This is a genomic window from Aminobacter sp. MET-1 (genome assembly GCF_026521175.1).
GTDB lineage: Bacteria > Pseudomonadota > Alphaproteobacteria > Rhizobiales > Rhizobiaceae > Aminobacter.
In genome coordinates, this window is record NZ_JAMSHL010000025.1 from 1 (window position 1) to 57671 (window position 57671).

At 63.4% G+C, this 57671-nt stretch carries 44 protein-coding genes and 1 pseudogene (1 of these 45 running past the window's edge); 17 read left to right on the forward strand and 28 right to left on the reverse strand.

All coding sequences use genetic code 11. The annotated features are described in order from the left end of the window. The 4 genes from trpA to NDO48_RS24920 all read left to right on the forward strand — a co-directional run. On the forward strand, positions 1-456 hold a 456-nt coding region (trpA, locus tag NDO48_RS24905), incomplete at its 5' end, for a tryptophan synthase subunit alpha (protein WP_267322593.1). A gap of 829 nt (positions 457-1285) precedes the next feature. Further along, entirely contained in the window at positions 1286-1924 is a 639-nt protein-coding gene (locus NDO48_RS24910) for a hypothetical protein (RefSeq protein ID WP_267322594.1), read from the forward strand. A 179-nt stretch (positions 1925-2103) separates the two neighbouring features. Beyond that, entirely contained in the window at positions 2104-3738 is a 1635-nt protein-coding gene (locus NDO48_RS24915; RefSeq protein WP_018426013.1) for a helix-turn-helix domain-containing protein, read from the forward strand. 474 nt (positions 3739-4212) lie between these two features. Further along, positions 4213-6624, forward strand: a complete 2412-nt coding sequence (locus tag NDO48_RS24920) for a right-handed parallel beta-helix repeat-containing protein (RefSeq protein WP_081623420.1) — start codon at positions 4213-4215, stop codon at positions 6622-6624. Between the two features lie 100 nt (positions 6625-6724). On the opposite strand, the gene NDO48_RS24925 is transcribed toward NDO48_RS24920, so the two are convergent. Continuing rightward, positions 6725-7759, reverse strand: coding sequence for a helix-turn-helix domain-containing protein (locus tag NDO48_RS24925; RefSeq protein ID WP_018426011.1), 1035 nt, complete (start codon positions 7757-7759; stop codon positions 6725-6727). 683 nt (positions 7760-8442) lie between these two features. Between NDO48_RS24925 and NDO48_RS24930 the strand changes: the two are divergent. After that, positions 8443-9912: pseudogene (locus tag NDO48_RS24930) on the forward strand (nucleobase:cation symporter-2 family protein). Positions 9913-9927: 15 nt separating this feature from the next. On the opposite strand, the gene NDO48_RS24935 reads toward NDO48_RS24930, so the two are convergent. Then, positions 9928-12402, reverse strand: a complete 2475-nt coding sequence (locus NDO48_RS24935; RefSeq protein WP_157632673.1) for an AMP-binding protein — start codon at positions 12400-12402, stop codon at positions 9928-9930. Between the two features lie 517 nt (positions 12403-12919). Here NDO48_RS24935 and recQ point away from each other — a divergent pair. Continuing rightward, on the forward strand, positions 12920-14719 hold the full coding sequence (gene recQ, locus NDO48_RS24940) for a DNA helicase RecQ (RefSeq protein WP_018426007.1): 1800 nt from the start codon (positions 12920-12922) through the stop codon (positions 14717-14719). A gap of 94 nt (positions 14720-14813) precedes the next feature. Here recQ and NDO48_RS24945 read toward each other — a convergent pair whose 3' ends face one another. Continuing rightward, positions 14814-15665 (reverse strand): hypothetical protein, encoded by an 852-nt coding sequence (locus NDO48_RS24945; RefSeq protein ID WP_018426006.1) that lies wholly within the window; start codon positions 15663-15665, stop codon positions 14814-14816. Positions 15666-16165: 500 nt separating this feature from the next. Between NDO48_RS24945 and NDO48_RS24950 the strand changes: the two genes are divergently transcribed. Further along, positions 16166-17125 carry an AraC family transcriptional regulator gene (locus NDO48_RS24950; protein ID WP_267322595.1) on the forward strand — a complete coding sequence of 320 codons (960 nt, stop codon included), beginning with the start codon at positions 16166-16168 and terminating at the stop codon, positions 17123-17125. A 116-nt stretch (positions 17126-17241) separates the two neighbouring features. Here the strand turns inward: NDO48_RS24950 and NDO48_RS24955 are convergent, their stop codons facing one another. The 13 genes from NDO48_RS24955 to NDO48_RS25015 all read right to left on the reverse strand — a co-directional run bounded on the left by NDO48_RS24955 (position 17242) and on the right by NDO48_RS25015 (position 32773). Continuing rightward, complete coding sequence (locus NDO48_RS24955; RefSeq protein WP_018426004.1) at positions 17242-18030, reverse strand: DUF1684 domain-containing protein; 789 nt, start codon at positions 18028-18030, stop codon at positions 17242-17244. A 38-nt stretch (positions 18031-18068) separates the two neighbouring features. Beyond that, entirely contained in the window at positions 18069-18815 is a 747-nt protein-coding gene (locus tag NDO48_RS24960) for an ATP-binding cassette domain-containing protein (protein ID WP_018426003.1), read from the reverse strand. Continuing rightward, positions 18812-19621 (reverse strand): ATP-binding cassette domain-containing protein, encoded by an 810-nt coding sequence (locus NDO48_RS24965; protein WP_018426002.1) that lies wholly within the window; start codon positions 19619-19621, stop codon positions 18812-18814. Before NDO48_RS24965 ends, NDO48_RS24960 begins: the two co-directional genes overlap by 4 nt. Further along, positions 19618-20481: an ABC transporter permease gene (locus tag NDO48_RS24970; RefSeq protein WP_018426001.1), complete on the reverse strand. Its 864-nt coding sequence runs from the start codon at positions 20479-20481 to the stop codon at positions 19618-19620. Before NDO48_RS24970 ends, NDO48_RS24965 begins: the two co-directional genes overlap by 4 nt. Continuing rightward, positions 20478-21428: an ABC transporter permease gene (locus tag NDO48_RS24975; protein ID WP_051091885.1), complete on the reverse strand. Its 951-nt coding sequence runs from the start codon at positions 21426-21428 to the stop codon at positions 20478-20480. The genes NDO48_RS24970 and NDO48_RS24975 overlap by 4 nt, the downstream gene beginning before the upstream one ends. A gap of 125 nt (positions 21429-21553) precedes the next feature. After that, positions 21554-23095 (reverse strand): ABC transporter substrate-binding protein, encoded by a 1542-nt coding sequence (locus tag NDO48_RS24980; protein WP_018425999.1) that lies wholly within the window; start codon positions 23093-23095, stop codon positions 21554-21556. A 509-nt stretch (positions 23096-23604) separates the two neighbouring features. Continuing rightward, positions 23605-24180: an S-(hydroxymethyl)glutathione synthase gene (gene gfa / locus NDO48_RS24985; RefSeq protein WP_018425998.1), complete on the reverse strand. Its 576-nt coding sequence runs from the start codon at positions 24178-24180 to the stop codon at positions 23605-23607. Between the two features lie 226 nt (positions 24181-24406). Next, on the reverse strand, positions 24407-25978 hold the full coding sequence (locus NDO48_RS24990; RefSeq protein ID WP_245262108.1) for an ABC transporter substrate-binding protein: 1572 nt from the start codon (positions 25976-25978) through the stop codon (positions 24407-24409). Positions 25979-26007: 29 nt separating this feature from the next. Next, positions 26008-27633, reverse strand: a complete 1626-nt coding sequence (locus NDO48_RS24995; protein WP_018425996.1) for an ABC transporter ATP-binding protein — start codon at positions 27631-27633, stop codon at positions 26008-26010. Further along, on the reverse strand, positions 27626-28453 hold the full coding sequence (locus NDO48_RS25000; protein WP_026226795.1) for an ABC transporter permease: 828 nt from the start codon (positions 28451-28453) through the stop codon (positions 27626-27628). The genes NDO48_RS24995 and NDO48_RS25000 overlap by 8 nt, the downstream gene beginning before the upstream one ends. Continuing rightward, on the reverse strand, positions 28450-29454 hold the full coding sequence (locus tag NDO48_RS25005; RefSeq protein ID WP_018425994.1) for an ABC transporter permease: 1005 nt from the start codon (positions 29452-29454) through the stop codon (positions 28450-28452). The genes NDO48_RS25000 and NDO48_RS25005 overlap by 4 nt, the downstream gene beginning before the upstream one ends. A 69-nt stretch (positions 29455-29523) precedes the next feature. After that, positions 29524-30780, reverse strand: coding sequence for an NAD(P)/FAD-dependent oxidoreductase (locus tag NDO48_RS25010; protein WP_018425993.1), 1257 nt, complete (start codon positions 30778-30780; stop codon positions 29524-29526). 25 nt (positions 30781-30805) lie between these two features. Then, the gene (locus NDO48_RS25015; protein ID WP_026226794.1) at positions 30806-32773 is read right to left on the reverse strand and encodes an alpha/beta hydrolase family protein; all 1968 of its coding nucleotides are present in this window, start codon (positions 32771-32773) and stop codon (positions 30806-30808) included. Positions 32774-33035: 262 nt separating this feature from the next. On the opposite strand from NDO48_RS25015, the gene NDO48_RS25020 reads away from it, so the two are divergent. After that, positions 33036-33725, forward strand: coding sequence for a TetR/AcrR family transcriptional regulator (locus tag NDO48_RS25020; RefSeq protein ID WP_018425991.1), 690 nt, complete (start codon positions 33036-33038; stop codon positions 33723-33725). Positions 33726-33906: 181 nt separating this feature from the next. Further along, a complete protein-coding gene (locus NDO48_RS25025) occupies positions 33907-35259 on the forward strand; it encodes a hemolysin family protein (RefSeq protein WP_051091883.1) in 1353 nt (450 codons plus the stop codon). Between the two features lie 77 nt (positions 35260-35336). Here NDO48_RS25025 and NDO48_RS25030 read toward each other — a convergent pair whose 3' ends face one another. The 4 genes from NDO48_RS25030 to NDO48_RS25045 all read right to left on the reverse strand — a co-directional run bounded on the left by NDO48_RS25030 (position 35337) and on the right by NDO48_RS25045 (position 39174). Next, complete coding sequence (locus NDO48_RS25030; RefSeq protein WP_018425989.1) at positions 35337-36560, reverse strand: cyanate transporter; 1224 nt, start codon at positions 36558-36560, stop codon at positions 35337-35339. A 6-nt stretch (positions 36561-36566) separates the two neighbouring features. Then, the gene (locus NDO48_RS25035; protein ID WP_018425988.1) at positions 36567-37043 is read right to left on the reverse strand and encodes a nucleoside deaminase; all 477 of its coding nucleotides are present in this window, start codon (positions 37041-37043) and stop codon (positions 36567-36569) included. Further along, positions 37040-37630 (reverse strand): ankyrin repeat domain-containing protein, encoded by a 591-nt coding sequence (locus tag NDO48_RS25040; RefSeq protein ID WP_018425987.1) that lies wholly within the window; start codon positions 37628-37630, stop codon positions 37040-37042. The genes NDO48_RS25035 and NDO48_RS25040 overlap by 4 nt, the downstream gene beginning before the upstream one ends. A gap of 65 nt (positions 37631-37695) precedes the next feature. Continuing rightward, entirely contained in the window at positions 37696-39174 is a 1479-nt protein-coding gene (locus tag NDO48_RS25045) for an MFS transporter (RefSeq protein ID WP_018425986.1), read from the reverse strand. A gap of 142 nt (positions 39175-39316) precedes the next feature. Between NDO48_RS25045 and NDO48_RS25050 the strand changes: the two genes are divergently transcribed. The 6 genes from NDO48_RS25050 (at position 39317) to NDO48_RS25075 (ending at position 44393) form a co-directional block, all read left to right on the forward strand. Next, positions 39317-40159, forward strand: coding sequence for a LysR family transcriptional regulator (locus NDO48_RS25050; RefSeq protein ID WP_267322596.1), 843 nt, complete (start codon positions 39317-39319; stop codon positions 40157-40159). Between the two features lie 201 nt (positions 40160-40360). After that, the gene (locus tag NDO48_RS25055; protein WP_018425984.1) at positions 40361-40906 is read left to right on the forward strand and encodes an RNA polymerase sigma factor; all 546 of its coding nucleotides are present in this window, start codon (positions 40361-40363) and stop codon (positions 40904-40906) included. Next, the gene (locus tag NDO48_RS25060) at positions 40903-41310 is read left to right on the forward strand and encodes a hypothetical protein (protein ID WP_157632672.1); all 408 of its coding nucleotides are present in this window, start codon (positions 40903-40905) and stop codon (positions 41308-41310) included. The genes NDO48_RS25055 and NDO48_RS25060 overlap by 4 nt, the downstream gene beginning before the upstream one ends. 11 nt (positions 41311-41321) lie before the next feature. After that, entirely contained in the window at positions 41322-41780 is a 459-nt protein-coding gene (locus NDO48_RS25065; protein WP_018425982.1) for a periplasmic heavy metal sensor, read from the forward strand. Positions 41781-41849: 69 nt separating this feature from the next. Beyond that, positions 41850-43241 carry a DUF1800 domain-containing protein gene (locus tag NDO48_RS25070; protein ID WP_267322597.1) on the forward strand — a complete coding sequence of 464 codons (1392 nt, stop codon included), beginning with the start codon at positions 41850-41852 and terminating at the stop codon, positions 43239-43241. A gap of 3 nt (positions 43242-43244) precedes the next feature. Beyond that, entirely contained in the window at positions 43245-44393 is a 1149-nt protein-coding gene (locus NDO48_RS25075; protein ID WP_018425980.1) for a DUF1501 domain-containing protein, read from the forward strand. 34 nt (positions 44394-44427) lie between these two features. Here NDO48_RS25075 and NDO48_RS25080 read toward each other — a convergent pair whose 3' ends face one another. From NDO48_RS25080 to NDO48_RS25115, 8 genes are all read right to left on the reverse strand, one after another. After that, a complete protein-coding gene (locus tag NDO48_RS25080; protein ID WP_267322608.1) occupies positions 44428-45999 on the reverse strand; it encodes an FGGY-family carbohydrate kinase in 1572 nt (523 codons plus the stop codon). Between the two features lie 142 nt (positions 46000-46141). Continuing rightward, the gene (locus tag NDO48_RS25085) at positions 46142-47620 is read right to left on the reverse strand and encodes a mannitol dehydrogenase family protein (protein ID WP_267322598.1); all 1479 of its coding nucleotides are present in this window, start codon (positions 47618-47620) and stop codon (positions 46142-46144) included. 193 nt (positions 47621-47813) lie between these two features. Beyond that, entirely contained in the window at positions 47814-48590 is a 777-nt protein-coding gene (locus tag NDO48_RS25090) for an L-iditol 2-dehydrogenase (protein WP_026226790.1), read from the reverse strand. Continuing rightward, positions 48587-49585, reverse strand: coding sequence for an ABC transporter ATP-binding protein (locus tag NDO48_RS25095; protein WP_018425976.1), 999 nt, complete (start codon positions 49583-49585; stop codon positions 48587-48589). Before NDO48_RS25095 ends, NDO48_RS25090 begins: the two co-directional genes overlap by 4 nt. 18 nt (positions 49586-49603) lie before the next feature. After that, positions 49604-50428, reverse strand: coding sequence for a carbohydrate ABC transporter permease (locus NDO48_RS25100; RefSeq protein WP_018425975.1), 825 nt, complete (start codon positions 50426-50428; stop codon positions 49604-49606). Between the two features lie 10 nt (positions 50429-50438). After that, a complete protein-coding gene (locus NDO48_RS25105) occupies positions 50439-51311 on the reverse strand; it encodes a carbohydrate ABC transporter permease (RefSeq protein WP_018425974.1) in 873 nt (290 codons plus the stop codon). 85 nt (positions 51312-51396) lie between these two features. Continuing rightward, entirely contained in the window at positions 51397-52707 is a 1311-nt protein-coding gene (locus NDO48_RS25110; RefSeq protein ID WP_018425973.1) for an ABC transporter substrate-binding protein, read from the reverse strand. A 243-nt stretch (positions 52708-52950) separates the two neighbouring features. Continuing rightward, the gene (locus NDO48_RS25115) at positions 52951-53907 is read right to left on the reverse strand and encodes a sugar-binding transcriptional regulator (RefSeq protein WP_018425972.1); all 957 of its coding nucleotides are present in this window, start codon (positions 53905-53907) and stop codon (positions 52951-52953) included. 502 nt (positions 53908-54409) lie between these two features. On the opposite strand from NDO48_RS25115, the gene NDO48_RS25120 reads away from it, so the two are divergent. Together NDO48_RS25120 and NDO48_RS25125 are read left to right on the forward strand one after the other, a co-directional pair. Further along, entirely contained in the window at positions 54410-56359 is a 1950-nt protein-coding gene (locus tag NDO48_RS25120) for a PrkA family serine protein kinase (protein WP_018425971.1), read from the forward strand. A gap of 22 nt (positions 56360-56381) precedes the next feature. Continuing rightward, positions 56382-57671, forward strand: the 5' portion of a protein-coding gene (locus tag NDO48_RS25125; protein WP_018425970.1) for a YeaH/YhbH family protein. 27 nt of this gene lie beyond the right edge of the window; 1290 of the gene's 1317 nt are visible here — the first part of the coding sequence; its start codon is at positions 56382-56384; its stop codon lies off the right edge, out of view.

Sequence of the window (57671 nt, forward strand, 5' to 3'; positions counted from 1 at the left end):
GGCATCGATGGCCTGATCGTCGTCGACCTGCCGCCCGAGATGGACGCCGAACTCTGCATCCCCGCACTCAAGGCAGGCATCAATTTCATTCGCCTCGTATCGTCGAATGCGAGCGATGACCGACTTGAAGAACAACTGAAACAGGCCAGCGGCTTCGTCTATTGCGTCTCGACACACGGCACCACAGGTCTCGCCATCCCAAACCCGGACAAGGTGCGTCACCTCGTTGGCCGCATCCGCGCCTTGACCGAATTGCCCGTCTGCGTCGGTTTCGGTATCAAGACGCCTGAAGACGTGCAGACATTTGGGGCCATTGCAGACGGTGTTGTCGTCGGGAGCGAAATCGTCCACGCAATCACACGTGGCATCGCGGCGGGCTCGGCCACGTCAAGCATCACCGCATTCGTGACGGATCTCGGCAAAGCCGCGCGGCTGGCATCTACCCAACCCCGCTAGGCGCGCGACCGCCGGTCGAGTGCCTTTTGCCACCAACTCTTCAGCGCTTTCGTGTCACCGCCCACTGCGCTGAATTGCAGGCAGGAAAGGACAGTCGCGGCAGGAATTTCAAGCAAGGGCAAGTTCTCGGCCGTGCGGCAGATCCATCGAGACCTCATCATTCGAGCCACGCCTTGACCCTGCGGACTGGCTCTCCCCTTCCCCCTGTCGAGGGGGAGCAACCGCGACGCACCCGAAATGGCCTCGCAAACCAAGACACGGCGCCAAGACGAAGCGTTTCGTCCGTATTCCTGGTCACCGCGTCGAAAGAAGACGGGCGAACAAGTTCCGCATCGACAGGCCCACTCCCCATCGAACCGCTTGATTTCGTCAAGCTCAAATATTTCCACAACAATCGCTCGATAACCATAGCAGGTACCGGAAGAGCATATCTGCAACGCCTTCGGCAGAGCGCGGCTTAGGCCTCCTGCCGGAAATACAGTCGTGTCGACATTGGCAAGGCAGCATGGCGGGGGAGCGCAAATGATACGCTTTTGGCTGCGAGATACCTCCGAAACACTTCGCGATGCCATCAGGCTGTTGAGGTTGATGCAGACGCCTTCCAGCTGGAACCAGCGCCAAAAGGACCGGCCGCCGCTCGGTTTCGACGAGCGATGACCGGAGGCGCCCCACCCCTGAAGCCAAAGCCAATTTCCCGAGCCGGAGACCTGCGCATGCCTATGGCAAACTCGTCCCTCGCCATCGGAATACACCCACATGACCAAGCGGTGCTGCAGTGACTCACGGCAGCGCTCGCCAGCGGATCGAAAGCCGCATGCGGGATCCCGGCATGCTCTACAATCTGGGCAATTCGCTGGGCTTCATCATCGGGCTTGGCGTCGCGCTGGCAGCCGATATCTCCCGCGATGACGGGGCCAGTGTGTGGGGACGCGGTGTTGCCCATGTCGTAGGCAGTCCGGCGGCGACTGCGTTAACCGGCGCGACGTTGGTGTTTTTCTGGGGCGGCCTCGTCTACACTAGGGCCTGGTCAAACGGTGCGCCGCCCGACCCCGGGCTCAATCGGCAAGGCGATGTGCTTTCCGGCATCGGCGCGATCCTTCTCGGGATCGGATTGGTCATCATGGGCAATCCGTGGCTTGCCGCTTCGGCAGGCTTGCTGCACGCCGCGGGCAAATTCGGCAGTGCCTTGGGTGGCACAGCAGCGAGGCTGGGCTCCTTTGCCCGATTGCGTGTTGCCGATTTCTGCAAGGATCTGGTCCTGGTAAGCCGCGTGCCGGCGGTCCTTGTGGGCGCGGCCGCGCTTTGGCGGGAGCTTGTGCTGCTGGAAAACATCCCGGAACTGCTGTTGGCCCTGAGCTTCATGACATGTTGCCTGATATGGGCCGCGGCCGACTGGATGCTGCTGTCGCCAGACGGATGGGTCAAACCGGCTGCTGTACGTCTTGCAAGAAGAGCACCGGACGCCTGATCAAGAAGGAAGAGGAGCTCGACAGCGAGCAAAGACCGCAATGGTCGGCAGGCAAGACAATGGAGTACCTCGTCTAAAAGACGTCATTTCTGGTATATAAGGCGCATTCCATTTCGCCTCGATTCCAGATTTGCTTTGCTGTAGACCTGCACCAGGCAACTCCGGCTTGGTTCCAGCAAATGGCGGGCGTTCATTACCAAAACCTGACCTTCGCACCAGACTATTCGTACGCACATGGCGACGATGGAAAAATGATAAAATTCACGCGGGCGGAACGACTGTTGCTCGCGGATCTGATCGCCCATGCAGGAATTCTGCGAAGTCGTGAACAACTGCTGGACGCGGTCTTAGAAGTTGGATCCGACTCTTCGGACCGCAACGTGGATTTTTTCATAAATCGACTTAGAAGCAAGATCGGGGACTCGGCCAAGAACCCGAAATTCATCGGCACGCGGTATGGCGAGGGATATGTTTGGGTTGGGGCCCATTCCGTGCAGACTGGTCAGCTGGCGGAATGCTTCGTCGCCGTAGGGCCCATTGTCACCATCGGGCAGGAGCACGCTGACAGCCACGCCATCGAGTTTGCCGAAGGGGTAGCGCAGGCCCTTAGGAAGCAACTGCCCGCCGGGCGCGTCGTGTCGGTCAGACCCGATGAAGCCGAAGCTGGTTTCACGTTTCGGATAAATCTGACTTTCATCGTATCTGGCGGCAGGAGGGAATGCGTTTCCTGTCTGCAAAGCAAGGAGAACACAAAGGTCATCCTTGTGCGGCGCGATAGCTGCCACGACATCGACTTCAACGTCCTGGCCGATCGTCACCTTTCTGCACTCTGGCAATTCCAGGTCGACCGACCGGGCGCCTCGGATGTGGCGCCCCTGGCCGTCAGAATGGTCGAGGCCGGCGAGTTGTTTGCCGACGACGGGCCAGCCGGATTGTCCGGCGAAATAGCCAAGCTGAAGGGAGAAGCGTTCCCGTCTGCTTCCATCTGGCGCAAGAACGATGCGCGGTTGCGCCAGTTAATTCGCAACGGGAATGCAACCCCCGTGACGCGCCTGATGCTGGCGGCCAACATTTACACTGGTTACATCATCGACGGTTGGCGCTTTCTGGCCAACGAGGATCCCCGCGAACGCGATCAGGCCGCTATGGAGAGCCTCGTTCTCGAGGTTCTTCCCGACCTGCTGGACGATCCAGAGAATGCGCTGTCTGCGGCACATGTTCTCAGTTTCATGGGGCCGGCTCACCAGGTGCTTGCGTTGGAAATCGCCGAGGAGGCGTTTGCCCGGTCCACGGCGCTGGCCGACGGTCTGTCGATACTTGGGCGTTTGCGCGGCTTCGCGGGCGACTTCGACGGCGCGCTTGACTTGCTTCACCGCGCGCGGCCCTTGTGCAAACCCGGCTCTGTGTTCGAGCGCTACGTTACGTCATGCATCTGCCAGAACCTGCTGGCTTCGGGCAATTTCGAGGCGAAGGACCGCGAACTTGAAAAGCTGACCAAAAGCCCGATAAGCAAAGGTCCCTACAGGCTCGTATATGCCAGTCCAAACGAGACTGTGCCGTCTTTGCCCGTTCGCATCCACCTGGCACTCAGCCCGCGAAAATATGCCCGCGCAGCGGTGCTCTGGAGCTACTACACATCCGCGCGCCTTTATCGCCCCCGCGAGGCGAAGGAAAACGTGATTGTAGGCTTGGCCCGCCATATGCGCCGCCGCTTTGGCGACGAGATCATTCCAGATGAAGTCAGCGCAGCGATACCCGCGACAATGGGTGGTGTCGTCCGGCCCGCGGCCGAAGACGTATCTTCCTACGTCTGACTGCTGGTAAGTGCTTCGTTCGTGTCCCCATTGCTCATCTGACCCGCTGGCCGCCTTAGCGAACATCTCGCGGCCGAGCACATTCGTGCAGGAGACCCAGCATCGCCGCTCAAGACCGGATTGAGCCCTCAAGCTATCAAAAGCGTCCGCCAAGCCCGAGTTTTGTACCTGCCGACATTCGTCCATCATCCTCGATGCTGAGCAGGACGTCTGCATCGATCAGCCGGCGGACGGTGAGATGAGTCTTCGCGGCTCAGGCGAGAAACTCCCTGTTTCCCACGAAAACAACGGCACCAACCTAACGATCGGTTCGCACCAGACGAACAAAATCTGAAGCCCGTGGCCGGTGCTTTCCAGGCCGACGTGCCCTGGGATGAAAAGCCGGCATTTCGGGACAGAATGACGGCGAAGCGTTCTGGCTGGGTTCGTCTGTTCCTCCTATGACTCCGCCCAAACGGATCAAGGAAGCTTCCCGTGCCATCTTCAGCGTGTTCGCCTCGCGGAATCCGCCGCGAAACCCAGACCATCGGACGGGAGCTCGCCGGCTTGCCGCGTGCCGCATTTTCCCTGCACACGCTGACGCGCACGGCATGGCTCGCATCTGCCTCGATAGCGGCAATCTGTTCGGTGTCTCCCGCCCACGCAGACGACGTCTTCGCCACGCGCTGGGCGCCATGGGTCGAAACCGGAGCGCAGGTGAGCAAGGGACGGTCGCTCGGCGAGGCGAACCTGTTCGTGCCGATACTCCAGAACGACGACACGCTTGTCTTCACCGACCTGCGCGGCAAGTTCGACAATAACGACTCCGTCGAGGGCAATTTCGGCCTCGGCATCAGGCACATGCTGCCGTCGGGCTGGAACGTGGGCGCCTATGGCTATTATGACGTCCGCCGCTCGTCCCTCGGCAACACGTTTCATCAGCTGACACTGGGTGCCGAGGCGCTGAGCGAGGACTTCGACCTGCGCGCCAATGCTTATCTGCCCATTGGCGACAGCGAGAAGCGGATGGATCTTGGCACCACAACCACGGTCGGCCCCTGGAGCAGCGAAGCCGTCCTGACCGGCACGTCGCTGGCGATCCAGAGCCGGGCGATCCAGACGGACACCACCAGTTACCTGGTTGAGAAAGCACTGGCAGGTGTGGATGCCGAGGTCGGGGTCAGGCTGCCGGTGTTCGAGCCGGGCTCCGGCTTCGATATGCGTGCTTTCGTCGGCGGCTATTATTTCGACGGCTCCGGCGTAGACGCCGTGGCCGGACCACGGGCACGCTTCGAGTTGACGGCCGACGACGTCGCCGGCCTGCCCGGCGTCAAGGTGACCGGGGGCTTGACCTTCCAGCACGACAACGTCCGCGGCGAACAGGTGATCGCCCAGGCGCGGCTGCGCATTCCGCTGCAGGCTCCGTCCTCAGCTCCGCGCGAACCGCTCTCCTACATGGAGCGGCGCATGGCCGACACGGTGGTGCGCGACGTCGACATCGTCTCGAACACCGGCAACACGGCGAGCATCAGCAAGAAGACGCTCACCTCCACCGAAGACGCAATCAACCTGTGGAACGGCAACACCGTCGCCTCGGTTATTCGCATCGACGGGACGACGCAGGACCAGGCAGCCCTTCAGGCCGCCCTCGACAGCGTCGGCGCCAATGGCATCGTGCTGTTGAGCGGCAACCTTGCCGCCTCGGGCGGAATTTCGCTCAACGCCAACCAGATGCTTGCCGGCGGTGGCGCGGTGCTGAAGCTCAAGGGCGCCACCAGCGGCGTCGAGGTGGATTTTGCAGCGCCTGGAAGCGCCGGGCGCATCTCGGGCGCGGCTAGCAACACCCTGGTCGCCATGGCGACGGGCAGCAGCCTGCGTGGCATCTCGGTAGAGAACACCTCGTCTGGCGGTGCGTCCTCGGCGGTCACCGGCGCGAGCGGCGCCAGCCTGCACGATGTCACCGTCGTTTCGGCGGCCAATGGCATGGAGGTCAACAACACCACCGGTTTCAGCCTGTGGGGCGGAAACATCACCGCGGCCCAGGGCATTGCCCTGTCGATCAACGGCAGCACGGGCTTCACCATCGACGGCGTCACCATCGTGCAGAACGGCGCCAGCGGCATCGGGATCGTCGCCGACAATGCCGCCGGCATCATCAGGAACAGTACCATCACCACCAATGGCAACGGCAACGGCTTTGGCGACACCGAGCCCGACGCGCGCCCGTCCCATGCAATGGCCATCCACAACAGCGGCGGCCTGACCATCGCCAACAACACGATCACCACCAACGGCACCCAGGCCAACGGCATCCATGTCACCGACAGTGCCGGCATTGCGATTACAGGAAACCGGGTGACCACGAACAACTACATGAGCCGCGGCATCCACCTGCTCAACAGCAACGGCGCCACCATCGCCGGCAATACGGTCGCCACCAAAACGACGAACGACACGAATTGGTGGTACCAGACGATCGCCTTCGGCATCCTCACCGACCGAAGCAGCAACCTGGCCATCCGCGACAACGTCGTCTCGACCCAGATGCGGGGCGCTACTGGCATCTATCTGCGTTATGGCGACAACAATGCGGTATCTGGCAATACGGTCACCACGAACGGCGAAAGCGCAGCTGCCATCCAGGCGGTGCGATCGACATCCAATACGATCAGCGGCAATGTGCTGACGACGACAAATCTGAGCCTTTCATACGGGATCAATCTTGGGCCCTACAGCCACAATTCGGTTGCAGAAAACAACGTCATCAATGCAATCGGCGGAGCCGGCATCATGATCAACACGTCCACCGGCGTGACCGTGCGCAACAACCGCGTGGTCGGCCGGGGCAACGCCGGCGTCCACGCCTATGACAGCGACGATGCCGTTATCGAGGGGAACACGCCGTAAGACCAGGTTGAGGCGATTGCGACGATTGCGGTCACCCTCTTCTCAGCAGCCTGGCAGCTCGTCCATGCGGCACCGCATGTGGGCGAGATGCTCGCGAATGTCAGGCCATGGAGCGCAGCTTGTCCAGCCAGTCCTGCATCCAGTTGTCTTCTCCGGCGATAAGCCCGGCCTTCAGGCGGACGCCCGCCTCCGCATTGCGGATCGCTTCGCTCGGGCGGACGCCGAAATGCTGCTGGAACGCGCGTGAAAACCCACTCTCGCTGGCAAAGCCCGTCGAATAGGCGAGCTTGGCGACCGAGCCCCTTGAGGAACCGACCGAAGTGAGTTTCAGGTAGGCCAGCTTGAGCCGGCGCTCGCGAATGTAGTCGGCAATGCCGCCGATCGGCTCGAACAGGCGATAGAGAGCAGATCGTGACAGCGCGAAATGGCGCATGATCATGTCGGCGGACAGGGCCGGACTGGTCAGGTTGCGTTCGATGAAAATCTGGATCGTCTGGAGTGTGGCGTCCGTCAGGGCTTCGCGCTCGGCCGCGACCGCCGCCGAAAATCCGCTCGACACGATGGCGGAAGCAACCTCTGCGGCCAACCGTCCGTCCGGACCGGCGAGCTTGGGCGCCAGCCTGGCCATTGTCTTCATGTGCTCGCCAAGCAGGATGCCCAGTGTCGACGCCCCATCGACCCTTGCCCCGTGAAGATCGTCGATGACCCGGGGGGCCAGCCGGATAAGCGAGCGCGGCAGGATCAGGCTGACGATGTCCATGTCGGTGGTCTGGCTGCGCATCGGCCGGCTGAGATCAAAGCAGACGATATCCCCGGCCACGCCATGGCCGATCCCGCCATCCGCGTCGTAGCCGCATTCGCCCTTGACGTAGAGCTGGATGAGCAGGTGATCGACGCCGGTCGCAGCCACCCGGTCCGGGGACCGGACGAAACGCTGCGCGCTCGCCGAAGAGGCGCCGACCAGGAAATGGCCGAGATTGTAGCTGCTGAGGTCAGCCCTGAAATCGTCCAGGCCATCCTTCGACGGAATGGCGTCGAACAGGCTCGCCACCCCCATGCGCCAATATTCGTAGTTCTCATCGCGGTTCAACTGCGACGAGCGGATGACCTGGTTTTCGACAGTGTCCGTAGCCAATCCGCGCCTCCCCCAATCGCCACTGCAGTTCGGATCGTCAATCCGACTTCCGGAAGGACAAAGACCAGTTACATCGGTCGCAACGACGCATTTTTCGTCAAGACAACGAGCATCAAGGCGAGCTTGCAGCCGAAGCACATACATGATCCGAGCGGATCGAAGTGATGCCATGGTTTTTCTGGCTGTCAATGCGAAATGCATAATGGTTTCAAGGACTCAAGCCCAACCACCGGTATCACCGAGGAGCGGCTACAAGGAGCCGAACAGAAAGATGCATCAATGATCGCTGACGTGGCGAAGCTGTTATGAAGGATGCTTCCATAATTGTCCGTGCTGCTGCCGATGAGTGCTCTCGAAATCCTCAAGACCGTTTATGGCTATGATGCCTTCAGGGGATCGTGGGCGCGTATCGTCAAACATGTGATCTGAGGCAACATGCCTTCGTGCTGATGCCGACGGGTGGCGGCAAGTCGTCGTGCCGCCGCAAAGGTCCACTGACCACGCGATTTCCCACAATCCCCGAGCACGGCATGTCGGATCAAGGCCATGCCCGGCAGGGACAATGCGCCTCCACCTTCTTGATCTATGCGAAAATGCTTCACCAAAAGCCTGCCTACACGCGGCGCTGCGTGTCCCCCCAGAATGGATCATCGCCTTGTACTCAAGCTGGGAGGAGACCTGCTTTGGTTGCGACGCTCGCAAAGACGGCCGAAACGACACGGCCGGAGGATGAACATCTCGGCCTTGGCGCCAACCTGGCTTATGGCTTTCAACACGTGTTGACGATGTATGGTGGCATCGTCGCCGTCCCGCTCATCATCGGACAGGCGGCAGGCCTGTCCATGGACGAGGTCGGGATGCTCATCACCGCATCGCTGTTTGCGGGCGGTCTGGCGACAATGTTGCAGACCCTCGGCATCCCGTTCTTCGGATGCCAGCTGCCACTTGTCCAAGGCGTTTCCTTTGCCGGCGTGGCGACCATGACCGCCATCGTGTCATCCGGCAGCGGGCTGCAGGGCGTGCTGGGCGCGGTGATCGTCGCATCGTTGATCGGCCTGCTGATCACCCCGATATTCTCGCGCATCACCAAATTCTTCCCACCTCTGGTCACCGGCATCGTCATCACGACCATCGGCCTGACCTTGATGCCAGTCGCCGCGCGATGAGCCATGGGCGGGAACAGCAGTGCCCCCGATTTCGGCAGCAAGGCCAATATCGGCCTGGCGGCCCTGACGCTCGGCATCGTGCTTTTGCTCAGCAAGCTTGGCAGTGCGCGGATTTCGCGGCTTTCGATCCTGCTGTCGATGGTGATCGGCACCGTGATTGCCTGGGCCCTCGGCATGGCCGATTTTTCACGGGTCATAACCGGGCCTATCTTCGCGCCCCCGACCCTGTTCCATTTCGGATGGCCGACCTTCAGCGTTGCAGCAACGCTCTCCATGCTGATCGTCGTCATCGTCACCCTGGTGGAAACCTCCGCCGATGTGCTCGCGGTCGGTGAAATCATCGGCACCAAGGTGAGCTCGCGCCGGCTCGGAGATGGCCTGCGCGCCGACATGCTTTCGAGCGCAATCGCACCGGCATTCGGTTCGTTCACGCAGAGCGCCTTTGCGCAGAACGTCGGGCTTGTCGCGGTGACGGGGGTGAAGAGCCGTTATGTGGTGGCTGCTGCCGGCCTGATCCTGGTCACGCTCGGGCTCTTGCCGATCATGGGTCGCGTGATTGCAGCAATACCGCCCTCGGTCCTTGGCGGAGCCGGCATCGTGCTTTTCGGCACCGTCGCAGCAAGCGGCATCCGTTCATTGTCCAAAGTCGACTATGCCAACAACATGAACCTGGTGATTGTCGCGACCTCGCTGGGCTTCGGCATGATCCCGATCTCGGCCCCGCAGTTCTATGAACATTTCCCCGCCTGGTTCGTCACGATCTTCCATTCCGGTATCAGCTCGGCCGCTCTGATGGCGATCAGCTTGAACCTCTTGTTCAACCATTTTCGCGCCGGAAATTCGGAGCAGCAGTCCGTCTTCGTCGCGGGAACGGAACGCATCCTGCGCTATCAGGACATCGCCGAGCTGCATGATGGCGACTATTTCCTGGGCGGCAGGCTCTACGATTCGACAGGAAAGCCCGTTCGCGTCACTTCAGACCATTGAATCGAGTGGCAGGGCTTACGCCGACGAGGTCGAGGGAGGGCCGCTTAGGGCCCCGCCTCGATGCTTCCTTGCGAACGCACGCACTTTGCCGTCGGCCCAGTTGTATGTGCGTGCAAAGACGATTCCGACGCCAATGGCAGCGAAAAGGGAGAGCCACGGCATCGGCCCGTGAAACAGCCGGGTGACCAGGGACTTGGTCTGGCCATGGCTGAGATACATGAACATCGACGATGCTGCGATCTCGCCGACGACCGTCTTGACTGGAGCGGGAACCGATATCTCCGGCCAGAAAAGCAGCAATGCCGAGGCACCCACGATATAGGCGCTTGCCGACGTGAAGCCATGATGCATCAGGACTGCGACGGTCACGATCACCATGGCCGCCACGCGCCCTTTCAAGTCGCGCGCGCTGGCCATCAGCATGCCGGCACCGACTGTCCAAAGGTACCACATGGGCGTGCGATGGTAGAGGTAGGTCGTGTCCCAGACCTGCTCGACCATCCAGCTGACCACCATGGCCAGGACGATCAACCCGGTGCAGGTCGCCATCGGCCACTTGCGAAGTGTCGCCCGTAGTAGGGGAATTGACAGCAGCGCGGCAATCACCAGCAGCAACTGCATGTAGATCTCGGCGAAGTAGTAGAATGCGACCTGATACTCGCGCGCGTCAAACCAGTTGGAAATCAGCAGCAGCGGCTTCAGCTCGAAGGTCCTCGCCCACAGCTGCATCGTGACGGTGACCAGCAATGTCGGGATCGCGACGCGCAGCACGGTCCCGAAAATCGTGCCGACATTCCCGGTCCGGCTGATTTCGGGCCACTGGAAGCGCATGACACTGTAGCCGCACAGCATGAACAGGAAATACGCCGCGCCCCAATTGCTGCTGTAGACGAATGTATCCAGGTGCAAGGCAACAATGCAGATCATGAAGAAGGCGCGCGTCAATGTCGCGGATTCCAGCCGCCGCCAGGCCCATCCCTTGGACGCGGCATGCGTTTCCGCTTGCGCTGCGCTCAGCGCCTGCAATTGGGTGACCGTCAGCGCTTCCCAACCGCTGGGCAGCGGGCCAAATCGATCCTCGAACCCAAGCGAGAACTGGATGTAGCTGAGCGAATCCCCACCCATGGTTTCAAAGCTGTCGTCGGGGCCGATCTTGCTTCCGCGGAAAAATTCCCCAAAGAATGCCTGCACATCGCCCGCTCGCGACCCCGCCGCCTGGTCGGCAACCGGAACGGCCGCAGCGGCCTTGGCCTGCTGGACAAACTCTTCGGTCAGGACGCGACGCAAAGGCTTGCCGGTCGCAGTCCGCGGAATTGCCGGCATGACCCTGACATGCAGTGCATCGCCTGCATATAGCCCGAGTTCCCTCAGGGCCTCGGCCGAAGTGGCATGGAGCTGATCGGGGGCAAGGTCCTCGGACTCGGCGACGACAAGGACACCCTCGCCGCGCAATGCGTCCGGCACCTTGGCCACGACGACCTTGCCGACCTGCCCCAGCAGCTTGCCGATCCGTGCCTCGAGCATGTCGGGATTGATCTTCACGCCGCCACTGTTGATCAGGTCGTCGGCCCTGCCGTCGAAATAGACATAGCCGTCCTTGATGTGGCCCAGATCGCTGGTCTGCAGCCAGCTGTCGGCATCGCAAAGGTCCGCCAGTTGATCGGTTTCCACGCGCCAGCGGGCGACATGCGGGCCGCGAATGCGAATACGACCATCTTCAGATATGCCGACCTCGGTCTTGCCGACCGCCCGGCCGACTGACTCCAGCAAAGCATCGGGAACGTCCGATATCTGCAGGAAGGTGCTGCGCGAGGCCTCCGTGAGGCCGTAGTGCTGAACGATCCGGGCATTGGGGAACAGGTCGCGAATCCCGCGCTTCTCGGCGCCCGTCATGTATTGCGAGCCAATTTCCAGCCAACGCAGCTTCTTGCCGGCCTCGCCGATGACTGACGGGTTCTGCAGCAGAATCCGCAAGAGGGTCGGTACGGCGGAAAGGGCGTTGACCTCATCCGCCTTGAGCATTCGAGACAGCTCGAGCGGATCGAAGCCGCGCGGCGGCAGATAGGTTCGGCCGCCCGCCGCGCTGACCGCGCGGATGCGACCGATGCCGAAACTGTAGGTCACCGGCACGCCAACATATTCACGGACATCAGGCGTCAGGCCCATCTGCTCGATGATCCGCTCCGCCGCATCCGCCAGGTTCGCGTAGCTCAGGACGATGCCCTTTGGCTTGCCCTCGGTGCCGGAGGTGTAGGTGATCTGGGCCGGCCGATCATCGTGGATGAGCGGGTGGCTTGCCGTAAACCAGCCGGTTCCCTCATCGGGAACGATGCAGCGCTCGATACGGATGCCTGTCAGTGCCTTGGCGAAGGCCTCATCCGGAACGTTGACCAGTGGCTGGCGCGCTTCGTTGAGCGCAAACACATGTTCGAGATAGGACAGGGAATTCTGCGTAACGAGCGCGGTAGCCGTTAACTTCATGTGTTGCATGGAGCAACTCTCCGATAATCGCCGCGCAGACCTTTGTAATAGATTTTGCATGAAAGAGCCATGCTATCCAAGCAGCCGGATTCAGAAAGTTACTTCGTGCTTAATTTGCTTGCTGCGTTAACCAAGCCAAGAGGCAGTCGTTGCCAATCTGGCGCGCACTGTGAGTTGCGTGTTTGCTATTCTCTAACAATACACCTGCAGATCTTTCGCCGATCAGCCCTCTCAACCCAGGTTCGCTTCTTGGAGTAGAGGGGGCTGGAGCTACGCGACGGCCTCAAGAACAGGTATTGAACCGCCCGACGTGCTTCAGATGCAGTCGTATCGCGGCAACAACACCGATAGTTCCGATATCGCGTCTGGGCTTCGTCCGTCCGGCAACTGAAGCGGCAGTCGGGCAATGCGAGGTGCGAAATTCCCGTTCGGCTGCATGACAGGCGAACAGAAAGACGCATCGATGATCGCGGACGTGGCGAAGCTGCTATGAAGGACGTTTCCGTGATTCTCCGTTCTGCTGCCGATGACCGCCACCGCCCTCGAAATCCTCAAGACCGTTTATGGCTATGATGCCTTCAGAGGGCCGCAGGCGCGGATCGTCGAGCATGTGATCTCAGGCAACAATGCCTTCGTTTTGATGCCGACAGGCGGCGGCAAGTCGTTGTGCTACCAGATTCCCGCGATCGTCCGTCCCGGCATGGGGCTTATCGTTTCGCCGCTCTTGGCACTCATGGCCGATCAGGTGGCGGCGCTCAGGCAGGCAGGCGTGCGGGCGGCCGGGCTGAATTCCGATCTTTCGCCCGACGACCGCCGCGCGCTGTGGCGCGACATCCGTGCCGGGGCACTCGATCTGCTCTATGTCTCTCCCGAAACATTGCTGCGACCCGATGTGCTGGAGCTGCTGGATGGCGTGAAGCTGTCGCTGATCGCCATCGACGAGGCGCATTGTCTGTCGCAATGGGGGCACGATTTTCGGCCGTCCTATCGCCAGCTCGACGCACTGGTGGGTCGCTTCGCCGGCACGCCGCGCATGGCACTGACGGCCACCGCCGACGAGCCGACGCGTGCGGAAATCCTGTCGCATCTCGAGATAGACGAGGCGGATGCCTTCATAGCCGGCTTTGACCGACCCAACATCCGCTACGCCATCGAGGAAAAGGACAATCCGCGCGCCCAGCTCAAGGAGTTCCTGAAGCGTTACGAGGGCGAGAGCGGCATCGTCTACTGCCTGTCCAAACGCCGGACCGAGGAAACCGCTGCCTGGCTGCAGGGGCTGGGCTACGACGCGCTCGCCTACCATGCCGGCATGGACAAGGCGGCGCGCGAGGCCAACCAGATGCGCTTCCAGCATGGCGAGGCGGTGATCATGGTCGCCACCGTCGCCTTCGGCATGGGCATCGACAAGCCGGACGTGCGCTTCGTCGCCCATATCGACCTGCCTGGCAGCATCGAGGCCTATTATCAGGAGACCGGGCGTGCCGGCCGCGACGGCCTGCCGTCCGATACGCTGATGCTTTACGGCTACGACGACATCGCGCTGCGCAGCCGTTTCATCGAGGAGTCCGAGGCGCCCGACCAGCGCAAGCGCATGGAGCGGCAAAAGCTCGATGCACTCCTTGGACTGGCCGAGACAGCAAGCTGCCGCCGACAGGTTCTGCTGTCTTATTTCGGCGACGAGTGCGAACCGTGTGGCAATTGCGACACCTGCGCCGAGCCGCCAAAATTGTTCGACGGCGCTATTGCCGCGCAAAAGGCATTGTCGTGCATCTACCGCACCGGCGAGCGTTTCGGGCAAGCCTACATCGTCGACGTGCTGCTGGGGGTGGACAACGAGCGCATCGCCCAGTTCGGCCATGACCGCATCTCCACCTTTGGCATCGGTACCGAGCACGACAACAGAACCTGGCGGGCGATCCTGCGCCAGATGATTGCGCTGCGCCTGGTCGACGTCGACCTCGCCGGCCATGGTGGCCTGTCGATCGCGCCCGCCGGCCGCGACTTCCTGCGCGACAAACCCGAGTTGATGCTGCGCGTGCCGGCACCGACGCGCGCCAGGCGCGGCAAGGTGGCGCGCAGTGCGGCGCAGTCTGCCGTCACCGATGCGGACCAGGACCTGTTCCAGGCACTGCGGCGGAAACGCACCGAAATAGCGCGCCTGCAGAACGTGCCGCCCTATGTGATTTTCCACGACAAGACCCTGATCGAGCTGGCGGCGGCCCGGCCGGCGTCGCGCGCGGAAATGGCGAACGTACCCGGTGTCGGCGAAGCCAAGCTCGACCGTTACGGCCCGGCTTTCCTCCAGGTGATCGCCGAGCACATCTGACAAGAGCTTTCGGCAGCCGGCACGCCGCGCCGGTTTTCTAGCCGTACCAGTGCGCTCTGCGATCCCCGAGCATCTCGACGGTCGGACTGGTCCCTCAGTACAGGAACGACCGTTCACAGGCGGCGTCGATGATGGATAGTTTGAGTGCCTGGGCACCGATCATCTCGGCGACGAAGCCCGAGGACAACCACATGGCAGATTCGCCGCGCTTACCGCTCCAACCAAGGCTGCCCATGACTTCCGCCTCGCGCAGCTTGCGGGCGAAGTGCGTGCGGGACAGGTTGATCCGCTCCGCGATCTCGGTGATCGACATGATCGAGGTCAGGTAGGAGCGGCCGTCCGGGGCCACCTCGCCGAGACTGGTGATGAGCCAGTCCATGATGACGCCGCCATTGTTGAGCCAGGTGAACAACGAGAACGTGTCCTGCGGCTCGCGGATGGCGGCACTCGTCAGCAGGCCGTGGGCAATCTCCGTCTGCAGCCGCGCGAAGGCGGTTTCGTCGGCGTGGAAGGCAGCGAGGCGGTTGCGTCCGTCGAGACCGTCAAGCGTGACGAGGTGCGCCATCGCCCAGCCGCGCAACAGCATGAGCCCTTCCTTGGCCACTGCAACGGGACGCGACCGCCGATCCCGCGGGTCCTCCATGGCGATGGCATAGCCGTAACGCAGCATCTCCTTGACGAAGGCGTCGGCAGTGTTGCGGCTCGCGATCTCGTGGAAAGCCACTTCTTGCAGGAAGCGCGCCACGACCATGGACGGCATATCCTCGGGACTTTCACGAAAGCAAAGGGCAACCGCAGCATGCGCCAAGAGCCAGCGCTGTTGCGTGGCGAAGACCGACGACAGCCTGGGATTGAGGTTGAACATCTGCAGCATCACCGATGACTGGTGCTTGACCATCGGCAGGATCAGCCTGTTACCCGATATCGCCTCGACGCTCAGGCCCATATACGACCTCCGCGCAACAGGGCTGCCACAGAACCGTTCCTTGTCCAGCTGAAATGCACAACCGCCTCCTTGTCCGAACCGGACGGCACTGTCCGATGCCGCCCGACCCGTCATCCACAGGGGATCCCGCTGCCCGCCCGCAGCGCCAGCCACTGCCCGGCTGAGGCAACAGGAGGGCGGCGGGCGGGAACGCCCAATTCCCGCGACGGCTCTACGAAAGGCGGGAGGCGTCGTCTTCTCATTGCGTGCAGAACGAGGCGGCCGCTGCTGCGAAATCGACGCAATCAAGGGGATACGGATCGGTCGTCACCTGCTGAAGAAAGCGCAGTATTCCGCGGTTTCCAACAAATGCGGCCAACGAAACTGGCTACGACGGCAGCCGCGCGCGACATACCCAGCAAATGCCAGATGCGACGGCTGTCATTGGAGCCTGTTCTTGTTGTAGGGTTCCGCGAACCAGCCGATATCCCTGCCGCCCGCCTCTGCCCAAGGCCCGCAACATGATCAGTTTCACCACCGACGACATAGCCCCCGAACGGCGGTTCGATCAGTGGCGCGAAGTGCGCGGCAAGAGCCTGTTCGGCGTGACCATCGAACTTGCGGCCGAGAAGCGGCTGTCTTTCCACGGCTCGTTCCGGGCCCATGCCGTGGGCGGCGCCGTCGCCTCGGAAATGCGCGCCTCGTCCTACCGGATCAAGCGCACCGACACCGACATCGCCAGGATATCGGGCAACAGCCTGTGCATTGCCCACCAGGTGACAGGCGGCGGCCTGCTCGACACCGGCCGCGGCAGGGTCGACACCATCCACGACGGCGACATGGTGGTCAGCCATTCCGACCTGCCCTACAGCGGACAACCGGATGGAGAGCGCGGCTTCCTGTACCGCATGCTGAAGATTCCGATCGAGGGCGAGATCCTGTTGGGACGGCGCGCCGACGATCTGTTTGCAGCCAAGCCCATCGGCGGCACTTGGTTCCTCAGACCGTTCCGAGCGCTGTTCGATGCGCTGATGGCTCCCGAGCGCACCGGCTCGGATCCGTTGCGCGACGTCGCCAGCATCGCCCGTCTTGCCCTGGCTGCGAGGGGCCGGCTACCGCTCGGCATGCCCGAGGTTCGCGCTGCCCTGCGGACCGGTGTGCGGCACGCCGCACTCGAGATCATGGAGCGCGACAAGCGCCTGCCGGGACTCAACCCGGCACGCGTAGCCATGGAACTCGGCATCTCCAGGCGGCAGTTCTATGTCGTGCTCGAAGAGGCAGGACTCACCTTCTCGCGTACACTTGCCGCAATGCGCGTCCGCGACGCACGCCGGCTGCTGGTCGAGATCCCGAGCCTGTCGATAACGCAGGTGGCATTCGCCTGCGGCTTCGACAGCCTCGCCACCTTCTACCGCGCCTTCGCCACGACCTACGGGATGACCCCGAGCGACATGCGCGGGATCGGCGGCCGCTGGCAATAGCGGTGCGCCAGGAGTGTGCTTCCTCCGAGGGCACCGAACTGTGCGTTCTGCTCCGGATGGGAAGCACTTGGCGAGGTTGTCCGGATCGCGCCGCGGCACCCTCGGAGTGGACGATCTTAGCCGTGGGCCCGGAGCTCGCCCGCTTCGATGCGGATCGGCAGGACGTTTTCTGCCGGCGGCAGCGGGCAGACGGCGTGCTCGGTGAAGGCGCAGGGCGGGTTGAACGCCTTGTTGAAGTCCAGAACGATGGTGTCGACCGTGATGCTTTCACCCAAGAGGAAACGCGAGGCGGGGTAGGTCTTATCGCGCGAGGTCAGGTCCTTGAGCACGAATTGCGGCACCTCCGATGTGCCGTGGGTCGGCAGCAACTCGTAGCGCACGCCGTCGCGGGTGAATGCCGCCTTGTGAGTGATGGTGACCTCGGTCGGGATGCCGAGTACGGTATCAACAGTCATCTCGACCGGCGTCGCCAGCGGGATCCAGTCGGCAATGATGCGCCAACTCGGATCGATGGGGAACGAACTGATGCCGGCAAATTCGTCGGGCGCGGTCGAGGCCGTATCGCGGATGCGCAGGGCATTCTCGCCGTTGAGCGTTGTCACCTCGAGCAGCAGCTGGCCTACGCTGAAGCGCGGCGGGTTCTTCTTGTCGAGCTTCAGACGAATGGGGGCAGTGCCGTCGGCTGGCGCGAAGGTGACGCCGCCGTCCTGTTCCTGGGTGATGGTGCCGACATGGGCCGGTCCGGCCGACAGCACGACATCGTTGTCCTCGGCGGTGCCGACCGTCACCGAACCCGGTTCAAGCCACCAGCGGCCAATGATGTTGAGCCAGCCATTGCCAGCCTTGAGATCGGCCAGTCGCTTGGCGCGCCAGTCCTCGATGTGGCTGATGTAGTCGGTCGTCATGCTGCTTGTGCCTTTGGTCTGAAGTTGCCACGCCTGCCCTAGCTGGGCATGCGCGGAACGCTCTGCAAGAGCTTTTGCGTATAGGGATGCTGCGGGGCGTCAAGGATGGCGCGCGTGTTGCCGCTTTCGACGATCTGGCCGCGCTCCAGGATGATGATCTCCTCGCAGAGCGAAGCGACCACGCCGAGATCATGCGACACGAACACCAGCGTCATGCTTTCCGACAGGCGCTTGAACAGGTCGACGATGCGGATGCGCGTCGACAGGTCGAGCGCGCTCACCGCCTCGTCGGCGAGCACCAGCTGCGGCCGCGATACGATGGCGCGGGCAATGGCGATACGCTGGCGCTGACCGCCGGAGAACTCGTGCGGGTAGCGATTGACGGCATCGGCTGGCAGGCCGACAGCCTCAAGCGATGCCGCCACCGCCTCGCTGTGCGAGCCGGGAATGGCAAGCGACTGCAGTGGCTCGGAGATGATGTCGCGCACCTTCTGCCTGGGATCGAGCGAAGAATAGGGGTCCTGGAACACCGCCTGAACCGAGCGACGATATCCGCGCATGAACGTCCGGCTGGACGGATCGACGACAGCGTCGCCGAAGTTGATGGTGCCGCCGGTCGGCCGGGCGAGCCCGAGAAGAAGGCGCAGGAGCGTCGTCTTGCCCGAGCCGGATTCGCCGACGAGGCCGACGCTGACGCCCTTTTTGACCACAAAGGAGACGCCATGCAGCACCTTGCGCTGGCGGTCGTAGCCGAAGCTGACATCACGCACGTCGAGCATGGTCATGCCGTTCCCTCAAGCGCTTTGTCGAAGGAACGGGCAGCAGCCACAAGCGTCCTTGTGTAGTCGTGTTCGGGATCCCCGAAGACCTTGTCGACAGGCCCCTCCTCGACCGCGCGGCCATTGCGCAGCACCGTCACGCGGTCGACCACGGTGGCCACGACCGGCAGATCGTGGCTGATGAACAGAAGCGCCATGCCGTGCTCGCGAACCAGGGTGTCCAGCAATTTGAGAATTTCGGCCTGGGTGGTCACGTCGAGGGCCGTGGTCGGCTCGTCGGCGATCAGCAGCTTTGGCCGGCATGCCAGCGCCATGGCGATCGCGACGCGCTGGCGTTGGCCGCCCGAAATCTCGTGCGGATAAGAATTGGCAACCCGCTCCGGCTGCGGCAGCGCGACATGGTCGAGAAGCGTCAGCACCTCGCGCTCGACGTCGTGGCGCGAAGCGCCTTTGCCTTCGCGCGCCAGGCGACGTGCCACCGGCCCAGCCACCTGCCGGCCGAGCTTCATCAGCGGGTCGAGTGCAGTCAGCGGTTCCTGGAAAACCACTGCGACGGAAGAGCCGCGAAGCTGGTTGAGCGCGCGGTCGGGCGTGCCGACGATCTGCCGGCCGTCGAGTTCGATCGAGCCGCTCGGCACGATCGTCTTCGGCAAAAGCCCCGTCACCGCCATGGCGGTGAGCGACTTGCCAGAACCGGACTCACCGATCAGCCCCATGCGTTCGCCCGGCGCGATCGAAAATGAAAGATCCGAGACCAGCGTCTTGTCGCCGGTCTTCAGCATCAGGCCCTCTACGGAGAGAAGCGAGGTCATCGCGTGATCCTCCTGGTGGGATCGCCGATGTCGCGCAGGCCGTCAGCCAGGAGGTTTATGCCGATCACCAGCGTGACCAGCGCGATACCAGGCGCAATCGCGCCGATGGGAGCCGAGTAGACCGTGCCCTGGGCTTCCTGAAGCAGGCGGCCCCATGAGGCATTGGGCGGCGGCGCGCCGAGGCCGAGATAGGACAGCGAAGACTCGGCAATGACCGCAAGGCCGAACTGCAGCGCGAAATTGACGGTGAGCGTCGGCCAGATGTTGGGCAGGACGTGCCTGACCATGACGCCGGGCCAGGAAGTGCCCGAGGTCCGCGACGCGATGATGTAGTCGTTCTGGAGCACCCGCTTGGCAAGGATGCGCGTCAGGCGCGCCACGATTGCCGACATGGCGATGCCGAGCGCAACAATGGCCGACCACAGGCCCGGGCTGTCGCTGGCAGCCACCACCAGCATGGCGAGCAGCAGGGTCGGAAATGCGATCAGGATGTCCAGTGTCGCGGCCAGCGCGTCGTCAAGGAAGCGCGTGGCAAAGGCCGCCAGAAGGCCAATGGTGACACCGATGGCGGCACCGATGGCAACGGCGCCGGCGCCGACGGTCAGCGCGATGCGCGAACCGATCATGATCTGGGTGAACAGGTCCCGGCCAAGCCGGTCGGTGCCGGCCCAATGGAGCAAGGACAAAGGCTCGAGCCGCCCACCCGAGGTGCTTGTCGGATCGTAGGGCGTCCAGAACAATGTCAGCAGCGCAACCACGACGTGGATGCCGACCAGGATCAGGCCAACCACAAGGGTCAGCGACCACAGCGACTTGCGCGGGCCGGGCTCCGGCTCGATCAGTTCGTCGACCGCGCTCATGAGCGTGCTCCTGCCTTATCGCGCAGCCGGGGGTCGATCAGCCGCTGGACGAGGTCCGCGGTGAAGCCCACCAGAAGCACCAGCAGCGTGGACACGAAGAGCACACCTTGCACGTTGGGGTAATCGCGCTGTTCGATGCCCAGCAGCAGCATTGAGCCCAGGCCGGGCAGCGTGAAGACGCGTTCAACAACGACGGCGCCGAGCAAGGTCGACGCCAGCTCGATACCGAGAATGGAAATGATCGGCACCACGCCATTGCGGATGCCATGCCGGACAATTGCCTCGGTGAAGCTGGCGCCCATGGAGCGCGCGGTGCGCAGATAGTCGCTGCCCAGCACATCCTGCGTGGCCGAGCGGACATAACGCAGCAGCGAGGCAGACATGACGATCGCAATCGTCAGCACCGGTAAGGCGAGCGCACGCAGGGCTTCGGCCGGCGCGTGCCAGCCGCGCGAGGGAAAGCCGCCCGACGGGAGGATACGAATGTTGATGGCGAAGGCCGTGACCAGGAGGATACCGACCCAGAACACCGGGATGGCAATGCCGAGCTGCGAAACGGTCGAGATCAGCGCGCCATACCAGCGGTCCGCCTTGACCGCCGACACGATGCCAAGCGGCACGGCAATGACCACGGCCAGAGTGAAGGCGAGCAGCGTCAGCGGCAGCGTGACAGTCAGGCGCGCGGCGATCTCGCCGGCAACGGATGCGCCGCTGACGAAAGAGTTGCCGAGGTCGAAGCGCACGAGATTGCCGAGAAAGCGGAGGAACTGTTCCCAAAGTGGCAGGTTCGATCCGACCTGCTCACGCGCAGCCTCGATCTGCCTGGCGTCCGCGCCCACCGACAGCAGGGCGTTGGCCGGGTCGCCCGGCAGCAGTCTGAGCAGGACGAAGAGTACCAGGGATGCGATGAAGAGCGACAGGACCAGAATGGCGAGCCGCCGAAGGATGTAGGAAAAAATTACCGGGTTCCTTTCGTCCCCTACGGAAACATCGTGCGGAATGGCTCCCGCACGATGCTCATCGATTTATGGCCGCGACCTTGCGATCAAGGCGAACGGATCAGCCTGACGGCTCAGTTCGCGTTTTTCTTGATGCCGTAGGCAAAGAACTGCGAATTCAATCCGTTGACCGGATAGCCGCTGACATTGGCCTTCGATATCACGATTTGCGGATAGAGATACAGCCAGCTGCTGGCCGCATCCTCGGCGATGAGCTTGTTGGCGTCGGTCAGCTTGGCGGTCTGCTCGTCGACAGTCGTGCTGGTCTCGGCCGAGGCGATCAGGTCCACGACCTTGGGGTTGTTGTAGCCCCAGTAGAAATCGGGATTGCCGTAGAACACGATGTCGCGATGGTTGACGTGCTCCTGCAGCGTCGCCTGGAAATCATGCGCCTTGTAGACCTTGGTGTACCACTCGTTGGCGGTGATCACGTTGATGTTGACGGTGATGCCGACCTTGGCCAGCTCGCTTTTGAGAAACTGGGCGACGATCGGATGCGGGTCGTAGTTCGGCGTGTCGAGCGTGAAGGTAAAGCCATCGGCGTGGCCCGCCTCGGCCAGCAGCGCCTTTGCGCTGGCAGGATCATAGGGATCGACGCCGGTGAGATCGACATACCAGGGGTCGGTCGGCGGCACGAACGAGCCGATCAGCGAGCCGTAGCCACCCCAAATCGAATCCAGCAGCTTCTTCTTGTCGATGGCGCGGGCGATCGCTTTGCGCACCTTGACGTTGCTGAAGGGTTCGACACGGTCGTTGAAGGCCAGAAGCTCCTTGGTGGTGGACTTGCCTTCGCTGACCTGGAACTCGGGATTGCCCTTGAACTGGGCAAGCGAATCCGGGCTCTGCACACCGGTGATGATGTCCACCGCACCTGTCAGCAGCGCGTTGTTGAGCGCGGTCGCATCGGTGAAGTAGTTGAACACCACCTCGCCATTCGTCGGCTTCTCACCCCAGTAACCGTCGAAACGCTTCAGCGAGAGCGTCGAGCCGCGGCGCCAGTCCTGAAGCTTGTAGGGGCCGGTGCCGTCTTCGCTCGCGGTCAGGTTCTTGGCCGCGTCGTTGACGATCCAGACGTAGCTCAGATTGTAGGGCAGCGAGATCGAGCGCGATGCAAGCTTGACGACGACAGTGCTGTCGTCGGGCGTCTCGATCGAGCTGATCGTCGACAGGCTCTTCTTGCGCGAGCTCTTGGAGTCGGGTCCGACCACGCGCTCGATGCTGAACTTCACGTCCTTGGCGGTCAGCGGATCACCGGAATGGAAGGTGACCTTCGGCTGCAGGGTAAAGGTGTAGGTGAGGCCGTCTTCGCTAATCTTGTAGTCGCTTGCCAGAGCGTTTTCGACGCTGCCCGCATCAGTCAGCCTGAACAGCGCCTCATAGACATTGCTATTGAAGGCTTCGTTGATGCCCTGGCCGGCGCCGGCGGTGTTGTCGAGGTTCTGCGGCTCGTAGAGCGAGCCGATCGCGATGGCGGCATCGGCGTCGAAGTTTTCGGCAGCCTGCAAGGAAGAGCCAACCGACAGGGCGCCGACGAATGCGACCGTGGCCGCGAGAGCACTGAACCTGCGCCGACCCGGCTTCGAATATTTGTCCAACAGGACGGCGGCACCAATCATTCAAATTGCTCCAGATCTAATTCTTGTTACGCAATGGAGGAACGAACGGTCTACCGATCGCCTCCCCTTCAACCTGCTGCAGCGGATCGCTCCCGCAGCCCCGATAGAGGCCGGAACGTTCAGCCGGTATGCCGTGCAGTCGCCCCAAAACTCTCCAAGGCGCAAATAATGCAGTGAATGACCCTCATTGCCGAGGATTATTATCGCGCCACCCACGGAAAGAAAGAAAATCCTTCTCACCGAAATCGCCGCCGTCGACGCGGGCATTTCTGGCATGCCTCTGCGCACATCGCGAGTCGCTGCGGACAACGGCTGCAAATGGGCAAAGGCAAAGCCGGAAACCCAGACAAAGTGCAGACGGATGCGAAGCGCGGCGAAAAAGCCGGGATGCGACAAAGCAGTCCCGCCAGGGCCTAGCGATGCCGCGGGACATCTTGGTTTTCTCGACCAGCAGATTGCGATGCGCTGGAAAGTGTTGTGCTCCCCCAACGCACCGCCGGTCGACGTGCTTATGCCTTCAGCACCCCGGATTTTTTCGCCACCCAGGTGGCGATGTAGTCCATCAGCGCAGGCGACAGGCAGTCGTAGGGTTCGAGCCCGAGTTCCCGCAGCCGGGCGCGCACGCCGTCCATCTCCGAGGGGGCGACACCAGACTCGATGATGGAGGAGACGAAAGCGGCAAAGCCGGGCTCGGCCCAGCCCGTCTCTTCGAAGCGTTCCGGATGAATGAAGTCGAGGCCCTTGAAGGCATGGTCGCGCTCGACCGGGCCATACATGTGAACGCCGCATGTCTTGCAGGCATGGCGCTGGATCAATGCCGACGGATCGACCACGGCGAGCTTGTCGCCATTTTCCAGCACCGTCACATTCTCATGTCCGGTCACCGCAACGATCGAAAACTTGGCGCCTTCGGGCTTCCAGCATTTGGTGCAGCCGCAGGCATGGTTGTGGGCAACCTGCCCCTTGATCGCCACCCTCACCGGCCGGTCGACGCAGGCGCAGACCAGCGTCCCCCCGGAGAAACCCGGGCTGCCGGCCTTTACGCCGCCATCGATGGCCGGATGTATCGAAACTGAACTTGCCATGACCTGCTACTCCCTGTTCTGGCATCGTCGCCCTGGAAATCAGCTGAAATCAGGTAACGTCCCAACATACCACGACGCCGCGCGGCTGGAACAAGAGTCATCAGGCAATGCATCGACGTGAGCTAAGACTGGGCATGCACAGGGGCACTGCCTCCGGGCCGAGCCAACGGTCAGCCCGATGAGGTGGCCGGCATGCAGCGCCGGCCACCGTTGGACTGGGGCGTGCCTACGCCTCGAGCCAGACGCGCGAGGCGACATAGCCGTTCGACATGTCGTTGCCGACGTCGTCGACATAGCCCTTGAGGGCCGATGTCGCGGCGTTGATGTTGTTGTTGAACACCGGGATAATCGAGCCGCCTTCGTCGCGCACCATCAGTGCGGCGGCACGGTACAGTTCCGCGCGCTTTGCCTCGTCTTCGACCACACGCGCTTCCTTGATGAGCTTGTCGAAGTCCGGCCGATTGAAGTTGGTCTCGTTGGCTGGCGAACCCGACAGGTGCTCGGTGGCATACATCAGGTCCTGGGTCAGGCGGCTGCCATAATAGGACATGCAGAACGGGGCCTTGCGCCAGATGTTGTTCCAATAGCCGTCAGCCGGTTCGCGCTTGACCTCGATCTGGATGCCGGCCTTCTTGGCATTCTCCTGGTAGAGGATCGCCGCATCCACGGCGCCGGGGAAAGTGCCGTCGGACGTTCGCAGCACCACCGGTCCGTCATGGCCGGACTTCTTGAAATGGAAGGCGGCCTTGTCCGGATCATATGCCCGCTGTTCGATATCGGATGGGAAGTAAGGATAGGTGGCGTTGATCGGGAAGTCGTTGCCGACCGTGCCGAAGCCACCCAGCGTCGTCTGCAGCATGGCCTCACGGTCGATGGCATATTTCAACGCCAGACGCAGGTCGTTGTTGTCGAAGGGTGCGGTGTCGACAAGCATCGGCAGCGTGTAATGGCCCCGGCTCGGTGCGTTGAGGATCGCGACGTTCTGAGCGCGCTTGAGAAGCGTCACCGTCTTTGGGCTGACAGCATTGATGAAGTGAACGCGTCCCGCCGATATCGCAGCGATGCGCGCGGTGGCGTCGTTCATGGCGATCATCTCGACGCTGTCGACGTAGCCGCGGTCCTGCCAGTCATTCACGTTCTTCTCGAACACGGCGCGCACACCCGGCTCGAAGCTGACGAGCTTGTAGGCGCCGGTGCCGATACCTTCGGCAGGATTGTCCATGCCGCCATTCGGCTGAATCATCAGCAGGTGGATGGTGAAGACCAGCGGCAGGTCGACGTTGCTCTCCGAGAGCCTGACGTGGAGCTCCTCGCCCTTGGCCTCGACGGTTTCGATGGAGGCAATCATGCCCCGCGCGCCGGAGCCCGACTCTTCCTTCATGTGACGGCGGATCGTCTGGGCGCAATCCTCTGCGGTCAGCTTCTTGCCGTTGTGGAAGGTGATGTCATTGCGGATCTTGAACACCCAGTCCTTGGACTGGTTGCTGGATTCCCAGCTGGAGGCGATGCCAGGGAGGGCCTTGCCGGTGGCAGGATCGCTGGCGACCAGCGTATCGCCGATCGTGCGCGCGACCAGGAAGGCGAAGGCGCCAATCACCTTTGCAGGGTCAAGCGTATCGGTCGTGGCAGCACCGTCGATGCCCAGCTTGAGGGTGCCGCCCTTCTTCGGCGTTGCCGCCGCCTGGGCATGGGCCACGCCGGCGAGCCCGCCGAGCAGAAGGCCGGCGCCAATCGTGCCCTTCAGGAAGTCACGCCTGTTGGCCGCAAGGTCCAAGCCGATCAAGTTAGATTTCTTCATTTCCATTCCCCTCTTGTCTTAAAGATCCGTCATCCAGCCGGAACCAGAGCGCGTCCGGCAAGGACGCGTTCCAGCCAGCCGATTTCCATTTCGGGCACCGAACTCAAAAGCTTCTCGGTGTAGTCGTCATAGGGTGGTGCAAAGACGGAAGCCTTGACGCCCTGACGAACGATGCGGCCGCGGTGCATGACCGCGACGCGATCGGCGATCGCCCGCACAATTGCGATGTCGTGGGTGATGAACAGGTAGGACACTGAAGTCTCCTCCTGCAGTCGCATCAGCAGCTTCAATATGCCCTCAGCCACCAGCGGATCGAGCGCCGAAGTCGGCTCGTCGCACAGCATCAATTCCGGTTCGGCGGCCAGCGCGCGGGCGATCGCGACGCGCTGTTTCTGCCCGCCCGAGAGCTCGGCCGGATAACGGTCGAGGAATTGCGGACCCATCTCGATCTGGCCAAGCAGTTCTGTGACCCGCCTGGTTCGCGCAGCGCCCCTGAGACCGAAATAGAGGGTGAGCGGCCGCCCGATGATATCGCCGACTTTCTGGCGCGGGTTCATCGCGGTATCGGCCATTTGGTAGATCATCTGGATGCGGCGAAGCTGCTCGAGCGTACGCCCCTTACGGGCGGCGGGCAGCCTCTCGCCTTTGAAAGCGACGGTGCCCCGCTGCGGCGGCAGCAGCCCGGTGACAACGCGCGCCAGGGTCGATTTTCCCGATCCTGACTCACCGACCACCGCCAATGTCTGGCCTTTCGGCAACGACAGCGACACGTCGTGCAGGACATTCATGTTCGAATAGCCTGCTGTCAGTCCTTCGATTTTCAGCAGCTCTTCCTCAGCCTGGCGGACAGGTTCGCGCACTGCCTGGCGGATGCTCACCAGCGCCTTGGTGTAGTCCTCGCGCGGCGTCTCGATGATCTGCCGGCTCGAGCCATATTCCACCGTCTTACCGTGCCTGAGCACCATGATGTCGTCGGCAACCTGGGCGACGACCGCCAGGTCGTGCGTGATGTAGAGCGCGGCAGTTCCGGTCTCTGTGATCGCATGCTTGATGGCGGCCAGGACCTCGATCTGCGTGGTGACGTCGAGTGCTGTCGTCGGCTCGTCGAAGACGATGAGTTCGGGTTTGGCACAAAGCGCCATGGCGGTCATGGCGCGCTGCAGCTGACCGCCCGAGACCTGATGGGGGTAGCGCTCGCCAAAGCGCTCCGGTTCGGGAAGGCCGAGCACCGTGAACAGATACTGGGCGCGCTTCTTCGCTTCCGCCGGTGTCATGAGGCCATGACGAACGGTTGCCTCGACGACCTGCCGCCCCAGCTTGTGGGCGGGGTTGAAGGCTGCGGCGGCCGATTGCGCAACATAGGCCACGCGTGCGCCGCGTATGGTGCGCACGCCACCCGGCGACAGGGCCGTCACGTCGACACCGTCTAGCACGACCTGCCCGCCCGAGATGCGCACGCCACCGCGCCCATAGGCCATAGTCGACAGGCCGATGGTCGACTTGCCTGCACCTGACTCGCCGATCAGGCCGAGCACCTTGCCCTTTGCGACATCGAAGGAGACGCCATCTACCAGCACAAGGTTGCTGGTAGATCCATCAGCCTGGTGCGCGCGCACCTCGATGCGTAGATTGCGGACCGAGAGCATCTCAGCCATCTCCACGCTCTCCCTTGAGGCTCGCCGTGGTATTGATCATCCAGTCGACGACCAGATTGACCGAGATGACCAGGCCGGCGATCGCAGCACCCGGGATGAGCGAGGCCGAAACGCCGAAAATGATGCCGTCCTTGTTGTCCTTGACCATGCCGCCCCAATCGGCGGCCGGCGGCTGGATGCCGAGGCCAAGGAAGGACAGCGTCGACAGAAACAGGATGGAATAGGCAAAACGCAGCCCGAATTCTCCGAGCAGGGGCGCCAGGGTGTTGGGCAGGATTTCGCGGAAGATAATCCACAGCTTGCCTTCGCCGCGCAGCCAAGCGGCTTCGACAAAATCCATGACGCTGACGTCGAGCGCGACCGCCCGGCCGATACGATAGACGCGCGTCGAGTCGATCGCAGCCATGACCAGGATGAGGATCAGTGTGCCTTGCGGTAGGACCGCAAGCACGACAAGTGCCAGGATCAGCCCGGGAACGGACATCATCAGGTCGTTGAACCGCGACAGAAGCTGATCGACCACCCCGCCGCTGACGACAGCGGTGAAACTGAGCAGCATGCCAATGGCGAATGACAGCGTGGTTGCTGCCAGGGCGACGAAGAGCGTGGCGCGCGCACCATAGATCAGGCGTGACAGCAGATCGCGACCGAGGCTGTCGGTACCAAGCAGGAAATCTCCGCCCATCGGGGCCCAGACTTCACCAACGATGGCACTTTGATCGTAGGGTGCGATCAGCGGCGCAAAGAGTGCGCACGCCACAACGACCAGGATCCCCGCCGCCCCCACGCGTGCGCTTGTTGGCATCGACCTCAATCTCATCGCGGATGCCTCAAGCGTGGGTTCGCCAGGATCGAAACGATGTCGGCCAACAGGTTCAGCACGATATAGATGGCTGCGAATATCAGTCCGCAGGCCTGGACCACGGGCATGTCGCGAACGGTCACGGCATCCACCATGTACTGGCCGATGCCCGGGTAGACGAACACCACTTCGATGACGACGACACCGACCACGAGCGCCGCAAGATTCAGTGCAATCACCGTGACGATCGGCGCCACGGCATTGGGCGCGGCATGTTCGGCAATGATACGCAGCGCCGAAAGCCCCTTGAGTTCGGCGGTCTCTACATAGGGTGACGACATGACGTTGAGGATCGCCGAGCGCGTCATGCGCATCATGTGGGCCAGCACCGCAATGACGAGCGTGAGCACAGGCAGGGCAATCGCCGAGAGCCGCTCGCCAAGGCTCATCCCGTCATAGACAGTTGCCGGAAACGCGGCGACGCCGAGCTGAACGGTGAAGAACTGGATGAGCAGGTAGCCGATGAAAAACTCGGGCAACGAAACCGCGGCAAGCGACAGGATGCTGATGGCCCGGTCAGGAAAGCGGTTGCGGTAGCGCACCGCGATCATGCCAAGGCCGAGCGCCAATGGAACCGCAATTGCCGCCGAGGTAGCGGCAAGCAGCATCGAATTGCCCAGGCGCTTCCAGAGTTGGTCGGCAACCGAGTTGCGGTTGGACCACGAGGTTCCGAAATCGCCCTGGACGATGCCTCCCAGCCATTCGCCGTAGCGCTGGATCATCGGGCGATCGAGGCCCAGTTCCTTGCGCAGATGCTCGACAGATTCCGGTGTCGCGTCGCGTCCGAGATAGGTCGCTGCGAAATCGCCCGGCAGCATCTCGACCCCGCCATAGACCAGCATCGAGGCCGCCAGCAGCAGCCCGAAGCCAAGCAGGATGCGGCGCAGGATCAGCCTTGCGAGCGGGTTGCCAGAGCGCCCCGCGTAAGCCTCGATCTGGTCGTTGCCCGGTGCGCTCATCCGTGCCGCGCTCCCAGCTCTTCACCGCAGGCGGACATGTTCAAGGCAACCGGGCGGCTGCGTTGCACGTCACGCACGCTGCGCATCCGCGAAATGCCCTCTTTGCTTGCGCGACCATTTGGGCATGGCAGCCTCGACTTCCGCTTCGGTCGGGAAAGAACCACGCTCGAAGCGGTCGAGACGAAAGCGCGTAGGGTCGACGAAGGGCTTCTGGTCGAGGATCAGTTCTGCCGACAGGCGGCCGAGGCCCGGACCATGGCTGACGCCGCTTTCGTTGTCGCCGCCCACCGCCACGACATTGGTCGTGCCGGGCACGCGGCCGACCAGCAGGCCGCGGTCTGGCGTGTAGCAGGGCACGCCCTGCGCCCAGCTCGCGATCTTCGATCCACGCAGCGGCGGGAACACTTCTTGCAGGCGCGCCAGATCGCCATCGGCCATTGCCTGCATCAGGTCAGCCTTGTGCGGCTGTCCGGGCTCAATCCATGCGTCGCTGAGCTTGTGATACGGATGGTAGTGGCCGCCCGTCCCCCACATGATGGCGCCAAAGGTTTCGCGCAGCCAGAGGCCCAGTTCGCGGCACTGGACGGTCGGGATGGTGGAAGGCAGGCCTCGATTGTCGGTGACGATGCGGGTCGCAAGCACGCGCAGCAACGGCAGTCTCCAGCCAAGCTTCTCAAGCAGCTCGTTGTTCCATGCACCGGCTGCGATCACCACACCATCGGCCTGCAAAGTGCCCCTGTCGGTCTCGACCGTCACGCCGTTGCCGCTATCTTCGATGGCGGTGACCTTCGTGTGGTCCCGGAAGGTGCCGCCCAGCCTGGCGATTTCTCCTGACAGCGCGCGCAGGCCCAGCGTCGTATCGAACTGGATGCCGAGAGGGTTGTACGCGCCCGAGTGGACCTTCGACGGATCGATCAGACCTTGCATCTTCTCACCGATCTCGGCGGCGTTGAGATCCTGCATCTCGGCCGGCGCATAAGGCGAGTCCAACACGGGGCGCAAGAAATCTTCGCGCCCCTCTTCCGTCAGCGCCATGATGAGCGTGCCGTTCGGACGGTAGCCGATTTCCTGGCCGAGCTCGCTCAACGCCTTGTAGAAATCGAGCCCGTATTGCTGAAGCCTGAACCCCTCCTCGCCGAGCGGGATCATGCCGGCGGACCAGTGCGACACGAAGCCAGCGCCTGCGCCGCTGGTCGCCTTGGCAAGCTCGCCAGCCTCGACGACGGTAACGTCAGCGCCTGCCTTCAGCAAATGATAGGCCGTGCAGCAGCCGATGATGCCGCCACCGACGACGACAATCCGTTCGCGCTTTGCATTCGTGGTCATGATGTTCTCCCCTCTTGCCGACTGCTCAGGCGGCCGGATGCACGTATTTGTCGAGCCAGCACAGGATGCGGGCAGCACTGTCGAGATATTCGGGGTAGCTGCGCATGCTGTGCCCGGCATTGGGATAGATGACGAGCTCGGCAGGCGAGCCGGACCTGACGGCCGCGAAGTAGCACTCCTCCGCCTGGCCGGGCGGCGTGCTGCGATCGATGCCGCCGGCCATCACCAGCGTCGGCACCTTCTTCCTGTGCTTGAAGAAGGCCGGGCTGCGCTCGAAATAGGCGCCAGCCTCCGCCCAGGGCGAGGCGTCGAGCATGATCTCATCAAATTCGGGGATCTGCGTCGTGCGGTGCTGGCTGTACCAATTGCCGACCGGCGACATGGGGATCGCCGCGGCGAAGCGCTCGCTCTGCGACGGCAACCAGGCCGACATGAAGCCGCCATAGCTCGATCCCGCAACGGCGACCTTCGCGTCATCCGCCCAACCTTTGGCAACCAGGGCATCGACGCCGCTGATGATGTCGAGCACATCGGCACCGCCCATGTCGCCCTTGACCGCACGGGCGAAGGCGTCGCCCCTGCCGGTGCTGCCGCGAGGGTTGGGAAAGAAAATCGTCCACCCCTGCTTCACCAGCATCGGCGCAGCACGCGTCCGCCCCATCCAGTGATTGCCATGGGCGGAAATCGGTCCGCCGTGAACGTCCACAAGTAGCGGTGTCGGCCCGTTGACATTGCGGGGGCGGACCACCCAGCCCTGCATCTCCAGGCCATCGGGCGCTGTCCAGCTGAATGGCTCGACGGTGCCGCAAGACGACATTGCCTGCGCTGCGCCAGGCGCAGCCAGCGTTGCCACCTCGCGCACACCGCCGGCGGACGCTTCTGCCAGGAACGGCGCCCGCGAATAGGCTTCCCCCAGAAACAGGGAACCGGTTTCGCCTGTCGGATATGAGGTCGGGACCCATTCGACATGGGAGAAATCTTTCGAAGCCCAGCTTTCGGTCGCCACCGGGCGCCGGAGATCATAGTCACCGGCAAGCACTTCGTGGCCACGGAGGCCCGCAAAATGGATGACGGCGGGCGAACGCCACTCGATCGAGGTGACGTCAGCGCCCAAGCTTTCCAGCACCTCGAGCGCCCCACTGCGTGGGTCGAGCAGGCAGAGCTGGCCATAGACGATGCCGCGGTCGCTGCAGAAGGCTTTGACAAATGCGACCTTGCCGCCATCGGGCGCGGCCTTGACACAGCCGATCTGGTCGGCCGGCCTGTACATCGTCGTCGCAGCGCCAGAGGTTGCATCGACGAGGGAAAGAACCGCCCGATACCAGCTGCCCTCGCTGTGATGGTCGCTTGATATCGCCGCAATCGAACCGTTGCCGCACCAGCTGGCTTCCCACACGTTCAAGGGCGCCGCCGTCAGCTGGCGCGGTGTGCCCTCGCCATCCCAGGTCCAGATCGTGCGCCACAGTTCGCCGCCTTCGTCGGAGCGGACTTCCGGGATCCAGGCCGGCGCGCTCGACTTCTGCTTCTGCGCAAAACCGCCATGGATTCCGGCGAGGTCGGCGGCCGTACCCGCCACCACCATCAGAAGCCTCGATCCGTCCGCCGCCCAGTCGATCTGCTCGATCCGCCCGGCGACGGTTTGCGCCTTCAAGCGGCGGCCGTCCGACCAGATCTCGATCCGGTCGGCAGCGGCATCGTCGCCGGCACATGCCACGGCCAGTTCGTTGCCTGCGGGAGACAGCCTTATCTGACGGGTTTCCCGTTCGTTCAGGCGCTCGACCGCGCCGCCGCTGCGTGCAACGCGGCAAAGGCGATTGCTCACACCATCTTCGAAACCGCGCTCGAAACTCTGGCCGATGAAGTGGAGATGGGGAACATTCTCATGCCCGCACAGCGCACGGCCGTTGAATATGTGCCCGCCCGGCGCAAGCAGGGCTTCGTACAATTTCAAGGTCGCCGTGAATTCGGGCGACGAACGGAGATCTCGCTCCATGGGCTCTCCTCCAAGGGCCGCTTCGGCACACGCCGGACGCACCTCTTGCGCACCGGCACACGTGGTGCGCCGGCTGGAAAATCCATGAGCTTGGCGAGGTTGCCTCTGCGTTAGGCGGTAACATTACAGGCAATGTCGCGCCTGTCTAGACATAGATGTACATTTCTATGCCATAAAAGTCCGGCGTCTCCGACATGACGAAAAATCCGCTGCCAAGCACCCGGCGCTGACCGTATAAGGATCAAAAAGGGGAAGACGGACCATGCCAGAAAAAGAACGGAAGGCAGCCGCTTCGGAGGAGGACATGAAGCCGGCTGAAGAAGCTTCGATCGACGGATCGTCGCGGACGTCGAAGCAGGACTGGCTCGACCTGGCGATCAAGACGCTGATCGAGGACGGCATCGACCAGGTGAAGATTCAGGTCATGGCCAGGAAGCTGGACGTCTCCCGCTCCAGTTTCTACTGGTTCTTCGAGAGTCTGGGCGACTTGCACGAACAGCTGCTGCAGAACTGGCTGCGCAGTAACACCGATCCCGTGGTCGACCATGCATTGAGGCCGGCACCGAGTATCAACCGCGCCATCCTCAACGTCTTCCAGTGCTGGATCGACGACCGCCTGTTCGACCCACAGCTCGACATTGCCGTGCGCATCTGGGCGCGACGCGATCCCTCGATCCGAGCCGTCATCGACGAGGCCGACAAGCGCCGCATCGAGGCGATCACGGCCATGTACCAACGCTACGGCTATGACGAAGAGAACGCCTTCATCCGTGCACGCGTGCTCTATTTCATGCAGATCGGTCACTATACGCTCGATGTCGACGAAGCACTCGACGTCAGGGTCTCGCATGTGCCGGCCTATCTGCTGGCCTTCAGCGGCCAGGACGCCGAGCCCGAAGACATTGCGGCCTTCGACGAATTCGTCGCCCGCCTGACCAAGTCGAGGGTCTGATCTGACCCTAGCCTCAGTCGCTCCTGCGGCACTGGCAAGTGGCGCGACGTGGCAATTGCGGCTAGATCGGAAACCTCATCATGTTGCCTGGGGGCGGCATGGTGACTCGCGGCGGCACCTGCGGGCGCCGCTTTTTGTTGCAGACGACGCCCTGTGGCGTCACAGACTTAGAGAGGAGACCATGCCTACCGGCGATGGCAGTAGTAGCTGGACCGATATTGTTGGAATCATATCAGTTCTCGTTTTGGTGGCCGCGAATGGATTTTTCGTCGCGGCTGAATTTTCACTCGTAGCCGTCCGAAAAAGTCGCGTGGCCGAACTCGTCGCTGCAGGACGGGCCAACGCGACAGCCCTGCAGCGGGCCCTGGACAATCTCGACGCAAATCTCGCGGCAACGCAGCTCGGCATCACGATCTCCTCGCTGGCTCTGGGCTGGGTCGGAGAGCCGGCGCTCGCGCACCTCATCGAACCTCTTTTGAAGGCCCTGCCTGCTTCGCTTGCCGTTGCAGGCTCGCACATCATTGCGGTCGTCATCTCGTTCATCATCATCACCACGCTGCACATCGTGTTGGGCGAGCTCGCCCCGAAAAGCCTGGCGCTGCAGAGGAGCGAAGCCACAGCACTTCGGATCGTCCGGCCACTGGGGCTGTTCCTCACGGTTCTGCATCCGGCAATCGTGACCCTCAACGGACTTGGCAACCTGGTGCTTCGGCTCTGTGGCCTGCGCCCGGGAGGTGGCGAGGGAGCTCTGCATTCGCCGGAAGAGCTGAAGCTCCTGGTTCGGGCCAGCCAGGAGGCGGGGATTCTGCACGAAGCCCAGCAGGACCTCGTCGTCCGCGTGCTCAACATCGGCGAGCGACGGATCGGCGACATCATGACGCCGCGCCCGCATGTGGAATGGGTCGACATCGACGATGGCAGCGATGCCATGCTGCGCACCATCCGCTCCTGCCGACACCAGCAGATGCTCGTCGGGCGCGGCACCATCGACGAACCGATCGGGATGATCCTCAAGAAGGATCTTCTCGACCAGCTTCTCGAGGGACAGCAGCCCGAGCTGACAGGCATCATCCGCCAGCCGCTTCTGGTCCATGAGGCGATGACGGTGTTCAAGGTGCTGGAGCAGTTCAAGCGGGCGCCGGTCAGGCTGGCCATGGTCGTCGACGAATATGGACGGCTCGAGGGGATAGTCACCCAGACCGACCTTCTGGAGGCGATCACCGGCGACCTTGCCGACATCGAAGGCGACGAACCAGATGTGGTCGAGCGCGAAGACGGCTCACTGCTCATCGAGGGCACAATGCCTGCGCACGAGGCATTCGAGCGTCTCAGGCTGCGAGAGCGGCCCGCCGACGACGGCTTCCACACCATCGCCGGTTTCGTGCTCGCCCAACTCGGCCACTTGCCCGGCGTCGGCGAGGCCTTCGTCTATGAACACTGGCGCTTCGAGGTCGTCGACATGGACGGACACCGGATCGACAAGCTGCTGGTGTCAAGGACCGATGTCCACGAGGTCGCAGAACCTCGCATCTAAAGGACACCAATTGCACGAGCCGGGACAGCAGTCCCGGCTCGTGCAGCACTCTTCAGACGATCATCTGAAGCCGAAGATCAGAATGCGCTGGCCTCCCTGGGCGCCTCCAACCCCATGATGGCGGGGTAGTTCCCCGGATCGAAGCGGCGATAGAGCAATGCTGTCGCGGCCACGCATGCAAGGTGCATGACCCAGCCGCTGGCGAAGCTTCCGGTCCAACCGTGGAGCAGCGCCATAGCGAACGGTCCGAAGGCAGCGATCAGGAAACCGCCGCCCTGCATCAACGCCGCAAGCGCGCCGGCCTGATCCGGGCTTGGCAGATGGTCGAGGGCGGTGACGATGGCGAGTGCGAAACTGCCGCCGAGGCCTGCCCCGCAGATGCCCGCCCAGAAGGCAGGTGCCGTCGCCGGCAAAAAGGCAAGCCCGGCAAAGCCTGCCGCCTGCATGGCCAAAGCAAGCAGCAGCCACGGCCGCCGGTCGTTACAGCGGCGCGCCAGAAGCGGCAGGCCAAGGGCTGCAACCGCCTGACACAGGGCCATGACCGCGACGAGGTTGCCGCTGGCCGCACTGCTCCAGTCCTGAGCCTGATAATAGGGCGCAAGCCAGGCCACCATCGAGGAATAACCTGCGTTGACGAGCCCGAAGGCGGCCATCAGCGCCCATGTTCGCGGACGCCTGAGCAAAAGCCCCGTCACGGCTCGGTCCGGCCGCGCAGCCTTGCTGTCGGCAAGGACGCGAAAGGAAATGGCCAGCGCCACGGCGACCGGAACCGCCAACCAGGCCAGTGCCGCCCGCCAGCTGTAGCCCGCACCGACCAGCACCGGCATCAATCGCGCGCCAAAGGCTCCGCCAGCCATGATCATCGCCGAATAGAGGCCGGTGACCACAGCGACGCTGGCCGGAAACCGCTGTTTGATGATGCCGGGAAATACCGCCTGGATGAACGCCACGCCTGCCCCGCACAGGGCCGCAGTAAGGACAAGGGCGAGACCGCCGGTGGCCCCGAGGCGCAGGAGCGAGCCGAGCATCAGCAGCACCAATGCCGCGAGCAGACCGCGGCGCGTGCCGACCGCAGCCTGTATGCCGGGTGAAACGAAGGCGCCGACGCCCATCAGGAACATCGGCAGCAAGGTCAGCATCGCAAGCCCGCCATAGCCGAGTCCCGTGTCGGCAACGATGTCGGTCAAAAGCGGCCCGGGTGCGGCCAGGAACGGGCGCAGATTGATGCCGATCAGCACGACCAGGCCCAACATTGCCCATTGCCGGCCGCTGCCGGGCTCGACGTCCTGCTGCCGCATCATCCCGGCCTAGCTCGCCTGCGCCATACGCGCCTGCCAGGCGCGATAGAGATGGCTCTGCTCCTCGCCTTCACGGGGGCGATGGCTGATCGAGGCCCAGGCCTGCCGGTCAAGCGGCTGCGACAGCTCCTCGGCAATGGCGGCCGTGGACAGGCCGAAGGGCTCTGCCTGCTCGTTGGAATAGGCGAAGGCGATCTCCGTGACGCCGGCCATGCGCATGGCGGCCAAACACATCGGGCATGGCTGGCCGCTGGCATAGACGGCGCAGCCATCAAGGCGCGGCGACTGCAATGCCTTGCCCGCCGCCCGCAGCGCCATAAGCTCGGCATGAGCGGTGGGGTCGCAGTCGGCCTGCATGCTGTTGACGCCGCGCGCGATCACCTCGCCGCCCTTGACGACGACGGCGCCGAACGGCCGGCCGCCCTGCTCGACATTGGCAAAGGCGAGCGCCACCGCCTCGTCGAGGAACCTTTCGACGTCGCTCATTTCGCGCCAGCCTTTTCCAGTAACTGGACCATTTCGCGGTAGCCATGGGCGCGAGCGTGCTGCAAGGGCGTCACCCCATCCTTGTCGGCAAGGTTCACATTGGCGCCAGCGTCGATGAGCAGCTTGACGATCTCCGTGTGCCGCCCCCCGCCATTGCCGAGGATGATCGCCTCGAGCAGTGCGGTCCAGCCGAGATTGTTGACGTGGTCGACATCGATGCCAGCCGCGATCAGCGTCTTCACCGTATCGACATGACCGCGCTCGGACGCCGGAATGAGTGCGGTGCCGCCATAGCGGTTGGTGCTCTTGAGGTCGGCCCCATGTGCCAGCGTCAATTTGAGGATGTCGAGATGGCCGCGCGCGCCAGCGTAGAGATAGGGGCTGTCGTTGATGTTGTCCTTGGCGTTGACGTCGGCACCAGCCACGATTAGCGCCGTTGCGGCGTTGACCTTGTTGGCGATGGTCGCGACCAGCAGCGCCGTCTGGCCGTTCTGGTCCCTGGCGTCGATCGCAGCACCCTTTGCCAGAAGCGCCTTGATTGCGGAAGCGTCATCGTTGGCGGCAGCAATGTGGAGTTCGGTCTGCATGGATTGTCCTGCGGCGGAGAGAGGAGCGAAAACGAGGAGGCAAAGGACGAAGAAACTGCGGATCATCAGGCACCTCCTGGTTTGTCGCCGGCGAGCCCCGGAGCGGAGCCGGCTGGATGAAGAAGAGACCTGTCGGCCGGGATTGTCGATGGTCGGGCGGATGCAGCGGACTTCAGACGCAGCCGCATGAGGCTCACAGCGGCGCCGACGCCTGCGAAGACGGCACCGAACCAAAGGGCAGACATCGCGCCCTCCTGTCCGAAGATGTTGAACAAGGCAGCAACGAGTGCCGCACCCATGGATTGGCCGAGCACTCCGATGACGCTCGATGTGCCCCCTGCACCGCCGCTGCGCTCGCGTGGTACGGCCATCATGATGGCGCGCATATTGGGCGACTGGAAAAAACCGAAGCCGGCGCCACCGACGGCCATCCGCCAGGCAATTTCGACCGCATCGGGATGCGGCGGCAACGTGGCGAGGAGCACGAGCCCCGCGCTCATGACGGCAAGGCCCATCCCGCCAAGGATGCCGGCCGGAATGCGGTCGGAAAGCCGACCTGCCAAGGGTGCTGCCAGCGCGACCATCGCCGGCCAGGGCGTCAGAAGGAAGCCCGTCTCGACCTGAGAAAAGCCGAACCGCATCTGGAACATGAATGGCAGCGACACGAAGGTGAGTGCTTGGGCCATGAATGAAAAGAACGACGTCAGCACCGAAAAGGCAAACATCGGCCGCCGCAAGAGGTCGACCGCCAGCATCGGCGCCGGGCTGGCGGACTGTCGTTTCAGCAGCATCAGCAGCGCGGTGAGCGCAACCGCAGCACTGACCGCGACGGCTGCAATGGACGCGCCTTGCGCCGCGGCGTTGAGCGTGACGACGGTGACGGTGAGGAAAAGCGCGCACAGCAGGGCAGCGAGCCCGTCGAAACGCCAGCCGTTGCGGGGCGTGGCGGGCAGCGCATAGATACCCATCACGATGCCCAGCGCACCCAGCGGCACGTTGATGAGGAACAGCCAGTGCCAGGTCGAGAGGCTGAGAATCGCCGATGCGACGGACGGGCCGGCGGCGAAGGACAGGGCCACGACCAGGGCGTTCAGCCCCATGCCGCGCCCAAGCAAGTGCTGGGGAAAGATGAAGCGCATCATCGCCAGGCCAATGCCGAGGATGCCCGCTGCGCTCATGCCCTGGATGACGCGCCCGACGATGAGCCACTCGAAAGACGGCGCGAGGCCGCAGATCAGCGAGGCCAGGGAAAACAGGACAAGCCCGCACATCGAGACGCGTCGCAGGCCGATGATTTCACCAAGGGCGGCGGCAGGCAGCAGCGAACCGATCATCGCCAGCTGATAGGCGCTGACGATCCAGATCGACTGCGCGTCCGTCGCATGCAGATCGCGCGCGATCGTCGGCAGCGCGGTGTTGGCAATGGCCGTATCGAGATTGGCCATGCAGACATTCATCAGCACGGCGGCGGTGGCGATGGCACGCTCGCGAACGGGAAGGCCTTCGCCCGAAGCCGGAACCTGCTGAAGTCGAAATGCAAACACGAAACTGCCTTTGGCGCGCGCCGCGGATCTAACCGGCCGCCAGCCGACGGGCCGACGGCGACCTGAAGCTGGTTAGCGCTTGCATCAGTCATGCGCAAATTAGATATTCAGATAAAGAACATGCACATCATCGATGGATAACATGCTTGATCCACGCCTGCTGCGCGCCTTTGTGACGATTGCAGACACCGGAAGCTTCACGACGGCCGCCGACCGGCTGCACATGACCCAGTCAACGATCAGTCAGCAGGTCGCGCGCCTCGAGGAGGCGATCGGCCGGCCGCTGATCGACCGGGCGGCGCGGCCTGTGCAACTGACCGCAACCGGTGAACGGCTGCTTGGGCACGCCCGGCGCATCCTGGCCCTGCAGAGCGAGGCCGTAACGCTGCTGGCCGATACAGCCGGCACGGCGTCGGTGCGCATCGGTATGCCAGACGACATCGCAACGACGGAGATGACGCGCATGTTTGCCGCCTTCTCGAAGAGGCACAGGGAGGTCCGGCTCGACGTGACGACCGGCCTCAGCATCGACCTTACCAAACGTTATCGCGGCGGCGAGTTCGACATCGTGGTGGTCAAGGAAGGAGCACCGAGTTCCGACCATCTCGCGGCGTATCCCGAACCCATCGCCTGGTATGCGGCTGAAGATATCGACTGGTCGGATCCGGTGCCGCTGGTGACCTTCCCGCCGGGCGGGCTTTATCGCGACGCCATGTTCGAGCGCATCGAACGCGAGCGCAAACGCTGGTATGTCGCCTTCACCAGCAGCAGCCTCGGCAGCGTGCTCTCGGCGGTGGAGGCCGGACTTGGCCTGTCGCTGCTCCCATCTGGCACGACACGCGGCCGGCAGGTGCGTCAGTTCACCGAATTCGGCACCCACCCCGCCATGGTGGTGTCGCTCTATTCCTGGGAGGCTGGCGGTATCGTCGGCGAACTCGCAGCCGAAATGCAGCTGGCGCTCAAGGCGCGTTTCGGCGCCACCTGATCCGGAAACCGACATGCGGCGCGACGACCATTCCATGGCGGTCTTGCGAGCGACGGATTTCGGCCCGCTGCCCGTACAAGCTTCAGAACACAGATGATGGCACCTTTCACGGGGGTTCCGTCATCCGTTTCGGCGCGTCGGCTCTCCGCGGCCGGCACACGCCCTATATGAAATGGAAACGAGGATCGCGGGCTGCCGGGCTTGACGACACATGATCCAGACGAGGCGCTTCTGGCGCAGGTGGCGGAAGGCGACGACCATGCCGTGCGCGCCATGGTCGCACGCAAGCTGCCCCGGCTGCTGGGGCTTGCCACACGCATGCTCGGCGACCGCAGCGAGGCCGAGGACGTCGCCCAGGAGACCTTTCTCCGACTATGGCGCCAGGCGCCCGCCTGGCGGCGCGGCGAGGCGCGCCTCGACACCTGGCTCTATCGCGTCGCCCTCAACCTGTGCACCGACCGGCTGCGCAAGCGACGCGAAACCTATGTCGCCGAACCGCCCGAACAGACCGATCCCGACGCAGACCCCGCTCGCGGACTGGCCGAGACCGAGCGCAACGATGCCGTTCAGGCGGCGCTCGACGCCCTGCCCGACCGGCAGCGCGAGGCGATCGTGCTGCAATACTATCAAGAGCTTTCCAACATCGAGGCCGCTGCCGTCATGGGCATCGGCGTCGAGGCGCTGGAAAGCCTGCTCTCTCGCGCGCGCCGTGCCTTGCGTGCGCGCCTTGCCGGACAACGGACATGAGTGACATGACCCTTGAGCGCTTCACCGAAATCCTTGACGCCTACGGCGCCGATCCGGCGCGCTGGCCGGAAGGCGAGCGCGCTGCCGCCACGGCCTTTGCCGAGGCCCGGCAGGATCTTGCCGATCCCGTGCTTGCCCAGGCGGCATCCCTCGATAGCGCCCTTGGCGGCCATGCCCTGCCGACCGCAAGCGATGCGCTTGCCGAGAAGATCGCGGGTTCGGCCCGCATGCGAAACCGGACGAAACAGCGGGATTGGCGTGGCCTGATCTGGCGCGGTCTGGGCTTTGCCGGCGTCACCTTGGCCGGAGCCACCGCCGGCGCGCTGCTGGTGGCGACGCTGATGCCGATGAGCATGCCCGGCGACGAAGACCACGTCATCACCGCCTTCGACAGCGCCTTCTGAGGAGCAGGGAAATGTCCGAACGCTCGAAACGACTGCTCCTCGCCGCCTCACTGGCGCTCAATGTGTTCTTCATCGGCGCTGCCGCCGGCGGCGGCTACATGTGGTTCCAGTCCGGGCAAAGCCTTCGCGCCGGCCAGCCGCTGGCATCAGCGGCGCGCTACCTGACGCCTGAGCAACGCCAGGCATTCCGGCAGGCGCTTCAGGCGGCGCGGCGCGACAGCCGGGAAGACATCCAGACAGGTCAGGCAAGCCGAGCGCTTCTGGCGCAACTGCTCGACGAACCACAGATCGACCGCGCCGCCATCGACGCATCGCTTGCAGCGACCAGGGCAGCCGACATTGCCGCGCGCACGCGCATCGAGACCGTCATCGTCGACTTCGCCGCAAAGCTGAGCGTCGCCGACCGCACCAAGCTGGTCGACGGGCTGGAGGAGCGCGGCCAGATGCTGCGCGGCGTCAGGAAAAACTGAGGCCTATCCGACGGATCGGCCGGCCTCCTCCGTTCAATGGCGCACGACCATGAAATGCGGAGGCCGCTCGTGACCACGCCCGCCCAGCCGCTCGCTCTGGCGATCGCACAGAACCGCTTCGGCCTCGGCGCCCGCGCAGGCGACGCCATTTCCGCCGAGCCGAAGCAATGGCTCAATGACCAGTTGGATCGTTTCCAGCCGGCGCCTGCCACATCCACCGATCTGCGCAAGACGCCCGATATCATCGCTGAATATTCCGAGGATCGCGCCGAACTGCGCGACCTCAGCGAGGCCGACCGCATGGAAGCGCGCAAGAAAATGCGCCAGGCCGGCCGCAAGCTCTACCAGGACGAAGTCAACCAGCGCGCGCTGTCGGCGACCACGACCGACACGCCCTTCGTCGAGCGGCTGGTGCATTTCTGGTCGAACCATTTCGCCGTTTCGGTCGAAAAGCCCCAGGTCACGGTGCTGGCCGGCGCCTTCGAACGCGAGGCCATCCGCCCGCATGTGCTCGGCCGCTTTGAGGATATGGCGCTGGCGGTCGAGCAGCATCCGGCGATGCTGTTCTTCCTCGACCAGGTCCGTGCCACCGGACCGAACAGCATGAGGGCACAGCGGGCGCAGGAGAACAACGCCGCGCGCAGGCCCGGCTTCAACGAGAACCTTGCCCGCGAGATCATGGAGCTGCACACGGTCGGCGTGCGCACCGGCTACACCCAGCAGGACGTCACCGAATTCGCCAAGGCGATGACCGGCTGGACTGTCGACGGGATCGGCGGCAGCGCTCAGGCGGACGAGCCTGGCGCCTTCCTGTTCCGGCCCGGCATGCACGAACCCGGCAGCCGTGTGGTCATGGGCAAGTCATACGCCCAGAAGGGCGAACGCCAGGCGGAGGCGATCATCCATGACCTGACGGCCTCCGAGGCCACCGCCACCCACATCGCCACCAAGCTCGCACGCCATTTCGCCGCCGACGATCCGCCGGCAGAGCTGGTCGGCACGCTCAAGCAGGCATTCGTCCGGTCGCGCGGCGATCTGCCGACGGTCTATCGCGCCCTGATCGACGCGCCGCAGGCCTGGCAAGCCGATGCCCGCAAGTTCAAGAGCCCGTGGGAATGGACGGTATCTGCCCTGCGCGCGCTCGGCCCGCACGAACTCGACGGACTGAACGTCGTCCAGCTGACCAACCAGCTCGGCCAGCCTGTCTGGCGGCCGGGCTCGCCCGCCGGCTATGACGACGTCGCCGCCAGTTGGGCAGCCCCCGATGCGCTGGTGCGCCGTGTCGAGACGGCACAGCGCCTAGCGCGCATAGCCGACAGCTCGACCGACGCGCGAGCGCTTGCCGGCGAGGTGCTCGGCAGCGCGCTGTCGGATGCCAGCCGCACCCAGATCGAGCGCGCCGAATCGCCCCAGACCGCACTTGCGCTGCTTCTGGTCGCCCCCGAATTCCAGAGGAGATGAGCCATGATCCACCGCCGCCAGTTCCTGACCTCGGCAACCTTGGGTGCTGCCGCGCTGCTGATCGCGCCGCGCCTGGTCTTCGCCAATGTCCAGAGCGAGCGCCGCTTCGTCTTCATCATCCAGCGCGGCGCGGCCGACGGGCTTGAGACGGTCATTCCCTATGGCGACCCTGCGCTCGACGGCTTACGCGGCCAGCTGGCGCTCGACACCGCAAGCCTGCACAAACTCGACGGCATGTTCGGCCTGCATCCATCGCTCGAGCGGTTGGCGGGGCTCTATGGCGACAAGCAGGCGCTGTTCGTGCAGGCCGTCGCCTCGCCCTATCGCGAGCGCTCGCATTTCGACGGCCAGAACGTTCTGGAAAGCGGCGGCTCGAGCCCCTACGAATTCAAGGATGGCTGGCTGAACCGCCTGGCGACGCTCCTGCCCAAATCCAAGGAGGAGGCGATCGCGTTTGCGCCGACCATTCCGCTGGCGCTGCGCGGTGCCGCCCCGGTCTCGTCCTATGCGCCTTCAGCGCTACCGGAGGCGCCCGACGATCTGTTGATGCGTGTCGGCGCGCTTTATGACGCCGACCCCGAGCTGCACAAATTGTGGAGCCGGGCCATGGAAACGCGTGGCCTCGCCACCGACGCCCAGGCGCGCCAGGATCCGGCAGGCGTCGGCAAGACGGCGGGCGAATTCCTTGCCCGGCCAGACGGTCCGCGCATCGCCATGATCGAAACCGGCGGCTGGGACACGCACAGCGCCCAGAAGGGCCGGCTCGCCGCGCAGCTGCGCGGCCTGGATACGCTTATTGGCGCAATGAAGGACCAGCTCGGCGACGCCTGGAACCAGACGACGGTGCTGGTGGCGACAGAGTTCGGGCGCACCGCCGCCGCCAACGGCACCGGCGGCACCGACCACGGCACCGCCTCGTCTGCGATGCTGATCGGCGGCGCGGTCAAGGGCGGACGGGTGCTGGCCGACTGGCCGGGTCTAGCGCAGGCAGCGCTCTACCAGGGTCGCGACCTCGCGCCCACGCTCGACCTCGACACACTGATCGCAACCGTGGCCGCTGAAAGCCTGCGCCTCGATCCAGTGCTGACCATGCGCACCCTGTTCCCCGACCGCCCGATCAACAAGGGCTTGAATGGACTGGTCGCGGCCTGACCGCAGCGCCATCATTTGACGCCAGCTCGAATTGCTACGTCAGCCTGTCGAGTTCCTGGCGCTGGCGGTGCATTTCGAGGAAGACGCGGTAGTCATGGTCAAAGCGGTGCCTCGCGGCAGGATTGGGCAGGCGCTGGTGACCTTGCTGGCGCATCGCCGTGCAGGCGCTGGCCAAATCCGGATAGTGGCCGGCGGCGGTGGCGGCGATCATGGCCGTGCCCAAAAGCATGGCATCCCCGCCCGAGGGCTCGACGACGGTGCAGCCGGTGGCGTCGGCATAAAGCTCCATCAGAAGTGGATTGCGGGTGTGGCCGCCGGTGACGTGCAACGTGTCGATGCCGTAGCCATTGGCGTTCAGGGCATCGAGCACATGGCGGATGCCGAGCGCGATCGCCACCGCCGTACGCCAGTAAAGCCGGCAGAGGCTGTCGAAGGAGGCGTCAAGCGTGAGGCCGCTAATGACGCCGACAGCATGCGGGTCGGCCAGTGGAGAGCGGTTGCCGTGGAAGTCGGGCAGCACATGCAGTCGTCCGGCAAGGTCCAGGCCCTCGATGGCGCGCAGCTGCATGATGCGGTCGGTGATGCGCCGATGCGTTTCGGCGGTCGGCTCGCCGCCCTGGCCGTGCCAGCGGATGACGTGGTCGAGCAGCGCCCCGGTGGCCGACTGGCCGCCTTCGCTCAGCCACAGGCCCGGTAGCGGTGCTCCATAATAGGGTCCCCAGATGCCGGACGCGGCGCGGGGCTCGCGCGACATGGCCATGACGCAGCTCGACGTTCCCGCGATGAGCGCCATGTGCCGGTCGACGTCAGGCAGGCCGCCGACGACGCCGAGCGCGCCGGCAAAGGCGTCGATCACACCGGCGCCGACACGGCATGCTGAGGTCAATCCCAGTTGCTCGACCGCCTGTTCCGTGAGTGGACCGAGGTCGGTCCCAACAGGGCTGGCGCGGTCAGGCAGGGCGGCGTGCTCGAACATGTCGGCAAGGCCGACGGCGGCGAAGAAATCCGGCCGCCAGGCCGCGCGCTCATGGGCGAGATAGGTCCATTTGGCGGTCAAGGTGCATTGCGAGCGCGCCAGCGACCCGCTTGCCTTGCAGGTCAGGAAGTCGGCGAGGTCGAACAGCCTGCCGGTTCGCGCCCAAGTCTCGGGCAGGTGGCGCTTCACCCACATCAGCTTGGGTGTCGTCATCTCCGGCGACATGACGCCGCCGACAAATTTCAGGACCTCGTGGCCGGTCGCCGTGCATTCGTCGGCTTCGGCCAGAGCGCGATGGTCGAGCCAGACGATGGTGTCCCATCTGCTCTGGCCATTACGGGACACGGAGACCTGTTCGCCTTCCCGGCCACGAAAGACGGTGGAACAGGTGGCATCGAAGCTGATGCCCGATATTGCGTCAGCGGCAGCTCCCGAAGCAGCGCGGGCAGCCTGCACCGATGCGCAGACGGCCGACCAGATGTCTTCGGAATCGTGCTCGGCATGTCCCTCGGCAGACCGGTTCATGGCGATGGGCCGTTCGGCCCGGCCAAGCAGCACACCGCTGCGATCGAAGATGCCGGCGCGGGCGCTGGCGGTGCCGACGTCGACGGCGCAGAGATAATGCGCCATCAGCAGCGCCCCGCGAAACGACGCAGGCAAGGGCATGCCGACCGGATTTCTGTTGTGACGGGTTCTGCATGCGAGACCATGGCGCGCAGTCTATATGCGCGTCCTGGGCAATTCCAGCCGGCAGCAGCTGACCTGGCCTGGCTCAGAGCGTCCCGTCCAGATAGCGGGTCAGCGTCTCCTTGGCTCCAACTTTCCAGACGGTGTCGAGATTGTGGGCAAAGGCTTGCGCGAAATCAGGGGACCGGCCGACGTCGCCATAGATGTCCTCCATCTCGAGCCAGGCCTGCGGGGTTGCCTTCGCCATCTTGGCCGTCGCCTGCATGCGATCCCAGTTGGGGTCGTTCGGCTCGATGACGGCGCCAGAATCGGTGACCCCGAAACAGTATCGGCACCAGAACGCGCTTTCGAGCGCTAGCCCCGATATGCCGGCGCCCGCCTTCAGCCGATCGGCGATGGTCGGGATGATAAATTTGGGTTGCCGGTTCGAGCCGTCGAGGCAGAGCCGGCGCACGGTGTCGCCGATCTTGGGATTGGAGAAGCGCCGCTCGATCAGCTGGCAATAGTCCTCCAGCACGACATCGGGCACCGGCGGCACGGTCGGCATGATCTCCTCGCGCTCGAGCTTGGCGAGGAAGGCGCTGACCAGCGGGTGCTGCATCGCCTCGTGAACGAAGTGGATGTCCATCAATCCCGCCGGATAGGCGATGGTGGCGTGGCCGCCATTGAGGATCCTGATCTTCATCAGCTCGAAGGGTGCTACCTCGTGCACGAACTGGACGCCCGCCTTTTCGAGCGCTGGTCGGCCATCGGTGAAACGATCCTCCATCACCCATTGCCTGAACGGCTCGCAGAACACAGGCCAACTGTCTTCCATGCCGAACTGCTCGGTCAGAATCGTGCGCTCGCGGTCGGTGGTCGCAGGCGTGATGCGATCAACCATGCTGTTGGGAAAAGTGACATGTTCGCTGACCCAGTCGGCAAATGTTTCGTCGACGAGCCGTGCCAGGCCGATCACGGCGTCCGCAGCGACCCGGCCATTGTGGGGGATGTTGTCGCAGGACATGACGGTGAAAGGCACCGTGCCTTCGTCGCGTCGGCGCATCAGGCCGGCGAGGATCAGCCCGAACACCGTCTTTGGCGCCGTGATGTTCTCGGCGTCGGCGGTGATCTGGGGATGGGTCGGGTTGAAGACACCTGAGGCGGGATCGATGAAATAGCCGCCTTCGGTGATCGTCAGCGAGACGATGCGGATCGACGGATCGGCCAGGCTATCGATGATGGCCGCGGTGTCGCCCGGCTTGATGAAGTCGACCATGGCGCCGGTGACGCGCGCGCTCATATGGCCGCTGTCCTGCTCGACGACTGTCGTCAGCCAGTCCTGCGCCATCAACTTTTGACGACCGGCCTCCTCGGCGTCGAACACGCCGGCCCCGACGATGGCCCAATCATGGTCGAGCTCAGCGCCAAACAGCTCATCGAGATAGACCGCCTGGTGCGAACGGTGAAAATTGCCGACGCCGAAATGGACGATGCCAGCCTTAAGCGATGCGCGGTCGTAGTTCGGACGCGCGACGTTGGCCGGCAGCTGGTCGAGGGTTGCGAGGGAGAGTTTCACGGTCATGGTTCGACGCTTTCTTTTTTGGGCGCGCCGAAGTTCGCGATACCTCCTCCCCTTGCGGGAGGAGGTGGATCGGCGCGCAGCGCCGAGACGGTTGAAAGGGGTTGGAAGACGTGAGACGCCAGCGATCCGCCAACACCCCTCATCCGACCTCGCTCCGCTCGGCCACCTTCTCCCATAAGGGAAGAAGGACAATTCAACTCATCCAGTTGCCGCCATCGACGTTGTAGGTCTGGGCGACGACGTACTCGCTCTCCGGCCCAGCGAGGAAAATCGCCATGCCGACAAGGTCCTGCGCCGTGCCCATGCGGCCGAAGGGGACGGCCTCGCCGACAAGGCGCTTTTTCTCGCCGCGCGGGCGGTTTTCGTATCGGGCGAACAGTTCATCGACATGGTCCCAATGTTCGCCGTCGACCACGCCGGGGGCGATGGCGTTGACGTTGATGCGATGCTTGATGAGGTCGAGCCCGGCCGACTGGGTCAGGCTGATGACGGCCGCCTTGGTGGCGCAATAGACGGCGACGAGCGCCTCGCCGCGCCGGCCGGCCTGGCTTGCCATGTTGATGATCTTGCCGCCCTTGCCGGCCGAGATCATCGACCTCGCCGCCGCCTGCAGCATGAACAGCGTGCCGGCGACATTGACTGAAAACAGCCTGTCGTAACTTGCCCTGCCGATTTCCACGATCGGCGCCAGATCGAACAGCGCCGCGTTGTTGACCAGGATGTCGATGCCGCCGCAGCGGGCTTCGACGGATTTGATCGCGGCCTCTATCGATGCCTGGTCGGTGACATCGAGCCTTACGGCATAAGCGGACGGGCCGATCTCGGCGGCAGTCCTTTCGGCGGCCTCCAGGTTGATGTCGGCGATGGCGACGGTTGCGCCTTCGCCGACATAGGCCTCGGCGAAAACCCGGCCGATGCCGCGCGCGGCGCCTGTTATCAGCGCCGATTTGCCCTGCAACCGTCCGTTCACATCGCTCTCCCTTCGGCGTCGAAGCGATGGACCTTGGCGGGGCTCGGCGTCAGGAAGACCGTCTCGCCGTGATGGACCGCGATCTCGCCGTCGGCGCGGACCGTCAGCGGACCGACATCATCGGCGTGCACATGCAGGAAGGTATCGGAGCCGAGATGCTCGGCAACGCCGACGGTTGCCTTCCATTCGCCTGCAGTCGTCGAAATGCCGAGATGCTCGGGCCGAACGCCGATCGTCGTCGCACCGTGTTTGGCAGCCGCTGCGCCGTTGATGAGGTTCATCTTGGGCGAGCCTATGAAACCCGCGACGAACAGGTTCCTCGGCGACTTGTAGAGTTCCATCGGCGAGCCGACCTGCTCGATGTTGCCGGCGTTGAGCACGACGATCTTGTCGGCCATGGTCATCGCTTCGACCTGGTCGTGGGTGACGTAGATCATGGTGGTCTTGAGCTGGTGGTGAAGCTCGCTGATCTCGAGCCGCATCGTGCCGCGCAAGGCAGCGTCGAGGTTCGACAGCGGCTCGTCGAACAGGAAGGCGGAGGGCTGGCGGACGATGGCGCGGCCGATGGCGACGCGCTGGCGCTGGCCACCCGAGAGCTGGCCCGGCCGGCGCTCGAGATAGTTGGTGAGATTGAGAACGCGCGCCGCATCCTTGACCTTCTTGTCGATGGCAGCAACGTCCTCGCCCGCCATCTTCAGCGGAAAGGCGATGTTCTTGTAGACGCTCATATGCGGGTAGAGCGCATAGGACTGGAACACCATCGCCAGCCGGCGCTTGGCCGGCGCCTCGTCGGTGACGTCGCGGCCGTCGATGCTGATCGTGCCGGCGGAGGTGTCCTCCAGCCCGGCGATCAGCCTGAGCAATGTCGACTTGCCGCAGCCCGAGGGGCCGACGAAGACGACGAACTCGCCGTCTTCGATCTCCAGATCGATGTTGGGGATGATGGTGGTTGCGCCGAAGGACTTCGACACTTTTTTGAGATTGATGTTTCCCATGGTTTCCTCCCGCGGGGTCTACTTCACGGCGCCAAAGGTCAGGCCGCGGACAAGCTGGCGCTGGGAGAACCAGCCCATGATCAGGATCGGTGCGATGGCCAAAGTCGATGCGGCCGACAGCTTGGCCCAGAACAGCCCTTGCGGACTGGAGAACGACGCGATGAAGGCGGTCAGCGGCGCGGCGTTGGTGGTGGTCAGGCGGATGGTCCAGAAGGCCTCGTTCCATGCCAGGATGATGTTTAGCAGCATGGTCGAAGCGATGCCCGGCACCGCCATCGGCGTCAGCACATAGACGATCTCGCCCCAGAGCGTGGCGCCGTCCATGCGCGCGGCTTCAAGGATCTCGCCGGGAATTTCGCGGAAGTAGGTGTAGAGCATCCACACCACGATCGGCAGGTTGATCAGCATCAGCATGACAGTCAGGCCGATGCGGGTATCGAGCAGATGCGTGTCGCGGAAGATCAGGTAGATCGGCACCAGCACGGCGACCGCAGGCATCATCTTGGTGGAGAGCATCCACATCAGGATGTCCTTGGTCCGCTTCGTCGGCGAGAACGCCATCGACCAGGCGGCGGGAATGGCGATCAGCAACGCCAGGATGGTCGAGCCGACGGCGATGATCACCGAATTCAGGAAGAACTTGAAATAGTTGCTCTGCGCCTGGACCTCGGCATAACTCTCCAGCGTGCCCGACGGGATCAGGCTGAAGCCGGCAATCGCTTCGCTCTCCGACTTGAAGCTGGTGATGATGGTGTAGAGGATCGGGAAGAAGATCAGCAAGGCAACCACCCAGGCGGCCACGGTGAAGCCGATCTTGCGTCTGGTCGAGACTGCGCGGGCCATCGGTTCCTCCTCACTTGTCCAGGTTCTTGCCGACGGCGCGCATCAGGAAGAAGGCGACGATGTTGGCAAGGATGACGGCGATGATGCCGCCGGCCGAGGCGCCGCCGACGTCGTAGCCGAGCAGTGCCGTGCGATAGATCAGGAACGGCAGGTTGGTGGAGGCATAGCCCGGGCCGCCATTGGTGGTGACCAGGATCTCGGCGTAGACGCCGAGCAGGAAGATGGTCTGGATCAGGATGACCACCGTGATGGCGCGCGAGATATGCGGAATGGTCAGGTAGATGAAGCGGCTGACGAAGCCCGCACCATCCATCTCGGCGGCTTCCTTCTGCTCGCCATCCAGCGACTGCAGTGCCGTCAACAGGATCAGCGTCGCAAAAGGCAGCCACTGCCAGGCAACGATGATGATGATCGACAGCAGCGGATATTGCGCAAACCAGTCGACGGGCTTGAGCCCAAAGGTCCTGTTGATGTCGGCGAGCACACCGTAGCCGGGGTGCATGATCATGTTCTTCCACACAAGCGCTGCCACCGGCGGCATGACGAAGAACGGTGAAATGACAAGGATGCGCACGATGCCCTGGCCGAACATCGGCTGGTCGAGCAGCAGTGCCAGCGCGATGCCGCCAATGACGGTGATCAGAAGCACCCCGCCGACGATCAGCAGCGTGTTCCAGATCGACTGGAAGAAGGCCGGGTCGGTGTAGAAATACTTGTAGTTGAACAGGCCGGCGAAGCTGACATTGCCTGGATTGAGCAGGTTGTAGTTCTGGAACGAGAACCACAAGGTCATTGCCAGTGGCACGATCATCCAGATGAACAGCAGGATGACGGAAGGCGCCATCATGAAGCGCGCCAGCGTGCGGGTCTGTCGGGTAGCCATGGCGATCACCTCTGCATCAGGGCGGATCGGAAAAGGTGGCCGCCCGACTGGGAAACGGGCGGCCGAGGCTGGGGGAGGTCCCTGCTTATTTGATGTAGCCGGCGCGGGTCATCTCGCGGACCGAGACCTGCTGGGCCTGGGCCAGAGCGTCATCGACCGAGGTCTGGCCGGCTAGTGCCGCCGAGAACAGCTGGCCAACCGTCGTGCCCAATCCCTGGAACTCGGGGATGGCCACGAACTGGACGCCGACATAGGGCACCGGCTTGACGGTGGGCTTGGTCGGGTCGGCCGAATTGATCGAGTCGAGCGTCATCTTGGCGAAGGGTGCCGCCTTCTCATATTCGGGATTGTTGTAGAGCGAGGTACGCGTTCCAGGAGGAACGTTGGCCCAGCCTTCCTTCGAGGCGACGAGGTCGAGATAACCCTTGCCGGTCGCCCAGGCGACGAACTTTTCAGCCGCCGCTGCCTTCTGCGTGCCGGCAGGAATGCCGAGCGACCAGGCCCACAGCCAGTTGCCGCGCTTGCCGAGGCCATTGTCGGGCGCCAGCGCATAGCCAACCTTGTCGGCGACGGTCGAGTTCTTCGGATCGGAGACGAAGGAGGCGGCGACGGTGGCGTCGATCCACATGCCGCACTTGCCTTGCTGGAACAGCGCCAGGTTCTCGTTGAAGCCGTTCGAGGACGCGCCCTGCGGGCCGGCGTCGTTCATCAGCTTAACGTAGAAGTCCAGTGTGTTCTTCCATTCGGGCTGGTCGAACTGCGGCTGCCACTTCTCGTCGAACCAGCGGGCTCCGAAGGAGTTGGACATGGCGGTCAGAAACGCCATGTTCTCGCCCCAGCCAGCCTTGCCGCGCAGGCAGACGCCGTTGATGTCATTGGCGCGGTCGGTCATCTTGCGCGCCGCTTCGCCGATGAACTCCCAGGTCGGTGCCTCAGGCATCTTGAGGCCAGCCTTGTCCATCAGGTCCTTGCGGTACATGACGAAAGAGCTCTCGCCGTAGAAGGGCGCGGCGTAGAGTTTGCCGTCGGCCGAAAGACCGCCGGCGATGGCCGGGATGATGTCGGCTGCGTCATAGTCGGCGCCGAGATTGTCGAGCGGGAGAAGCCACTGCTGCTTGGCCCAGATCGGAACCTCATAGGTGCCGATGGTCATGACGTCGTACTGCCCGCCCTTGGTAGCAATGTCGGTGGTGACACGCTCGCGCAGCACGTTCTCTTCGAGCGTGACCCATTGCAGGTCAATCCCGGGATTCTTGGCTTTGAAGTCGTCCGTCAGCTTCTGCATGCGGATCATGTCGCCATTGTTGACCGTGGCGATGGTGATCGTTTCGGCGTGCGCGGCGAACGCAAGCGCGCTCGCACCACACAGGCCCAGAATGAGCGTGGTCAGTTTCATCGAATTCCTCCCATAAACCAAGGTGAGCATTTGCCTCAGTTGTGGGCAATTATTCATCTCGCATGATTTATGTCAAGCAAGATTCTGGATGCGCCCGATCCGCGGCCGCCCCATGCGGCATCGATTGCCCACGCTTTGGACAACTAGGGTCACCGAAGGACCCGCCCAGATGCTGCGCGCATGGTCGTCGAGACGGCAGGAAAACACCTGCCGTCTTCAGTCGACCGAATTGGAGATGTGGTTTCAGCCCGCCAGCAGGGCTGCCGCGGTGCGCTCGTCGGTGATCAGGCCATTGACGAGCCGGCGGGTTATGGCCGCCAGGATTCCGGGGAGTTTGCGCTCGCCCATGGCAAGCGCCACGACCAGCGAACGCTCGCGCGACGGCAATGGCGCAGAGGCGACACGTTCGTTGGTGATGCCGTCGATCAGCCTGCCATCGCGGTCGAAGGCCCAGCCGACGATCTCGCCGACGGCTCCCGCCCGCTGCAGCGCCTTGAGCTCGGTCTCGGTGATGAAGCCGTCGACGAGCAGCGGCGCCCTGGGACCGAGATCGCCGACGCCGACAAAGGTGACGTCGGCCTGCGCTGCCAGCGCCAAGGTGGGCTGGATAAGCGGCTGGCTGTGCAGCATTTTTCGCTCCTCAGGCGAAGACGCGATGGCCGGCAGCGGCATCGGGAAACTGCGCGCCTTGATGGTGTCGGCCATGGTGAAGATGACGTTGTAGAAGGCGGCCGAGCCGTCGGGCGAGATGTTGCCGGTCAGTGACACCACCTTGTGCTGCGGACACTCCATCGGCGGCAGCTGCTCGATCGCCGCCTTGAGCGTGCGGCCGGTGCCGATGGCCATGACAATCGGCTCCGGATTGCGCAACCATTTCTCAATCTCGACCGCCGCCGCCTGGGCGATGCCGATGGTCGACGAGGTGGAGTCGGGGTCGCTCGGCGTCACCTCGACAAGGTCGAGCGCGAAGCGCGATTTCAGCTTGGCCGCCAGGTCGAGGCAGGAAGCGATGGGGTGGTCGACGCGTACCTTGATCAACCCCTCGGACATGGCCAGCGAGACAAGGCGCTGGGCCGTCTGGCGGGAGATCCCGAGCTTGCTGGCAATCTGGTCCTGGGTGTTGCCGGCCACATAATAGAGCCAGCCGGCACGCGCTGCATCGTCGAGCCTGGGATTGCTGCTTTCGGGCCGGGCACTCATAACGGACGTCTCACCTGTAACTTGCAGCGCCAGTTTCGCAGTATTTTCAAAAATGCGCAATTGCTCAGAATTGAGCATATTTGCCCGACCTGCCGAATAGCAGGAAACCTGTTCGCCACCGGACTCGTATCTGACTGACCGAAGGCAGCCCGATTTTCTACCGCCATCTAACGACCTTGATGCGCGATGGCCCGAATCGGGTGTATTAATGGAATCAGTTCCGGCTGTTCCGCATAAGAAGCCAGCCCGACCCGCTTCACGCGCGATTGCAGCCGACAGTTGAAATGCCGCGTGCATAAATCAGCGTAAATTACCGACGAAGACAGCGGTCATTGCGGCCATGCTGATGGCCTCTTCAACCAGCTGTTCGATATGTCCGCAGCAAATATTCGATCACAAGATTCTGTGACGGAACTTTGCTTGTTCAGGGAAGTTGAGATGTAGGCAAAGAGCTGAAGTTGGCGATCACTCCCGACACCGGCTTCGGCATTGTGAGGGTGCCATGCAAACGCGCGAAACCGACGTCTTCAATCTTTTCTCGGAGATCTACGGCAGTCAGACCACCGAGGAGATGAGCCTCCAGCAATATCTGCTCGCCTGCCGCGAGCAGCCGTCGATGTATGCCACTGCGGCCGAACGGATGGTGGACGCCATCGGCGCCCCCACACTGATCGACACCAGCGCCGACGCAAGGCTCGGGCGCATCTTCGCCAACCGGACCATCAAGATTTATCCGGCCTTTCCCGAATTCTACGGCATGGAAGACACGATCGAACGCATCGTCGGCTACTTCCGCTACGCCGCCCAGGGGCTCGAGGAACGCAAGCAGATCCTCTATCTGCTCGGCCCGGTCGGCGGCGGCAAGTCGTCGCTCGCCGAGCGGCTGAAGAAGCTGATGGAGGAGCGGCCGATCTATACGCTGAAGGTCAACGGCCAGATCAGCCCGATCTTCGAATCCCCGCTCGGCCTGTTCCACCCCGAACGTATGGCGGACCTTCTTGAAGACAAGTATGGCATCGCCCGGCGCAGGCTGACCGGCCTGATCTCGCCCTGGGCCGCCAAGCGGCTCGAGGAAATCGGCGGCGACGTCTCCAAGTTCTCGGTCGTCAAGCTGATGCCATCGCGTCTGCGCCAGATCTGCATCGCCAAGACCGAACCCGGCGACGAGAACAACCAGGACGTTTCGGCGCTGGTCGGCAAGGTCGACATCCGCAAGCTCGAAAATTTCAGCCAGGCCGATCCCGACGCCTATTCCTACAGCGGCGGCCTCAACCGCACGACGCAGGGCCTGCTGGAATTCGTCGAGATGTTCAAGGCGCCGATCAAGGTGCTGCACCCGCTTCTGACCGCGACCCAGGAGGGCAACTACAACGGCACCGAAAGCTTCGGCGCCTTCCCCTACCAGGGCATCGTGCTGGCCCATTCGAACGAATCCGAATGGCTGCAGTTCAAGAGCAACAGGAACAACGAGGCGTTCCTCGACCGCATCTTGGTGGTCAAGGTGCCCTATTGCCTGCGCGTCACCGAAGAGCGGCTGATATATGAAAAGCTCTTGCGCGAGAGCGAGCTGGTCAACAACCCCTGCGCACCCGAAGTGCTCGACATCCTCAGCCGCTTCACCGTGTCGACGCGTCTCACAGAGCACGAGAATTCGCCGCTCTACACCAAGATGCGCGTCTATGACGGCGAGAACCTGAAGGACGTAGACCCCAAGGCCAAGTCGATGCAGGAGTATCGCGATGCGGCCGGCGTCGACGAAGGCATGACCGGCGTCAGCACGCGCTTTGCCTTCAAGGTGCTGTCCGAGACCTTCAATTACGACACCAAGGAGATCGCCGCCGACCCGGTGCACCTGATGTATGTGATGGAACAGGCGATCAAGCGCGAGCAATATCCGAGCGAGATCGAGCAGTCCTATCTCGACTTCATCAAGTCGGAGATCGCCACCCGCTACGCCGAGTTCATCGGCCACGAGATCCAGAAGGCCTATCTCGAAAGCTACAGCGAATACGGCCAGAACCTGTTCGACCGCTACATCGCCTATGCCGACGCCTGGATCGAGGACCAGGACTACAAGGACCCCGACACCGGCCAGATCCTCAACCGCGGCATCCTCGATTCCGAGCTGTCGCAGATCGAGAAGCCGGCGGGTATCGCCAACCCCAAGGACTTCCGCAACGAGGTGGTGAAGTTCACGCTGAGGGCGCGCGCCAAGAACAACGGCCGCAACCCGTCCTGGACCAGCTACGAGAAGCTGCGCGAGGTCATCGAGAAGCGCATGTTCGGCCAGGTCGAGGACCTGCTGCCCGTCATCAGCTTCGGCGCCAAGCGCGATACCACGACCGAAAAGCAGCATGCCGAATTCGTCCAGCGCATGACCGAACGCGGCTACACGCAGCGCCAGGTGCGTCGACTGGTCGACTGGTACATGCGCGTCAACAAGGCTGGCTGACCGGCGAGAAGGCGGGGACACAATGCCCAATTTCATCGACCGGCGCCTGAACCCCAAGGACAAGAGCCTTGGCAACAGGCAGCGTTTCCTCAAGCGCGCCCGCGACGAGCTGAAGCGGGCGATCAACGAGCGCGTCAAATCGGGAAAGATCGACACGGCCGACACAGACCAGACGATCCGCATTCCGACCAAGGGTATCGGCGAACCGACCTTCCAGCGCGCCACCCACACCGGCACGCGCGAAGAGGTGCTGCCCGGCAACAAGGTGTTCGGCACCGGCGACCGCATCCCGCGCCCGGCGGCCGGCGGCGGCAAGGGCTCAGAACCGTCGGCCTCGGGCGAAGGCGAGGACGACTTCCAGTTCGCGCTGACCCGCGAGGAGGTGCTTGACCTGTTCTTCGAGGACCTCGAGCTGCCCGACCTGGTGAAGCTCAACCTCAAGGAGGTCGTGACCTTCCGGCCGCGCCGGGCCGGCTACACGATGAGCGGCAACCCGACCAGCATCAGCGTGGCGCGCACGATGTTCAACAGCTTCGGCCGGCGCATCGCGCTGCATCGGCCGAAGCAGGACGAACTCGACGCACTCGCCGAAGAGATCAAGCAGCTGGAAGAGGAGAAGCGGCCCATCCCGGCCACGTTGCAACGCCTCGCCGAATTGCGCGACAGGCACGCCACGCTGCTGCGCCGGCGCAAGCTCATTCCCTACATCGATCCCATCGACGTGCGCTTCAAGCGTTTCGAGCCGCAGCCGGTGCCCAATGCCAATGCTGTGATGTTCTGCCTGATGGACGTCTCCGGCTCGATGGGTGAACGCGAAAAGGACCTGGCCAAGCGCTTCTTCGTGCTCTTGCACCTGTTCCTCAAGCGGCGTTACCAGAAGACGGACATCGTCTTCATCCGCCACACCCACGAGGCCTCGGAGGTCGACGAGGACACGTTCTTCTACAGCACCCAGAGCGGCGGCACCGTCGTGTCGACGGCGCTGGAAGAGATGCTGCGCGTCATCCGCGAGCGCTATCCCAGCCATGAGTGGAACATCTACGCCGCCCAGGCGTCGGATGGCGACAACATCCCCAACGATTCCGACAAGTGCGTTTCGATGCTGAACGACACGCTGATGCGTCTCTGCCAGTATTACGCCTATGTCGAGATCATCGACGAGCGCGAGAGCGAGATGTTCCGCCACGCCGACAACGGCACGTCGCTGTGGAACGCCTATCGCTCAGTCAGCGAAGAGTGGCCCAATTTCGAGATGACCCGCATCGCCAAGCCCGCGGACATTTACCCCGTCTTCCACGAGCTGTTCGCCAAG

What these genes read in the sequence shown, in the direction of transcription:
- NDO48_RS24910 (WP_267322594.1), top strand. Translation starts at nt 1,286, where the DNA reads ATGCTCTACAATCTGGGCAATTCGCTGGGCTTCATCATCGGGCTTGGC.
- NDO48_RS24915 (WP_018426013.1), top strand. Translation starts at nt 2,104, where the DNA reads ATGGCGGGCGTTCATTACCAAAACCTGACCTTCGCACCAGACTATTCG.
- NDO48_RS24935 (WP_157632673.1), bottom strand. Translation starts at nt 12,402, where the DNA reads ATGCAACACATGAAGTTAACGGCTACCGCGCTCGTTACGCAGAATTCC.
- recQ (WP_018426007.1), top strand. Translation starts at nt 12,920, where the DNA reads ATGACCGCCACCGCCCTCGAAATCCTCAAGACCGTTTATGGCTATGAT.
- NDO48_RS24945 (WP_018426006.1), bottom strand. Translation starts at nt 15,665, where the DNA reads ATGGGCCTGAGCGTCGAGGCGATATCGGGTAACAGGCTGATCCTGCCG.
- NDO48_RS24950 (WP_267322595.1), top strand. Translation starts at nt 16,166, where the DNA reads ATGATCAGTTTCACCACCGACGACATAGCCCCCGAACGGCGGTTCGAT.
- NDO48_RS24955 (WP_018426004.1), bottom strand. Translation starts at nt 18,030, where the DNA reads ATGACGACCGACTACATCAGCCACATCGAGGACTGGCGCGCCAAGCGA.
- NDO48_RS24960 (WP_018426003.1), bottom strand. Translation starts at nt 18,815, where the DNA reads ATGACCATGCTCGACGTGCGTGATGTCAGCTTCGGCTACGACCGCCAG.
- NDO48_RS24965 (WP_018426002.1), bottom strand. Translation starts at nt 19,621, where the DNA reads ATGACCTCGCTTCTCTCCGTAGAGGGCCTGATGCTGAAGACCGGCGAC.
- NDO48_RS24970 (WP_018426001.1), bottom strand. Translation starts at nt 20,481, where the DNA reads ATGAGCGCGGTCGACGAACTGATCGAGCCGGAGCCCGGCCCGCGCAAG.
- NDO48_RS24980 (WP_018425999.1), bottom strand. Translation starts at nt 23,095, where the DNA reads ATGATTGGTGCCGCCGTCCTGTTGGACAAATATTCGAAGCCGGGTCGG.
- gfa (WP_018425998.1), bottom strand. Translation starts at nt 24,180, where the DNA reads ATGGCAAGTTCAGTTTCGATACATCCGGCCATCGATGGCGGCGTAAAG.
- NDO48_RS24990 (WP_245262108.1), bottom strand. Translation starts at nt 25,978, where the DNA reads ATGAAGAAATCTAACTTGATCGGCTTGGACCTTGCGGCCAACAGGCGT.
- NDO48_RS24995 (WP_018425996.1), bottom strand. Translation starts at nt 27,633, where the DNA reads ATGGCTGAGATGCTCTCGGTCCGCAATCTACGCATCGAGGTGCGCGCG.
- NDO48_RS25000 (WP_026226795.1), bottom strand. Translation starts at nt 28,453, where the DNA reads ATGAGATTGAGGTCGATGCCAACAAGCGCACGCGTGGGGGCGGCGGGG.
- NDO48_RS25005 (WP_018425994.1), bottom strand. Translation starts at nt 29,454, where the DNA reads ATGAGCGCACCGGGCAACGACCAGATCGAGGCTTACGCGGGGCGCTCT.
- NDO48_RS25010 (WP_018425993.1), bottom strand. Translation starts at nt 30,780, where the DNA reads ATGACCACGAATGCAAAGCGCGAACGGATTGTCGTCGTCGGTGGCGGC.
- NDO48_RS25015 (WP_026226794.1), bottom strand. Translation starts at nt 32,773, where the DNA reads ATGGAGCGAGATCTCCGTTCGTCGCCCGAATTCACGGCGACCTTGAAA.
- NDO48_RS25020 (WP_018425991.1), top strand. Translation starts at nt 33,036, where the DNA reads ATGCCAGAAAAAGAACGGAAGGCAGCCGCTTCGGAGGAGGACATGAAG.
- NDO48_RS25025 (WP_051091883.1), top strand. Translation starts at nt 33,907, where the DNA reads ATGCCTACCGGCGATGGCAGTAGTAGCTGGACCGATATTGTTGGAATC.
- NDO48_RS25030 (WP_018425989.1), bottom strand. Translation starts at nt 36,560, where the DNA reads ATGATGCGGCAGCAGGACGTCGAGCCCGGCAGCGGCCGGCAATGGGCA.
- NDO48_RS25035 (WP_018425988.1), bottom strand. Translation starts at nt 37,043, where the DNA reads ATGAGCGACGTCGAAAGGTTCCTCGACGAGGCGGTGGCGCTCGCCTTT.
- NDO48_RS25040 (WP_018425987.1), bottom strand. Translation starts at nt 37,630, where the DNA reads ATGCAGACCGAACTCCACATTGCTGCCGCCAACGATGACGCTTCCGCA.
- NDO48_RS25050 (WP_267322596.1), top strand. Translation starts at nt 39,317, where the DNA reads ATGCTTGATCCACGCCTGCTGCGCGCCTTTGTGACGATTGCAGACACC.
- NDO48_RS25060 (WP_157632672.1), top strand. Translation starts at nt 40,903, where the DNA reads ATGAGTGACATGACCCTTGAGCGCTTCACCGAAATCCTTGACGCCTAC.
- NDO48_RS25065 (WP_018425982.1), top strand. Translation starts at nt 41,322, where the DNA reads ATGTCCGAACGCTCGAAACGACTGCTCCTCGCCGCCTCACTGGCGCTC.
- NDO48_RS25075 (WP_018425980.1), top strand. Translation starts at nt 43,245, where the DNA reads ATGATCCACCGCCGCCAGTTCCTGACCTCGGCAACCTTGGGTGCTGCC.
- NDO48_RS25080 (WP_267322608.1), bottom strand. Translation starts at nt 45,999, where the DNA reads ATGGCGCATTATCTCTGCGCCGTCGACGTCGGCACCGCCAGCGCCCGC.
- NDO48_RS25085 (WP_267322598.1), bottom strand. Translation starts at nt 47,620, where the DNA reads ATGACCGTGAAACTCTCCCTCGCAACCCTCGACCAGCTGCCGGCCAAC.
- NDO48_RS25095 (WP_018425976.1), bottom strand. Translation starts at nt 49,585, where the DNA reads ATGGGAAACATCAATCTCAAAAAAGTGTCGAAGTCCTTCGGCGCAACC.
- NDO48_RS25100 (WP_018425975.1), bottom strand. Translation starts at nt 50,428, where the DNA reads ATGGCCCGCGCAGTCTCGACCAGACGCAAGATCGGCTTCACCGTGGCC.
- NDO48_RS25105 (WP_018425974.1), bottom strand. Translation starts at nt 51,311, where the DNA reads ATGGCTACCCGACAGACCCGCACGCTGGCGCGCTTCATGATGGCGCCT.
- NDO48_RS25110 (WP_018425973.1), bottom strand. Translation starts at nt 52,707, where the DNA reads ATGAAACTGACCACGCTCATTCTGGGCCTGTGTGGTGCGAGCGCGCTT.
- NDO48_RS25115 (WP_018425972.1), bottom strand. Translation starts at nt 53,907, where the DNA reads ATGAGTGCCCGGCCCGAAAGCAGCAATCCCAGGCTCGACGATGCAGCG.
- NDO48_RS25120 (WP_018425971.1), top strand. Translation starts at nt 54,410, where the DNA reads ATGCAAACGCGCGAAACCGACGTCTTCAATCTTTTCTCGGAGATCTAC.